A 56,743-nucleotide genomic window follows, 5' to 3' on the forward strand; every position below is an offset into this window, starting at 1 on the left:
GTAGAAGGCGCAGAACTTGCAGGCCGTCACGCAGACGTTGGTGTAGTTGATGTTGCGCTCGATGATGTACGTGGCGATGTGCTCGGTGCCCGCGTACCGGCGGCGGCGCACCGCGTCGGCGGCCGAGCCGAGCGCGTGCAGCGGCGCGTCGCGGTACACGGCGAGCGCTTCCTCGGCGCTGATCCGTCCGCCCGCGGCAGCTCGGTCGAGTACGGCGTGGACGTCCACAGAGGTGAGGTCGGCCTGCTCGGTCACCGGGGTCCCTTTCGACAGGTGCTCCACGACGCTCCGGCGGGGATCTCCCGGATTTCCCGGGGGAACGTTCATGGCGTGACGGACCGGTCCAGCGTACGCCAGGGCCCTCGGCGGAGAATCGCCCGGTGGGCGGGGTGCCGGGGTGAGCCACCGGGACGCGGCGGCGCGGGGTGCCTGCTCAGGCCGCGTACGCCCCCATCAGTACGCCGAGCAGCGCGCCCGCGATGAGGAAGGGGCCGAAGGGGATCGAGGTCTTGCGGTCCGCCCGGCGCAGGGCGACCAGGCCCACCCCGTACAGCGCGCCGAGCAGGAAGCCGACGAAGGTGCCGAGCAGCAGTCCGCCCCAGCTGTACCAGCCGAGGACCGCGCCGAGCGAGAGGACGAGTTTCACATCGCCGAAGCCCATGCCGCGCGGATTGATCAGGAACAGCACGAAGAAGAAGAGGCCGAGGGCGAGGGCCCCGAGCAGCGCCCCGGTCCAGTCGCCGCCGTGCTCCGGCAGCAGCGCGGCACCGCCGAGGAGGAGCAGCGCACCGCCCGCGAGCGGCAGCGTGAGCGGATCCGGGAGCCGCTGCACCCGGAAGTCGACCATCGCGAGCAGCACGAACACGGGGGCGAGCAGCAGCCAGGCCCCCAGCTCGGGCCGGGTGCCGGTGGCCGCGGCGAGCGCCCCGCACACCAGCGCGGTGGCCACCGCGGTCGGCGGCGCCGAGGGGCCGTAGCGCTCCCCGCCCGCCCGCGCCGGTCCCAGCCAGCCGCCGAACGCCCCGCCGAACTCCCGCCCCTGCGGGGTCCGTTCCGGCCGCTCCTCCCCCGCGGGCACCGCGAGCCGGTACACGGGCCGGGGCAGCAGCCACCCCGCGACGGCACCCCACAGCAGGGCGCCGAGGACCAGCCAGTTCTCCAGGCTCATGGGTACGGGTGCCCCTCACGGCCCTCGCAGCCCCCACGGCCCTCACGGCTGCGAGCCGGCGGGGCGGGGGTCGTGATCGAGGCCGGAGCCGGGGTCGAGGGTGGAGCCGGAGCCGGGGTCGAGGGTGGAGCCGGAGCCGGAGCCGGGGTCGAGGGTGGAGCCGGAGCCGGGGTCGAGGGCGGAGTGACGGTCGGCGGGGTGGCGGTCATGGTCCTGCTCGTGGCCTCGTTCTCGTGCGTGAGCGCGGTCGTCGTCATGGGCGCGGCCGTGGTCAAGACGACGGGCGTGGCCAAGGCGACGGACCTCGTCAAGGTGACGGGTGTCGCCATGGCCGTGCTCGTCGCCTTGGCCACAGTCGTCGTCCTGGTCGCGGTCGTCGTCCTGGCCACAGTCGTCGTCCTGGTCGCGGTCCTCGTCATGACCGTGCTCGTCGTCCTGGTCGCAGTCGTAGGGGTGCTCGTCGGTCGTGCCGGTGGTCAGCCCGTGGCCGAGGGGGTCTCGCGCCAGGCCGGGAACAGCTCGTCCAGGAGCGCCTCGGTGCGGGGCGGCAGGCCGCGGGCCCCGCTGCGGGTTATCAGGTCGGTGGCGAGGGCGCGCAGGCGGTCGGTGTCACCGAGGGCGTGCGTGGCCCGGAGCAGTTCGTGCCACAGGCGCTCGTCGGCGGGGGCCGAGCCGAGCGCGGCGTTGAGCGCCTCGATGGCCTTCTGCGCCCGGTCCTTCTCCAGGTGGAAGTCGGCGAGGGCGAGCCCGATGTCCGCGACGAGCAGCGGCAGTTGGGCGTCGATGATCTCGTGGGTGAGCCAGCCGTAGCGGCCCCGCGGGCGCTCCGGCAGCAGCGGACCGCGGACCAGCACGAGGGCGTCGGTCAGCAACCGGCCCCTGATCGCCCGGGAGTCGACCCCGCGGCCCTGGGTCGCCTCGTGGTAGAGCGAGCGCAGCACGTCCAGGTCGGAGACGACCGACTTGGCGAGGGTGAGCCGCCCGGTGGCGTCGGTGCCGAGCCGGGCCGTGCCGTCCGCGTCGGTGCCGAGCCACTCCCGCAGCCGGGCGATGAGCGCGTCCCGTACGTCCTCGGTGACCCCGCGCGGCCACAGCGCCGAGGCGAGCACCCGTGGATGCACGCCCTCGCGGTGCAGCAGAAGCAGCGCGAGCGCCTCGTGCAGCTGGGCGCTGCGCTCGCCGTCCGGGGTCTCCAGGCCGATGATCTCGTACGGGCCGACCAGGCGGGCGTAGACCGCGGGCCGCCCCTGTTCGCTGATGTCGACCAGGAAGGGCGGCGGGGCGGTGGCGGACTCCCCGCCCTGCGGGGCCTGCTGCGGGTCGGCGGCGACGAACAGGTCGACCACGGCGCGCTGCTGGGCCGCGGGCAGCAGCTGGGCGTCGAGTTCGAGTCCGAGCAGCGGGGCGAGCAGCCGGCCCTCGGCGGTGATCTCCATCTCCCAGGCCGCGCCGGGCAGGTCCCCGGAGCCCGTACCGACCAGGTAGCCGATGCCCAGCCTGCCGGCGTCGGCGGCGAGTTCGGCGAGCGTGACGGCGTCCTCGGCCTCCGGTTCGGCGGCGAGCAGCACCAGGTGCGGGGCCCAGCGGGTGTGCTGGGCGGGCCCGGTGCGCCCGGTGAGGACCGAGTCGTGTCCGGCCGCGCCGAGCGCGCCGCGGCGCTGGCGGGTCTCGGCCTCCATGGTCTCGATGAGGGCCTCGATGCCGTCGAGGTGGCGCAGCCGGTTGGGCGCCAGCGGGGTGAGGTCCTGGCCGAAGCCGACGAGGGTGATGGTCATCCGGTCCGACCAGCCGTTGGTGGCCAGTTCGGCGGCGACCGAGGCGAAGACGGCCGCCCGGTCCTCGGCGCTGCCGCTGAGCGAGACGATGCCGGGCACCGCTTCGAGGTTGAGCAGCAGCCGGGAGTCCTCCAGGGTGCCGAGGGAGACCAGGCCCGGGTACGGGGCCGCGGTGTCCACGTCCCCGTAGCGGGCAGCGTCGGCACGGGCGAGCATCCAGAAGGTCTGGTCCTGGCCGAGCTGCCAGGGCGCCGGCGGGTTGCCCGCGGGCTGGGCGAGCTGGAGGTGCAGATCGCCGTTGCTCAGCCAGGCCGCGTACACCGTGGGCAGCGGGCGCGAGTCCTCGGCGAGCGAGGCGGCCAGGCCGCGCAGCGAGAGGTCGAGCAGCCGCACCCCCTCCGGATCGGCGCCGACGAGCAGGGCGTCCTGGACATCGGCGGCGTCACCGGTCGGCGTCGGCGGCTCCATGCCCCGCCCGCGCACCGCGCCCATCGCCGACTGCCACAGGGCCTGGCGGCGCCGGGCGCCGAGCGCGCCGAGCAGCCCGGCCGCGAGCAGCGGGGCGGTGAGCAGCGCCTCGGGCAGGCCGAAGGAGAAGCCGCTCCCGGTGTCGGCGGCCTGCGGTGCCGGGTGGCCGTCGCCCTTGAGGTCCGCGTGCTCGAAGCCGGCGTCGGGGGCCGGGCGCTGAGTGGGCAGCGCGATATTGGTGGTGTCCTGGTCGACCCGGCCGCCCTGCTGGCCGCCGCCCGCGCCCTGGCCGCCGGTCTTGGCGTAGTCGGCGATCTGCTCCTGGACGTCCGGGGAGACGCTCGGCGCCGCGTGCGGCATCTCGACGAGTTCGCCGCCGCGGGCGTCGCCGGGCATCTCCATGATCCAGCCGGGCCGGATCAGGCTCGCCTCGGAGAGCTTCGAACCGTCGGGCTGGGCACGGTCCTTGTTGAGTTCGTAGATCTCGTGGTAGCGGCGGCCGTCGCCGAGGTGCCGCTCCGCGATCTCCCACAGGGAGTCGTGGTGGCGGCCCTCCGGGGGCTGGATCCGGTAGAACTTCGTGTCGTCCTGCGCCGCGCCGCCGCCCTGTTCGGCGGCCTGTTCGCCCGCGTGCACGGCCTGTTCGGCCACCGCGCTCGCGGTCTGCTCGGCGGTCTGCTGCCCCTGCCCGAAGAGTCCGGGGGTCTGCTGCGCCGAGGCCACCGGCGTCTGGTGGGGCTCCTGGAACTGCTGGCCGAGCTGCGAGAGCCCGGGCGCGAAGCTCGCCGCGGTCGCCCCGATGAGGAGGACGGCGGCGATGAGCTGCCGGGCCAGCAGCTGGCTCGGTCCCGCGCCGGGCACCCGCCCGGGCACCCCGACCCCGGTGATCGCGGCCTTGATCTCCACCAGCACACAGGCGGTGAACTGCGCCCAGGCCAGCCAGACCACGACCGTGAGCACACCCACGAAGGTCTCGACGGTGATCTCCTGCTGGAGCCAGTCCATGGACGGCGGACCGTCCGGCAGCGGCCAGCCGACGGTCACCGCCAGCGCGCCCGGCACCCCGACGAGGAGCACCACGAGCGCCACGAAGGCGAAGAACGCCCGCACGAAGTCCAGGAAGGTACGGCTCCGCGGCAACGTCTGCGTACGCGGCTGGTTCGGCCGGCCGCCGGAGCCGGTCGAGCGTGAGGTGGAGCGCGCCATGACGGAAATCCTGTGGGGAGTAGTGGAGTGGTGAGGGTGCGGGGTGCTGAGGCCGTGCGGTGGTGCGGGGTCGTGCGGTGATCGGGGCCGGTGCGGGGCCGGGTGCGGGTGACAGGAAGGAAGCCGGAATGGCGACCCTACTGAGATCGTACGGACAGTGTCGAAGGCCGGTGCAGGCCTGTGGACAACCCTGGGCCGGGCTTGCGGCATGGGACACGAAAGTGCGTATTCGGGTGGGGAGAGGCGATTTACGACCACCTCGCCCTGACCTGCCCGGGCTCACCCGGCCTCGCCCGTCCTCGCACGACCTCACCCGGCCTGGTGCGAGGACGCCACGAACGGCCCGCCCGGTTCCCTCCCCTCCCCGGCAGGCCGCGCCCGGCCCACCCGCCGTCCGCGAAGTTCCCATCGCCTGCGCGCAGTTCACGGCCCCGGTCCCCCAACCCCCGTACCGGCGAGGCCGCATGACCGCTCCCGAGGGAACTGCCGAGGCACCGCACCGCGTCGTAGACCCAGGAAACCCGGCGCCGCGAAACGATGCGGGAGCCCTTGCTCCGGCGCCGGTCCGACGTCCACCAGGGAGCGGATGCCCGTGCCCCGACCACCGGCCCCGAGCGGCCTTCCCGAACGTGCACAGGATCACCAGCCGGTGCCCGCCCCCGGCCGAGGCCCTGCTGATAGCTTCGTCGGCGGCCTGGAACCGGCCAGCGCTCCCGCCGGCAAGGCCGCCCAGCACACCGCCGCCCAGACCGACCCGAGGGGAACCGCAACCGTGGCCCGCCGCACCCGCACCCTGCACCTCGCCGCAGCCCTGACCACCGCCGCGGCCCTCCTCCTGACCGCCTGCGGCGACGACGGGGACTCCCCGGACACGATCGAGGGCGCGGACAAGGGCTCGAAGTCGCCTTCGCCCTCGGACTCCGCCTCACCGCGCGCGGACCGGCCCGAGATCACCCTCCCGGCCGGATTCCGGGCCGAGTTCACCGGCTGGACGGACAGCGACCCGAAGACGCAGGCGGTCCTCGACGACGGCAAGGAGCGGCTGCGCGGCTCGTACGCGGCCATCGGCGACGCCGACCCGGAGGCCTCGTACCTCTCCTTCTACAGCGCCCGGGGCGCACGGGAGTCGGGCCGGAAGTGGGTGGCCGGATACCAGGGCCTCACCATCGTCGGCGAGGTCAGGGTCTACGACCCGCAGGCCCGGCTGACCGGCGAAGGCGCGGCCACGCTCTTCTACTGCGTCGACGAGAGCAAGGGCTTCAGCAAGGACCTCAAGACCGGGAAGAAGGAGGGGACTCCGAAGGGCGAGTCCCCGAAGGTGCAGTACCGGACGGCCCTGCGGAAGAACGCGCAGGGGGTCTGGGTGACGACGTCCGTCGAGTCGGAGCCAGGAGGTTGCCGGTGACCCGCCCCTCGTACGCGATACGCCGAATCCGCGCGGCACGGAGCTCCGCCACGGGACGCCGCGCCCCCGCGGTACATCCCCTCCCCGCGTGCCGGAGGGGCGCCCGAGCGGCCCTGGTCGCGGTCACCGCGCTCTCCGCCGCGCTCCTGCCGAGCGCCGCCTCCGCCCTCGGCGGCCCCGGTCACGAGAACGGGGGCGGCTCGGGCGGGACCGACGGCAAGGGCGGCCTGATCGCCTCGGTCACCGACTCGCAGATCCGGGTCACCGCCCCCGACGTACCCAAGGGCGTCCCGGTCGGCTCCGTGACCTCGACCGACCCCGACTGGGAACCACCGGTCTGCTGGTACGAACCCGTCTTCACCCCCGAGCAGCTCAAGAAGAGCGTGGGCGGACTCGACGGCATGGGCGCGGTCAACGCCCATGAGTGGTGGTCCAAGGGCCTCTTCGTCGACCACTACGACAAGGGCGAGCCCGCCGACAACTTCGACCTCGACGACGGCTCCGGCAAGAACTCCACCGCCGAGGGCTACAAGAACTACAACATCGGCGAGCAGGGCAAGTTCTGGCGCAGCGTCGTCCGCAAGGGCCACGAGGACGACCAGAAGGCCTGGGACTGCGGCCGGGTGATGTTCTGGCAGGACGCCGGCACCATCCCCGACGACCCGCACGCGCCCACGCCCAAGACCCTGGCCGCCTTCGCCTACGACCACATCAAGGTCCCCGAGACCGAGGTGGAGCTGCGCCCGGCGGCCAAGTCCACGGTGAATCTGCCCACGTGGGTGTGGCTGGACAAGGGCGTCTTCAAGGACGTCACGGTGCGCGCCTCCCTCGACGAGGTGGGCGTCTGGGCCGAGACCACCGCCCGGCCCGTCAGCCTCCACCTGGAACCGGGCACCGGGGACGCCGAGACCTTCCCCGCCTCCGGCGAGTGCGAGGTCGCCGAGGACGGCGGCATCGGCGCCCCGTACACCAAGGGCAGCAGCGAGAAGCCCCCGCCCTGCGGCATCCGCTACCTGCGCAAGGGCGACTTCGACCTGAAGGCCTCCGTCACCTGGGAGATCACCTGGAAGGGCTCCCAGAACACCGGCGGCGACCTGCCCGACGGCACCTTCGAGACCACCCAGGACCTGAACGTGCAGGAGATCCAGTCCGTCAACCGGTGAGGGGCGGGGCTCCCGTCGACCGCTGAGCGCCGGGGCCCGCCGACCTCCGCACGCGACCCGCCGACCTCCCGTACGCAGCCGATCGACGGCGCCCCTCAGCTCTCCCGCAGCAGGGCCAGAGCGAAGCCGAGCCGGGCGTCGAACCAGTCGGCGTGCACGCGATACGAGCGGTAGCCGGTGTGCTGCTGCGCGGTGAGCACCATCTCGTTGTCCGCCTCCCAGGTGACCGGTCTGCGGATGAAGGGCACCGCCTCGCCGCCCTCGGCCCCCGGGTCGGTGAAGGCGCCGAGCATCCCGCCGAAGAGCCTGCCGCCGCTGTCCTCGCCCGCCTCCACCGCCGCGGGCTTCGCCCAGTGGTAGCGCGCGACCGCCTCGCCGTGCCCCGGTTGCTGGATCCACCAGCTGTGCTGGACGGTGCGCTTGGCCGCGGGTGTGCGCTGGACGGTGCCGAGTTCGGTGCCCAGCTCGTCCTTCACCCGGAAGCGCTCGCCGCCCGCGCCGGGCACCGGCTCGACGCGGCACAGCAACGCGGCCTCCCCTTCGGTCTCGTACAGCTCGTAGCCGCGGCTCGCGTCCTCGGCGGGGACCACCCACAGGTGCGGCGGGAAGTGCTCGGTGCCCTCCTCGGACCGTGGTACGCGGACCGCGAGGCGGCCCCTGACCGGCTTGCCGTCCGGGGTCCGCCGTTCGAGGTCGGTGACGGCGAACACCTCCGGGGCGGGGCCGCCGAGCGGACCGTCCGGCGGGTCCGGCCTCTTCTTGCCCTCCATTGCTCATCCTTCCTGTGCACGGCGTGGGGGGAGCGGCGTACCGGGGGCGGTCCGGCGGCGGAAGCACGCCCGGGGGCGGTCCGGACGCCACGGCTCGCGGTGAACGGTCGGCACACCCGCGTCATGCGTACCGGAATCCCGCTCGGTTCGCGCGTGAGGATACGGGTTCCGGCCATCGCGGCGGGAGCCTTGTCCCCACCGCATGCGTCGGCTCACCGGTCCGGCAGCGAGGAGGGCTTCCACCGGTCGGCCGAGTCGCCCGAGAGAACGCACAACAACACAAACGCCCCGAACGACCAAGGTCATGACGCAATAGGACAGCGACGCAGCCCGCATGGTCAACAACGCTTTCGAGACAGCATGATGTACGTCCGCCACTGCCGGCGCCGCACTTTCACACCGACCCGGGGGACCAGACGTGCGCACTGTCAATCCTGAGCAACTCGAAGAGCTGGCAAAGCTCCTCGACGGCAGAGGCGGCACAAAGGACAAACTGGACGAGGCATTCACCCGGGCGCGCAACCTCGACGTCTCCGACAAGCTCACCACCCTCAAGCCCATCCGGTCCTGGCTGACCGACACGGCGCCCGATCTGCGCAAGCGGGCGGCCATCGCCCGCGCCGAGAACGGCGATCCGCTGGGCGGGCTGCTGTGGGCGGGGTTCTCCAAAGGGGACGCGGGGCGGCTGGCCCTCCACCCGGACATCGCCCTGCTCGCTATGGCCGGGGCGGCGAGCGGGGACCGCGACTTCGAGTGGCTGAAACGGGAGAAGAACGAGTCGTTCAGCCAGTGGGCGACCCGGGTCCGCGGTGAGGCCGTCGGCAAGCTCACCAACAACAAGAAGCTGGGCGAGACGGTCAGCGACTACATCAAGCTGACGGGCATGACCTCGACGGTCCCCGGCGCCTTCAAGATGGTCGCCACCGGCACGCTCGGCCTGATCAAGTATTACAAGCCCGGTACCCACCATCCCCTCAAGGCCCCGGGAACCACCCTGGCGCAGATCCTGCGCGGCCGGGCCCCGAGCTACATCCCCAAAAGCATCGCCAAGCTGGGCATCAAGATCGGCACCAGGACACCGGCCCCGCTGCTCGACTTCCTGGCCGGCTCCAACAAGCTCGCGCAGATTCACGGCGGAAAGCTCTGGGCCTGGGAGGCCAACCTCCTCAAGACGGGCAAGAGCGCCGCGGCGCTCAAGGCCGCGGGCGGCGCCGGGAAGTTCTCCTCGCTGGCCACCGGTCTCGGCGTCGCGAGCAAGACGGCGGGCTTCTGGCGAGTCGCGGGCGTCGGCGGAAGCGCCGCCGCCACCGTCGCGGGCGCCGTCGACGTCATCCAGCAGGGCAACCCCGTCGACGCTTTCAAGAAGAATGGCGCGGGCTACGTCGCCGATGTCTCCGGCGTCGCCTTCAACGCCTCCCTGACGGCGGCGATGGTCGCACCGAACCCCGTCACGATCGGCGCCGCCGTGGTGACGGGCGCCGTGTACGGAGTGGCGACCATCGTCGACAACTGGGACACCGTGAAGAAGTTCCCGGGCAAGGTGGCCGACGGCGCCAAGTGGGCGGGCAACAAGGTCAAGGAGGGCGTGGGCAATGCCGTGGACGGAGCGAAGAAACTCGGCAGCAAGCTGAATCCGTTCGACTGAGCGTCTCAGACCAGGCGACGCATCTCCGAAGGAATCATGCCCATGAGCAACCTCTCGTTCACGCCGGCCGGTAGCCGTGGAGGCGATCGGCTCCACTCGCGCGCGGTCCGACGCTGCTGGAGCGGCATCGTTCGGGGCTTCGGTGATACCGAAGTCCTCTTTCCAGGAGAGGGAGACGGCGTCGCGCACCCGCCTGCCGGAAACCGGCGTTCCACCGTGCACGGACAAGGCGTGCCCACCCTCACCTGCTACGGCGAAAGCCAGGCGGACCGGCCGAGTCTGGGGGGGGGCGGAGCTGAGCCTCGTAGACCCCGTCGGGCAATCGCTCATTCCGGCAGTCGTGAGCCGCTCCAGCGGCGGGCTGACCAGACACTCGCGCACCGTCTCCCTTACGGTCCAGGGCTGCGCCTACAGGTACGCGGAGGTCCGGAACAAGCGACGCCACAAGCCCGTACGCCCCGGGTCGGAAGCCACTGTGGTCCGGTCCTCCTGGCTCTTCCCGAGCAGGATCGCCGTCACCGCTACCGGCTCTTTCGATGTCTTGGATCTCGCCCTCGCCATCCTGATGGAGGGCGTATACGCCCGCGACCTTTCGGTTCCGGGCGCAATCACCTCGACACTCGGCAGAATGATCATGTCCTTCGACTCCTGAAGTCCTCGCCCCCGCTCACCTCCGAAGGAAAGCCCGTATGCCCTCCATAGACCATGCCCGACGACGACTGCGTCTCTCCGACTCCCACATCAGTGTGCTGGGAATGATCGTCGAGGAGGAGAAACTCGCGGCGGAACTGACCGAGGCGCGCGACGCGTTGGAGCGGGCCGGGTTGATCCTGAAGGACGGCACGCTCCACGCGGAGCTGTACCCGCTGGTCTCCACGCTGATGGACCCGCGCCTGATCGCGCGTATCGAAGTCACCGGCCCGCAGGGAGTGCTGAGCAGCGGAGCCGTCGTCGGCTACGAGTTCGCCTTCTCCCACGAGGGCTGGCCGGGAGAGACCGAGTCCGTGTACGCACCCCTGGAAATCCGTAACTTGGTCTGGGAACTGGCGCGCATGGTCGACCTGCACACGGAGCCGCTCGACCACGGTGATGCCGCCGAGCAGATCGACTCCACGGTGAGCACCGTCGACCGCCTCCTGGAGGCCGTCGGTGACGGGGAGGACGCCTTCGAGCAGGCGGGCGCGGAGGTCGGCGCGCCCGCGCGGCTCGCCGAGGTCTTGGCCCAGCTCAACTGCATGTGGCGGATCACCCTCGCCTGGCGCGGAGAGGAAGCGGAGGAGGGCGGGATGAGCGTCACGGCGCTGGCCGTCTGGGACTGCGGCCTGGAGGGGTACTGGGTACGCGAACTGCCGGCCGAGCCCATCCGCGAGGGTGAGGTCGGCGAGGACTGCGCCCTGCGGGTACGGCAGACCACCGCCAAGGAGGTCTGGGAGAAGATCACCGATCTGCTGCCCGAGGCCGAGCAGTTCGCCACTGGCGCATGACACGGTGAGAGGCCCTCACCTCCGAATACCGCCCCTCCCGTACGCGGGCGCAGACCGCCAGGGAACGCTCCGCCACCCCTGAGGACCGAGATGACCAACCTGAGCTTCGAACTCCAGCGCATCCAGGAAAAGAGCGTGCACCGCAGCGAGCGCCGCTTCCTCTGGGAGGGGGTGGCCGGGCCCTTCGGCGCCGTCAAGCTCGTGTACCCGGAGGCCGGCACCTACGGCGAGCACTGGACCTCGTGGACCGAGGGCGAGCGCATTCCGTCCTTCGTCTTCACCGGGATCGAGCAGGCGGACCGCCCGTCCCTGCGCGGCCACCAGCTGAGCCTGCTCGACCCGGGGTCCGGTGAGTACCGCCCCTGCGACCTGTCCCGGCCGCGGGGACTGACCCGCCGGGGGCGGGCGCTGCGGATCCTCGCCGCCGACCGGCGATACACCTACGCACAGCAGCCGAGCAAGCGGAACCACACGCTGGCCAGGGCGGGCGTCACCCTGCACTGCGCGCGCTCCAGCTGGATGAACCCGCGCCGGATCACGGTCTCCGGCAGCGGCCCCCTGGACGCGCTGGACATCAGCCTCGGCGTCCTGCTGGAGAGCGTCTACACCCGGGAACTGAGCTTCCGCGGCGCGGTGATCGCGAGGACCAGGCGCTTCACGGAGGGCTTGCTGGACCTGTCGGACTGAGGCCGGACCGACGGTCCGGCTTCGCCCGATCCACCCGAGGGACCCGATCCACTCGATCCATCCGATCCGCGCGAGGGACCCTAGGCCCTGTCGTCGAACTCCCCTCTGCGTCGCGACGCCTGGCACGCACTCTCGCCGTACCGGGCGTAAGGCCGAGTACATCCAGTACGAGGCCTTGCACCCGGCACTCCCCCAAGCTCTTCGAGCAGGGGGTACCCCCAGCGAGCACGCACCAGACGCCGCGACGCCGCCCTCCGGGAGACGAGGGGAGTGTGAAGACAGGACCTAGGGCGTTTCGTTTGGATCATCGGGCTGACCAGATGAAGATGCCTGCGAGGTGGAGTCCGGCGAGGTAGACGGTCGCGGTCTTGTCGTATCGGGTGGCCAGGCCGCGCCACTGCTTGATTCGGTTGATGCAGCGTTCGACGGTGTTGCGCTGCTTGTATGCCTCGCGGTCGAAGGCGGGTGGTCTGCCGCCCTGGTGGCCTCGGCGTAGTCGGTGTCCGCGCTGGTCGGCCGGGACGGGGATGACCGCGCGGATGCCACGTCGGCGCAGGTGCTCGCGGATAACGCGTGAGGAGTAAGCCTTGTCGGCCAGGACCACGTCCGGTCTGGTGCGGGGTCGTCCGCGGGGGCGGGGAACGCGCAGGGCGTCCATCACGTCGGGGAAGGCGGGTGCGTCACCGGCCTGCCCGGCGGTGAGGACGAAGGCCATCGGCCCGCACCTGTCGTCGGCGGCGAGGTGGACCTTGGTGGTCAGTCCTCCGCGGGACCGTCCGATGGCATGGTCGTGCGGCTCGCCGGCCGGGGCCCTTTTTTGCGGGCACCGGCGGCGTGCTGATGAGCGCGCACGATCGTGGAGTCGACCGAGACAGCCCAGGTCAGGTCCTCGTCGGCGTCGGCCCGGGCCATCAACGCAGTCAAGACTCGCTTCCAGGTGCCATCGACCGCCCACATCCGCAACCGGTTATAGACCCCTCGCCAGTTCCCGTACTTCTCTGGCAGATGGACCCACTGCGACCCGGTCTGGAACTTCCAGGCGATCGCATCGATCACCTCGCGGTGATCCCGCCACCGCCCACCCCGCCTGGGCGTCCGGTCCGGCAACAACGGCTCGATCCGCGCCCACTGCGCGTCGCTTAACGGCACACCCAGAACAACGATCAGATGATCCGAACGAAATACCCTAGGCCTGGGCCCCCGAGAGCGCCCCGTGCAGCGCGGTGAGGAAAGCCGTCCGGTCATGCGTGGCGATCGTCAGGCCCTCCCCCTGCCGGGTGGCGACGACCACGCTGTCCATGCCCATCGGAACGCTCCAACCGCCGCCCACCAGACGGGCGTTGCCCAGATCGCGGGCCCGCAGACCGGACACGGGAACATCGATCTGCTGCGCCGAGCGCGCGTAGCGCCGGGCCGCGCCGGGGGCCGCCTCGTGCAGGGCGGCGCCCACCGAGTCGGGGTCCAGCCGGACCAGCGGGAGGCGTTCCCTGCCGACGCGGAGGGTGTGGCCGTCGATGCGGATGCGGTGGTAGATCCGCTTGGAGAGCGGTACGCCCAGGAGCGGCAGCAGGACGACCGCGCCGAAGAGCACGCTCAGCCCGAGCCAGATGGCGAAGTCCTCGGGCAGCGAGGTGACGCCCATCCACACCACGAGCGCCACGTACAGGGCCAGGCAGACGCGGGTGTAGGCGCGGGGAAGCTTCTCTTCGTACGGCACTCTCGGCTCTCCTCGTACAGCGGACTCGTACAGCGATTCGCGCAGCGGGCTCCTGCAGCGGGCTCGCGCAGCGGGCTCAACTCCCCGCCGATCCGGGGTTGTTGGGGGGCGGACGCGGACTCCTCGGCAGGCAGCCCGCCATCCCGGTACCCGGCGGTCTCAGCCCACCAGGTTCTCCGCCACCGAGCGCCCCTTCACCGTGACCGAGCCCCCGTAGAACATGCCGGTGAAGACGGGGTCGTAAGTGAGCTGGACCTCGACCTCGACCTGGGCGGCGGTCGGGTTGATGCAGTGGGTGGCCGCGATGTCGGGGCCGGACATGCCCATCTCGCGGGCGAAGGTCTTGACCCGGGTGTCGCAGTTCTCGTAGTTGATCGGGCCGTCCTCGCCGCAGTCGGCGTAGAGGCACTCGCGGTCGATGTCCTGGGCGGCGTAGCGGGCGGCCTGTTCGGCGATGTCCGCGGCGCGTTCCCGCTTGGAGATGGACATGCCGCCGTCGATGACGAAGGCGGAGAGGGAGAGGAAGAGCAGGGCGAAGATGATGACCGCGCCCGCGCCGCTGCCGCGGTCGTCCAGCCGCTCCCGGCGCGCCGCGCACAGCTGCCGGGTACGGGCGAACAGGGCGCCGGGGCCTCGTCGTACGGGAGTGACCGCTCGCCGCGCCGCGTTCACACCGTCCTCCGGTAAGGGTCGAGTGGCGAGCTGAAACTCGCGGTGAGGGTGGTCGGCACGTCGAGGCCGAGCATCGCAAGTCCCCTTACCCTGCAGCTGACTTCGACGGTGAACAGGGTGTCCGGTTCGAAGCCCGGGCTGGTCTGACGGACCGTCACCGGGCCCGAGCAGACGTCTTCGAGGTCCGCCTCCGCCGCCTTGCGGGCCTCCGCCATCGCCGTCGCATGGTCCTTCTGGATGGAGCCCGCGCGGGCCGCGTCCCGGGCCGCGCCGTCCAAGGCGCCGCGCCCGTCGACGAGTTGGCCGAAGGCGACCAGGACCAGGATGAACAGGATCATCACCGGGGCGAGGATGACCACCTCGATGGTGGACAGGCCCCGGTCGTCCGCGGGCGGGCGCCCCGCACCGCGGGCACGGCGCCGCAGGGCACCGGCCAGGGGACTCAACCGCCGTGCCGCCGCCATCAGTTGACATCCTCGACGAACCGCTCGACCGGGCCCGAGGACTGCGCGTGCACCGTCAGGTCGAGCCCGGGGAAGACGCTCGGGATGTCCGCGGTGACCTCGACGCCGACCGTGTCGGGCTCCGGCTGGAGCATCTTCACCTGGGGGCGCAGCACCAGCTTGGGGCCGAGCTGCTCGATGTAGTCGTCGACCACCCCGCGCGCCTGGCCGCGCCAGCCGGGCTCCTTGTCCGCCGTGGCCCGGGCCTTGCGGGCGCCCGCCTGGGCGGCGGCCTGGGCCACATGGTCGGCGAAGAAGTAGAGCGCGAACTGCACCGTGGCGAAGATCATGAAGAAGAGCACCGGCGTGAGCAGCACGAACTCGATCGCGGTCATGCCCGAGTCACCGCGGGCGGAGGCCTCCTCCACCCGGCGGCGGACCCATCGGCGCACGCGCACCACAGTCACTCGCTCCCCGGTTCGCTTCTTCGGCCGCCCGGTGTACGGAAGGCCCCGGCGCCCGGCACCGGCGGACCAAGGCCCCGGTGCCCGGCGCGTCTCAGCAGGTCTTGCTGGCGTCCGCGCCCTCGATGCAGTCGCTGACCTTGTCGGCGCCGCCCTTGAGCGCCTGGTTGATGATGGCCGCGACCACGCCGACGATGGCGACGACGACGGCCGAGATGATGACCCACTCGACCGCGGAGGCACCGCGGTCGAGCTCACCCGAACGCGCCCGGTCGATACGGGTCTTCAGAAAAGTGATCAGGAAGTCCACAGCGGGGTGGCTGAATCGCTGTCCGTTCATGGCTCTCTCAGTCCTCTCGGTGTTCTCGGTGGTCGGTGCTCAGTGCTCCGCGTCGGCGGTCCTGCTCACTCATCGGCGGCCCTTGCTCTCAACGGCCTCTGCTGTCAGGGGACTTGCGGCCGGTCGCCCGCTCCGCGGGGTTCCGGGGGATGCCACGTCCAGGGTGCACGACGTGGTTGCGGTGGCGGGCACACGTATCAGACCTGGAACACACGCATCGCCGCCGGGAAGATCAGGAAGACGAGGAAACCCGCGCACAGCAGCAGCTGCGCCACGAGCATGGACTGCGACTTCTCGCCCGCGCTGCCCTCGATCTCGGCGAGTTCGCGGTGCCGCATCGTCTCCGCGCGGGAGGCGAGCGACTCGCGGACCTTCGCGCCGTCGTCGGCGACCAGCGCCAACGAGGCGGAGAGGTCCTTGAGTTCCTCCACCCCGAGCCGCTCGCCGAGCGAACCCAGCGCCTGCCACTGGCTGATGCCGGTGATCCGGGCGTCGGCGAGCGCGTTGCGGATGCGCTGGGTGGCCCAGCCGTCGGAGATCTCGGCGGCCGCCATCAGCGCCTCGGGCAGACCGCGCCCGCCCGCCAGGCTCATGGAGACCAGGTCGAGATAGGCACCGATGACCCGGCGCAGATCCCGGCGCTTGTCGGCGGCGTCCCTGCGCACCTCCAGGTCCGGCAGGAAGAAGAAGAGCGCGGCGCACAGCAGGGCCATCCAGACCGGGATGATCGGGCTGCTGCCGAAGCCCAGGGTCCAGACGATCGCGAAGAGGAACGGGCCGAAGAACAGCCCGGCGACGGCGAGCAGCACCTTCGTCGCGAGGAACTTCTCCCAACTGCGGTCCAGGACCGCGAGATCGGCGCGCAGCGAGCGCTGCTCCCAGCCCTGCTGGAGGTAGAAGTCGGCGACTCGGCGCCCGACACCCGAGCGCACTCCGGCGAGCCGCCCGGTGTCCTGCTCCTGGGTGCGGTGCGAGGACTCGTAGGCGGCGCCGCGGGCCCGCATCGCGTCGATCCGGGCGACGGTGGCCACGGCGCTGCGCCGGGACGGCATCAGCGCGCGGACCAGGACGAAGATGCCGAGCCCGAGGACGGCACCGATGACCACCGGCAGGGTGAGGTTCACCGGCGGACCCCTTCCTCGTGGCTGGGCAGAGTCTGCTGCGCCGGGCCCTCGGCGGCGCCCGGCTGACCGGGGCCGGGCGCGCCCGCCCGCGGCCGGACGAACTGCACTCCCGGCTCGTCGTGCACCAGGAAGCGCTCCGGGGTCTCGATGGTGGACAGCTTGCGCAGCCACCAGAAGCCGAGCGCGAAGAGGCCGCAGACGCAGGCCAGTACGAGCTGCCCGACCGGCGTCCCGTACGGCTTGACGAACTCGCGGTTGAAGACGGACAGGCCGAGCACGAAGGCGAGCGAGACGGCGACGACGATCTGCACCGAGCGCCGGGTCGAGGAGCGCTGGGCCATCACGCGCTGGCGCATGTCGACCTCCTCGCGGGCCGATTTGGCGAGCGCGCCGAGGACCTGGCGCAGGCCGGGGCCGCGCAGCCGGGCGTTGAGGATGAGGGCGGCGACGATGATGTCGGCGGAGGCGTCGTCGATCTCGTCGGCGAGGATCTGCAGCGCGTCCGGCAGCGGGGTGCGCGACCGCAGGCGGTCGACCAGGGCGTCCAGGTGCGGGCGGAGCACGGGGGCCGCGGCGCGCGCGGAGGCGGGGATGGCCTGTTCGAGGCCGACCGCGCCGGCGATGGTGTCGCGCAGCGACTCCGTCCAGGCGGCAAGGGCCTCGACCCGGCGCATCGCGGCCCGCTCCTCGGCGGCGCCGCCGAACAGCTTGTCCCAGAAGAAGACGAGGATGCCGGCCGCGATACCGGCGACCGCCCAGCGGGTGAGCAGCAGCACCACGAGCCCCGCGCCGACGGCGATCGAGCCGCGCTGCCCCGCGAAGCGCACCAGTTCGGAGGCGCGTTCGGAGGCCTTGTGCTTCTCGTGCGCGGGCTTCGCGGGCAGTCCGCGCAGCGCGAGCACGAGCAGCGCGAGCCCGCCGCCCGCCGCGACCCCGCAGATCAGCGAGAAGAGCACGGTGGTGGAGAAGAGGCCGCCCGTGGAACCCATGGAGTCGAGGCTGCCCACCGCGATCCGCACCGGGTCCGAGTCCTGTGTCATCCGGTTCACCCCCAACTCCCCGTGGGCCGGTAGCCGAAGGCGGCCAGGTCCTCCAGGCAGGCTATGGGCGCGTGCGGGACGACCTGGCCGTTCGGCGCCTCGGCGAAGATCTCGCTGGACAGTACGCGGCCGTCGACGCCGTTGACCTCGCGCACCGAGGTCACCATGCGCTGGAGGCGGCCGCCGCTGTGGTAGTTGTTGCGCCGCTGGATGAAGACGACGAAGTTGACCGCGCCGGCCACCAGCATCTGGCTGGCCTCGATGGGCAGCCGCTCGTTCGCCTGGAGCGCGTAGGTCGAGATGCGGTTGAAGACCTCGCTGGAGCTGTTGGCGTGGATCGTGGACAGCGAGCCGTCGTTGCCCTGCGACATCGCGTTCAGCATGGTGACGATCTCGTCGCCGAGCACCTCGCCGACGATGACCCGCGAGGGGTTCATACGCAGCGAACGCCGCACCAGCTCCGCCATCGAAATGGTGCCCTGGCCCTCGGAGTTGGGCAGCCGCTCCTCGAAGGCGACGACGTTCGGGTGCAGGTCGGCGAAGGTGTCGAGACCGAGTTCGAGGGCGCGCTCTACGGTGATCAGGCGCTCCTGCGGCGGGATCTCGTTGGCCAGCGCGCGCAGCAGCGTCGTCTTGCCCGCGTTGGTGGCCCCGGCGATCATGATGTTCTTACGGGCCCGGACCGCACAGGCCAGGAAGTGCGCCACCTCGGGGGTGAGCGTGCCGTTGCCCACCAGGTCGGACATGAAGACCTTGCCCATCCGGGCGCGGCGGATGGAGAGCGCCGGCCTGCGGGTCACGTCCATCACGGCGGAGAGCCGGGAGCCGTCCGGCAGCCGCAGGTCCAGCTGCGGGTTGGCGGAGTCGAAGGGACGCGAGGACAGGCCCGAGTAGGCACCGAGTATCTGGATCAGCTCGATGAGTTCCTCGTCGGTCTCGGCGACCGCGTCGCCCTTGACCTCGCGGCCGTCCGCGTAGCCGACGAAGACCTGGTCGTAGCCGTTGATGTCGATGTTCTCGACCTCGGGGTCGTCCAGCAGCGGCTGCAGCCGCCCGACCCCGAACAGCGCGGCGTGCACGGCGGCCGCGTACTGCTCCTCGGTCTCCGCGTCCAGCGGGGTGCGCCCGGCGTTGATCTCGGTGCGCGCGTACTCCTCCAGGATCTGCGCGATCACCGCCCGGGCGTACTGCCGCTCGTCCTCGCTGGACATCGGCGTGACCCCGGACACCTGGTCCAGGCGGCGCTGCTCGGCGATGCGGTCACCGGCGTCCTGCCGGAACCGCTTGACCAGCTGGTGGTCGACGGCGGAACTCATCGCCCGGCCCCCGCGGCGGGCGTCTGCCAGCCGGCGCCGTACTGCTGGTAGAGGTCGGCGGTCACCTTGCGCGCCGAGCGGATGAGCAGCGACTTGTCGAGGCGCCCGCGGCGGCGGCCCGCCAACTGGGCGGCGCCTGCAGGGTCGTCGGCGAGGGTGCCGAAGACCCGGGCGCCGGTCTGCGCGGCCATCAGCATGTCGTTGACCTGGTGCACGGTCTTGGGGGCGTCGCCGGTGTCGCAGATCAGGATGACGCCGATCAGCGGGGTGGCGAGCGAGGCGGCGCCGCGCGGCCCGCCGTGCAGCTTCATGGACAGGGCCGCGGCGCGGTCCCGCACCCGGGCGAGCGCCTCCGGCTCGGTACGCGAGACGAGCAGCAGCAGCGCGGCCTGCGGGAACAGCTCGATGGCCGGGGTGTCGCCGCTGATGCGTCCGCAGTCGGCGATGACGTCGGCGGGCTGGTGCGGCGAATCGGCGAGCGAGGCGAAGGCCCGTCCGAGGGTGGGCCACAGACCGGCGAGACCGGCCGCCTGCTCGGAGATGCCGAGCCCGACCAGCACTTCGAGGCCGCCGCTCAACGGCTGTGTGTGGTCCCAGAGTTGATCCGGTACGAGGCCGCGGCGCGCGGTCGCCGCGATGGACAGCATCCCGGTGTTCGGGTTCAGCGGTCCGCCGTGCGCGGCGGCGCTGCGGTAGACCAGGTCGCCGCCCGCCGGGTCGGTCTCGGCGAGCAGGACCCGCCGGGGCCAGACGGCGGCGAGGGCGACAGCCGCGGTGGTGACGCCGGGCGAACCCTTGTCCGCGGCGAGAGCGATGAGCGCCATGGGTGCCCGCGCCTCAGTTCTTTCCGGGGACGCGCACGAGCGCGACCTTGCCGTCGGACGCCGCCGACGCCAGGGCGGCGGCCTCGTCGGTGCCGACGATGAGGTTCAGCGTCTGGTTGCCGCTGGAGATCTGGCCGTCTTCCTTCTTGCGCAGGCTGTCCACACGGGCCTGGGCGACGAGCGGGGTGCTGCCGCTGGGGGCACCGGCATCGTCGTCCTTTTCGTTGCTCCCCGTGTCGCTGCCGACGCGGTAGGCGGCGACGATGTCCCCGTCCTTCAACTGGGCCGGGTACTGGCCCTCCTTGAGCGAAAGGCCGACGGATGCCTCGTCGTCGTCCAGACCGCTCTCCTTGGTGAACATCTCCCCCACGGCCAGGGCACCGGCCGGGATGCCGCTCTTCGCCTTGAGCTTCGCCAGCTGGCCGCGCTGGTTCCACTTCACGTAGTGGATGCCGCTGTCCTCGGCGACCATCACATGGGCCGAGTTGCCGCTGTTGACGGAGCCGCCCTGCGGGATGTCCTGGGTGATCTTGACGACCTCGATCCGGTCCCCCGCCTGGAGGACCAGCATGGTGGCGCCGAGCGCGCCGACGAGGATGAGCAGCACGGCGAGAGCGGCGAGTGCCGGTTTGCGCTCGCGAGGCGCCGAGGGAAGACGCTCCCCCATGGCCGGTTGGGCCGGTGCGCTGGAGCGGTGGTTACCCGCCCCCGCACGCTCCTGGATCTTCACGCAAAGCTCCCCGCACACCCAAGATGATTTCGGTCGACTCATACACTTCACACGCACAGCACACAGGCGGAACAGGCCGGGCATTCCCCGCACTTCGCGTCTGCCGGTCCGGTCCCGCGACCCGCCGCGTATGTCAAGTCTCCGCACCGTATCAGCAGCACATAAGGCCCTCAAGGCGCATCCGGACGGCTGTGGACAACCCCGGAAACCCCTTGCGGACCCCGCGTTCCGCCTTCCGTTCCCTGCTTGTCCACGCTCCCGGCGGCCCGTTGGTTCCCGACCGGCCGCATCGGGCCACCGCGACCCGCCCCGTCGACCGCCACGGCGGTCGACGGGACCCGGCGGGACCTGCGGATACACGGGTGCGAAGCACAACGGGAACGAAGGGGCGAGGGGCCGGGCGACGCGGGGCCCGACCAGGGAGGGCGGAACCACCCTGACCTCCGCCGCTGTCCGGAACATCCCCACAACTCCCGGTACACGCCGGGAGTTGAACTCCGTGTGCGGGTGGTGCGGAAGAGAACACACTCAGTGGCATCGACCCGGGACCGCCGGTTAGCGTCCTCTGGTCGAACCTCACTCGCCCCACCGGGAGACCACTGTGAAGCGCCGCACCCTGCCCGCCGTCGCCGCCTTCGCCTCGGCCGCAGCACTGCTGCTGAGCGCCTGCGGCAGCGATGACGAGTCGCCCAAGGAGAAGGATCCGATCGCGGGGGCTGAGACGGGGGACGGGAAGTCGGCCTCCCCGAGTGCCTCTGCTTCGAAGGGCACGGAGCGCCCTTCGGTTTCGCTCCCCGGTGACGTCAAGAACGTCTTCCAGAACTGGAAAGACACGGACGCGGTTTCCGACGCCGTACTGAACGACACCAGAGAGCGCATCAACGCCACCGACGCCGCCATTACGAACAACGACCCGGAGTCCCCCGCCGTCCCCTTCTACTACGAAGGAAAAGCCCTGCTGGACGCGGCGAAGTGGATCACGGGCTATACCGGCGACAACTACACGTTCACCGGAACCACCCGCTACTTCCTGCCCTCCGTCACAAAGAACGGCGGCACCAAAGCGAGCGTCTCCTACTGCTCGGACGAGACGAAGGTGTTCGACAAGGACCGCAAGACGGAGAAGCTGGACAAGTCCACGCCCAGCGACGACTCCTACGTCTACTACAAGGCCCAGTTGGTCAAGAACGAAGCCGGGATCTGGCAGACCACACAGCTCGCCTCTGAACGGGGGAACAAGACGTGCACGCCGTAACAGCCCGACGCCTGCTCGTCTGCGCTGCGCTCGCGGTGGGGTTCACTTCCCTGCCGCTGACCGCGCACGCCACGAAGAAGCACGGCGGACCCTCGCAGTCGGCAACGCCGCAGGGGGAGAAGTCCGACCACACCCTTGTTTCCCGCATCACGTTTCGTGGGCAGACCGGCGGGGGCGGCGGCGAGGGCAACGGAAGCATGCAGCCCGTGGGCAACTGGACCCCGCCCGCCTGCTGGTACGAGCCCTATTCCGCCGATGAATTCGCCAAGGACACCGAGCGCGGTTTCCACATGGTGGCCGACGACCCCCGGCAACCGAACTACGCGAAGCGCTCGGTGGGTGAGTTCCGCGACATCTACAAGGACGGAAAGTACAAGAACTACAACAAGGGCAAGGGCGACGAAGGCAGTTGGTGGGTGGCGAAACGGGACCCGGACCGCTGGCTGGAGGACGCCGCCCAGAAGTGCGACCGGCAGCCTTTCTGGGTCGAGAACGGTGACCCGGTGAACGATCCCCACGCCGTCTCGCCCGAGGTCCTGGCCCAGCTCGCCTACAACAAGATCAAGCTGCCGGACACCAAGGTCACCCTCGCGCCCGCCGGCGCCTCCAAGGTGAATCTCCCGGCATGGGCCTGGCTCGACAAGGCGAAGTTCAAGAAGGTGTCCGTCTCCGCCGCACTGAACGCCCAGGGCGTCAACATCCAAGCCACCACCACCGCCCGCCCCGTAGCCCTCAAGCTCGAACCCGGCACCGGCGAGGCCAGGACCTTCCCCGGCTCGGGAATCTGCCGTATCAAGGGCGACGGTTCCATCGGGGAGCCCTACGCCAAGGGCAAGGCAGAACAGGACCCGCCGTGCGGTGTCGCCTATCTCCGCAAGGGCTCGTACGACCTCAGGGCGACCGTGACGTGGGAAGTGAGCTGGCAGGGAACCGGCGAACCCGGCCCGAACAAGCTCCCCGACGGCAGTTTCGGCAACGAGCAGCAAGTGGTCGTCGAAGAGGTGCAGTCGGTCAACCGCTGACGGCCCCACCCCGGTGCCCCGCACGAGAATCCGCAAGGCCGACAGTTCGCGACCTTCCGATTCAGAACGGTGAAAACTCTCGACTTTCGCGATACAGGCAGTTGGCCGACCTTCCGAACGGCGCCGCGCACTGCCGCCTACAGTGGGCTCCGCCTCCGCAGTCTGCCTGCACATGGCGGGGCATCAACCCGATGGAGTGAGGGGACATGAGCGAGGAAGCCCTGCCGGTCAGCTCGGATGTTCTGCGGTCCGACCCGCGCGTTGCCGCAGAGGTCGTCAGAATCGGGCAGGGCTGCGGCGCCGACTTCACCGACGACGAGCAGACCCGGGCCCAACTCGCCCAGCGGCGAGGGGCGTTGCGAACGGCGGAGCGCGGGCTGCTCATGTGGTCCGGCGGTCTGCTTCTCCTCCTCGGCGTGGTGCTGCTCTTCGCCGGTCCGGCTCTGCTGTCGAAGCGTTCGACCTCCGACACCGCGGAGACCACGGAGATCCCGGTGGCGGCCGGCGCCGCGCCCGGTGCGGTCCTCCTGCTCCTCGGGGTCGTCCTGCTCGTCCTCGCGCGGGGGCGGTGGAAGCGGGAGCTGGCGCACCCCGTACTCGTGGGATATCGCGAGGTCCTGGCCGTGGCGGGGGCCCACGGGCTGCCGGTCTCACCGGTCCCGGACTGGCTGGTGGGGCGCTCGAAGGAGAGGCCCGCCCTCGCTCCGGTGCCTCAACTCCCCTATGTGGGAGGCGCATCCGAAGCGCCCGGCACACAACCCTCCTCCGATCAGCAGGAGTTGCGCCCGCCTCAGACCGCGCCGGTGAAATCGGCGGCCGTCGTCGAATACGAGGAGTCCGAGAACAAGGGTGGCTGGCAAGGGCAGTTGGGGTGTCTGACTCTGCTGGCCGGCGGCATCGCGGCGGGCTGGGCGTTCAGCCAGGACGAGCCCGCCGGGTACATCGGCGGCGCCGCACTGCTCGCGTTCACCGTGGTCCTCTGGATCGCCGCCTACCGGGACGGGCAGGAGAAGGCGCGGCTCCGCGAGGACGCGCTGGCCTACGCCCGCGCGGTACTGGCCGCCCAGCAGGCGGGGGTCCGCGTACCGCCGCTCTCCCGGCGCCTGGAGGAAGTACTGGACGAGGAGAGGGAATCCGGACGGATGGACCGAGAAGGGAAATCCAGCTGAATCCGTCTTCACGCACGGAGACAGCCGCCATCCGCCCCGGACTCGACCCGTGGTCCGTCAACCGGCCTTTCGAGTACAGCAATTGGGGCATTTCGGCCGTGCCATGTCTCAACCCGTCGACAAGTCGGGGGCACCGCTGAAGGAGCACCTCGCCGCGTACTAGGTTCGTCTCCTGCCGAGGCCCGGCCGTCGGCCTTCTGGTGAGCACTGCTTTCTGTATGGGGGAGTCATGAGCGAGCGCACGCGTGCCGATCTCGACATGATCCGGGACTGCTCGGACTCGTTGTCGCGGATCCACAACGAGTTCAAGGAGAACGGGAACCCGGCCGACGGATACGGCGAAGAACTCGGGCACGACAAACTGCGCGACGTCTTCGACGACTTCTCGGGCACCTGGAAGAAGACCCGCAAGAAGCTCATGAAGGACATCGACAAGCTGGCCAAGTACACCGAGAAGGCAGCCGAGACCTACGACGAGATCGATCACAAGCTTGCCGAGGCGCTGCGAGACGCCCGGAAGAGTGCCAAGGGGAAGAAATGAGCCGGCCCAAGGACTGGGAACCGCTGCACGACGGCGACCCCACACCCGGTGACCCCTACGAGGTGGCCCGGCTCGGCAAGAAGCTGCGCACCATGGCGGACGAGATCGACAAGCAGTCCCGCAACATCAAGGCCCTTGCCTCGGTGGAGGGTTGGGACAGCGACGCCGGTCGGGCCTTCCACGACATCGCGGGCGACACCTCGGCGCGGCTCAAGCGCGCCTACGACCGGTACGACGAGGCAGCCCTCGCGCTCGGCACCAAGGTCAACGAGGGCGACTCGGAGACGGGTGAGTACGCCAGCGAGCTGCACCGGGCGCAGAAGGTCGCCGACAAGGCGCTGCGCGACTTCCGCGAGGCGGAGGGCAGCCACAAGTCGGCGATCAAGGGCCTCGAACCCCATCAGGGAAAGGTGCCCGCCTCCAAGGAGGACGCGAGCGACCGCGCCAAGATGGAGAAGCAGCGCGACGAGGCATGGAGCGACATCCGGGACGCCCACGGGGAGATAGCCCGGGCGAAGCAGATCCGCGACGACGCCGCCAACTCCGCGGCCAAGAAGATCAAGAACATCATCCACCACGACGGTGTCCGCGATCCCGGCGGCTTCTTCAACTTCCTCGCCGACTGGGCGGACGCCTTCGCCAACCTCTCGGCGGTCTTCTCGGTACTGGCGGTCATCTGCGCCTTCGTACCGCCCTTGCAGGTGCTCGCGCCGGTCTTCGCGGCGCTGGCGGTGATCAGCAGCGCCGCGGCCCTGGCCGGCCACGCGTACGACATGTTCGCCCGCGGCGGCAAGCTCAACCTGCTCAAGCTCGGGCTCGACGTCCTCGGCGTGGTCCCCGGTCTGGGCGTGATCAAGGGCTTCGGTGCGCTGCGGGGGCTCAAGGGCCTGTCGCTGGTGGGGCGCGCGGGCCGCTTCGCCCGCGGGGTCAAGAGCGGTGTGAGCGACAAGTTCTTCAACGGTATCGCCGTGAAGGGCGTCAACTGGATGCTCGGCAAGGCGGGCAAGCCCCTCATCGAGGGGAAGAAGATCACCGCCGCCATCAAGGGCGCGGGCTTCGGCAGCGCCCTGCACAAGGTGTTCACCGGGCACAACGGAGCCTCGACCGGCGACCCGGGCGACAGTTACAAGGGCCCCACGCCGAAGCCGTCCCCCGGCCCCGCGCCGACCCCCTCTCCCTCTCCCTTCCACACCGCGGTGGCGACCGGCTAGTCGGCCGGGACGGCGAGGAAGCGTACTGCCGGACCGGCCGCCGCGCCGCATGACCGGCACAGCCCAGCGGACCAGCACTTCTCCTGAAAGGAGAGCACACCATGAGCGCCCTGCGCCCGGAGACCGGCGTGCCCTCACCCTCCTCCCCGCCCGAGCTCGATGCCGCGCTCGCCGCCGGAGGCCTGGTCGCCGCCAAGGGCACGACACCGCAGGCGGGCCCCGGCGAGGAGGACGAACTGATCCGCGTCCGCTGGGTGATGCCGGAGGGCTTCTTCGAACTCCCCATGGAAGCCGACACGATCGAAGAGCTCGCCGATCAGATGATGGACCTCTCCCGGCGGGTGCTTCCCGAGGGCAGCGCGGACATGCAGCTGGAGTGGGCCATCATGTGCATGGCCAGCTACGACATGCTCTACGAAGCCGGGGTCCAGTACTCGGCCTTCGTCATGACGGAGGTCGACGAGACCCGGTGCACCGCACACGTCAACGTCTCGTTGATCGATCTCGTCGACGACGCGCTCGACCGCCCGGCGGCGGCGATCGCCGCCGCCCTGCGGGCCCTCGAACTCGGCGAGGTCCAGGAGTTCCGGCTCCCCTGCGGTCCCGCGGTCTCCTGCGTCGGCACCCGGCAGGCCGTGGTCGACAAGTCGATCACCCCCTCGGGCGTGGACGAGCCCTTCTGGACCTCCTTCATCCAGGTGCAGGTCCCGCTGTCGAACGGCACCGCTGTCGTACTGGAGATGAGCACCCCGACACCCGAGGGCTGGGAGGTCTTCTCCCAGATGTTCGCCGGAGTGGCGAAGAGCCTGCGCCTCTACGACGAGGTGGGGCGCCCCGTGGTGATGGCCGGGTGAGCGCACAGCCCCCGCCCGATACGGCGCCCCCCGAGGACTACCGCCTCCTCGTCCCCCGCGACTGGTTCCGGGTCGACCTCACCCAGGAGGGGTGGCGGCCCCAGCTCAAGAAGTTCGTGGACCAGCAGGCCGCCCGCAAGAAGCTCTCCACGCAGTCCCGTCAAGGCCTGTGGACCTCGCTGCGCAACACCGCCGAGAGCAGCGTCGCGCACGGCTCTCTGGAGTTCTTCCTCAAGGCCGACGCCGGCCTGTACAGCACCACCCCGGCCACCCTGCTGATCTCGCTGCTGCCCATGCCGGGAGACCTGTACGTCAGCGCTCGGGACTGGGCCCCGGAACTCGCGAAGAAGCGCACCGGCACGGTCACCGTGGAGGGCCTGACCGCCGGCGAGACCATACGGATCGCCACCGCCTCGACCTTGGACTACTACGTCGAAATGCCGGGCCGGGTGGGCTACTTGGTCCTGGCCTTCTCCGTACCACTGAGCGGAGTCGAGAGCCCGATGGGCGAGCTGTGCGAGGCGATTGCTTCCTCGCTGCGGTGGGTGTGACAGCCGAGGAAGAGGTTCCCGGCCCGGGTTCGGCCTACGGGAGACCTCGGACGGATGCTCAGGCGGACCAGTAGAGCGTGCCGGCCACCGTGTCGAACAGCTCCACCATTGTGGGCGCCAGAGGTTCCAGTGGAGTGGAGAAGGTGAGCATCAGCCATGTTCCCGTAGCGGGAATGGGCACGTGGTAGACGACGGTCGTGGTCGAAAGGGTATTCCCCATCTGTTCTTCGGGCTGCGGCGCCTTGGTGCGCTGCTCGCGCACCGCGTCTCCCGCCGCCTCCAGAGGGACGAGGCGGCAGTCATGCCCCTTCTCCGTCAGCTTCCCCGCCAGATCGCTCGCGGTACGGCAGCCGGGCCAGCCGCTGGGCAGGACGCTCACCAGCAAGGACGAGGCCAAAGGCACGGGGCCGACGGTCAGGGTGGAGAGGTACATTTCCACACCACCGGCGCGGTACGCCGCCTTGGCCCGCTTCTGAAGGTCCCGCATCAGGCGTTCCTTCAGGACGGGAGCGCTGTCGTTCCCCCGGAACTGCTGCTCGGCGAGTGCCAGGATGCACCGGTCACGTTCCTCGGGGTCGAGGGAGACGAGGAACCAGCCGTTCGGGACAATGAGGGTGTAGTCGGAGGGTGGGGAGTCCCATTCCTTCTTCACAAGTACAAATCCATTCACCTCAGAGCCCCGTTCCGAGCTCTTCTCCGTCCGCGTCGAGGAGGACGACTCGCATACTCTGCACCATGTCGTCCACTGAGTGTGACACCTCCTCAGAAATATCAAGCGCCTCCCAGCGGACGTCGATTCCCGCGATTGTCTCCCCGTCCGGCAAGAAGACCGCATACTTCAAAGACTCCGCAAGTCTCCGACCAAACCCCAATGCGCGCTTCATCTCGATCAGGGCACTCACGCGTACCGCCGAAAGCCCGGAGATGCTCAAACGGGAAATTCTGGGTTCGCCCGAGATGCTGGCGTTCGACCAGTCGAGCAACATGGAGATCACATCATCTTCCGACGGATGGGGAATACCCTCGTCTGCATAGATGTCCAGCACGAGTTCAGCCACATAGACGCCACCCGACGTATAGCAAGCCGCAACATACACGGGATTGTTCTCGTGAATTTCCAGGGTTCTCTTGGCGATCGATTTCACCAGCGCCCCCTCCTTCACCAGAAGCTTCAACGGATTGAAATTCTTCACAGCAGACCTGGCAAGCTCCTCGGCTTCATCCCGGGTGCCCTGGCTGAGAGTGAGGTCAATCCAATCCTTACCGAGGTCGAAGTCAAAGCGATAGCCGTCGACGCGAGACGAACTCTCCATCGTGTTCCTCCGTTTACTGCGTTGCCTCGTCAAGATAGACGCCACCCAACGTGACGCCGGAACCGGCCAGCGACATCGAGTTCGCTTTAGCAGCGAGAGTGTTGGCGCCTGCTACATGACTGAAGTCGAATACTCTTTCTTCGACATTCTTCAACTGCGCCGCGACTCCGGGATCCGAAAGCGAAACGGAACGAATGAAACCTTTTACCGCATCTCCTTGCCCACGTGCAACCACCGTGTTCCACGAATCTCGGTAGCCGCCCTTGAAGGCATCACGATAAGGCGCCTTGGTGAAAGGTTCCGAAAAAGGTTCCCTGAGGGAATCCCAAACATCTTGGCGAGTGAGTTTGAATTTTGTTCCGGACAGCTTGTTCATTTTTTTCGCCTGCCGCCTGGCGGCTGCCGCTGTTCGAGCATTTCCAGCCTTGGAAAGACGCTTGGTCGCCGAAGCCACATACTTGCCCGCGACCTTGGAGAACGCCTTCCCCACCCCCATCATCAGGAAGCCGACCGCAGCCGTGGCGAGGTCCGTCCACTCCGCGTCGCCTCGGGCCACCTGGATGACCGTGCAGACGAAGTTGACGAGGGTCGCCAGCATCGAGATGGCGCCGAGGATGCCGGCCAGGCCCTGGCCGACAATGGGTATCCACCCCACGACCAGTGCGGCGATCCCCGCGTACTCGGCGATGAGGTCCATCACCCCGGCGACGAAGTCGACCACAGCGTCGAAGGCGTCCCAGAACCCGTCCTTCAGGGAGTCGCCCGAGATCACGTCGTCGATCGCGTCCCGGGCCGCCTTCGCGGCGTCGTCGCGGATCGCCTTCGCCTTGTCGAGCTTGTCCCGGGCCGCCTCCAGGTCGCGCTCGGCGGAGTCGCGCCTGTCTTCGAGCTTGTTCTTGTCGCGCGCCTCGGCGTCCGAGTCGAGGGCATCGAGTCCTCTGGCGGCGGCGCCTCGGCGTCCGTCCGCCTCCTGTGCCTCCCGGCGCGCGACCTCGGCGATCTTCTGCGCCCGGTTGAGGTCGGTCACGTAGTCGGTCGGCCTGGCGGTGGCGTTGGACTCGTAGTCCGGCCCGTACTCGGTGATCCTGTCGCCGATCGCGTCGGCGGCGGTCCGGTACCGCTTCAGGGCGGCTTCGAGTTTGCCCCTCGCGCCCTTGGCCTTCTCCCTGAACTCCTTGCCGGCATCGCTGTCCCAGGACTCGACCTCGGAGGCGGCCTTCACATGCCGGACCTGCTTCTCCAACTCGTCGGCTGTCTTCCTCAGGTCCTTGCCCAGCTTCTCCAGACGCTCCGGATCGCCCGGAATCGGATCGCTGTCCGCCAACGGGTGCCAGTCGTGCGGGCGTTGACTCACTCGCCCCGCCTCTGCTTCTTCTTCCCGGCCGCCTTGTCGGACCCCCGGATCGCGTCGGCGAGCGCGCGATCGAAGGCGTCGTAGGTCTTGGCAGCGGCCTTCGCGATCTCCGAGAGGCTCCCGATCTCCTCGGTCAACTCCTCCCGGTGCTTCTCCCAGTTGCCCACGAAGTCCCCGAACTGCCAGGCCAGGTCATGCTCCCCGAAGTCGTCCTCGTATCTGCCCTTGAGTCTGGACAGGCCCTCGAAGGCGGTCTTGATCCGCCCGAGGCCTTCGCCCATCTCGCGGATGACCTCGAGGTCATCGATCTTCGTGTGGTGACTCATCCCGCCTCCCCGGCTACTCAGCGCTCATGGTGGCAGGAGCAGAGCGGCCCGGCTCACCCCTGGCGAACCGGGCCGGTCAGGAAAAGCGGGAAGGAAACGGGGCGTTCAGCCCTTCGCGGCCTTGGCCAGCTCCTCGTCGATGGATTCGAACTTGTCGGCGGCGTTGGTGAGGTAGTCACCCATGCCGTCCAGGCCGTCGAGGACATCCTTGGCACCGCGGGTCATCTCGTCGAAGTTCTCGTCGAAGGCCTTCGACGAGCTCTTGGTGACGTAGCCGGACTCGACCAGGTTGGCGATGTACTTCCGCAGGCCGTCGAGCTTCTCCTTGAGTTTGTCCTTCTCCTTGACGACATGCTTGGCCGCGTCACGCATGTCCTGATATGTAACGTCAAGGTCCTTGGCCATGAAGCCACTCCCTCATCAACTCGCCGCAGGGCCAACCCCCGTGGCTCCTGTCCTCCGCGGTGCCTGCGGGCGACCGCGCTGTGCCGCCTCACCCTACGTGCGGGGCCGATCGGCACGCATTCCCCCGCCGAAAGCGTTGACGAGCTGTTGCAGAGGAGCTTGCACCAGGGAAGGAACGGGCGTCGCCGGGGCTGCGCGGAACGGGTTCGGGGCCACCGTCCGGGGATTGCCGGGGGAAGATATCGTCACGTTCACTGTGGTCGCGTTCCGGAAGCGTCCGCGGCGTCCATGAGGGGGACCGAGGTGCGCCTGAGTCTGACCGTCGTCGATCCGTTCACCGGCAGCAGCGCCGATGTGGTCGTGGACGCCGATCCCGAGACCACCGTCGGCGACATCGGCAGGCAGCTCTCCGAGCAGGTCGGGCAGGGCGGCGCCCAGGTCATCCCGATCGGTCAGCACCGCCTGGGGGCCGGGGGCGGACCGGTCGTGTACGTGGACGGCTTCGCCGTCGACCCCGCGGCGACCGTCGTCGGATCGCCGCTGCGGGACGGCGTGGTGGTCAGCCTCGACGATCCCGCCGCCTGCATACCCGGGGAGCCCTCCGGCCTGGTCGAACTGCGGGTGGTCAGCGGACCGGTGTCGGGCGCCGTGCACCGCCTGGGCGTGGGACGGTACGACATCGGCAGCGGGCCGACGGCGCACATCCGTATCGCCGACCCGGAGCTTCCCGAACGCGCGCTGACGCTCTCGGTGGCCACCGACGGCAGCTGCAAGGTCAGGGTGCACACGGACGAGGAGAAGGTCACCCTCGACGGTGAGAAGTACTCCGAGATCGACGCGGAGAAGAAGGACAAGAAGGAGAAGGGGAACGGGCGCGGGGACAGCGGGAAGAAGGGGCGCAGGCGGCGCGGGGAGGACGGCGAGGAGGCCGAATCCGTGCCGCCGCAGCGGGACTTCGCCAAGGGGGACTGGCCGCTGGGGCGGCAGATCTCCGTCGGCAACACGCTCCTGGAGCTGACCCGCTACACGCCGCCGAACGCCGCCCTGAAGTGGTCGGAGGACGGCATCGCCCTCGACTACAACCGGCCGCCGCGGCTGCGCCCTCCGGTCCGCCAGACCAAGTTCCGGCTGCCCTCGCCGCCCCGGGACTACGAGGCCAGGCCGCTGCCCTGGCTGATGGCGCTCTTCCCGCTGGTCGGCGCGATCGTGGCGGTGGTGGTCTTCGGGCGCTGGTACTACCTGATCATGGCGGGGCTGAGCCCGATCATGCTCTTCGGCAACTACTTCATGGACAAGAAGCACGGGCGCAAGTCCCATGCCAAGCAGGTCAAGGAGTACAAGGAGACCAAGGCCAGGATCGAGAAGGACGCCCAGGACGCCCTGGTCGCCGAACGCCTCGACCGGCGCCTCGCGATACCCGACCCGGCGCTCGTGCTCTCGCTGGGCACCGGCCCGCGCACCCGTCTGTGGGAGCGCCGCCGCACCGACCAGGACCACCTCCAACTGCGCGTGGGGACGGGAAAGTTGCCCTCCGAGGTGGTCCTCGACGACCCGGAGCAGGACGAGCACCGGCGCCAGGTCACCTGGAACATCGAGGACGCCCCCGTCTCGCTGCCGCTGCGCTCGCTCGGCGTCATCGGCATGGCCGGCCCCGGCGACTCCTCGCGGGCGATGGGCCGTTGGGCGCTGGCCCAGACCGCGGCCCTGCACAGCCCGATGGACGTGCAGTTCTACGTGCTGACCGAGGCGAACGCGCAGGAGAGCTGGGAATGGGTGCGCTGGCTGCCGCACACCCAGCCCTCGGGCGGCCAGGAGATCAACGTACTGATCGGCACGGATGCCGAGACCGTGGCCGCCCGCATCGGCGAGCTGACCCAGATCCTCGACGCGCGGCAGAAGGCGAAGGCCGCCAACTCGCAGCTGAAGTCCTTCGCCGACCCGGACATCGTGGTCTTCTGGGACGGCTCGCGGCGGCTGCGTTCCCTGCCCGGTGTGGTGAAGCTGCTCCGTGAAGGCCCGAGCGTGTCGATGTACGCGGTCTGCCTGGACACCGAGGAGCGCTTCCTGCCCGGTGAGTGCCAGGCCTTCGTGGTGGCCGAGCCGAAGCCGGTGGAGCATGCGCCGGTGGCGGGCACGGATCAGTTCGCGCCGAGCATGCCGCAGCAGGGACCGGGCGGCTTCCCCTCCTTCCAGGCCTGGCACACCCCGCAGGAGCAGCCCGCCCGGCAGAACGGCGAGGAACTGCGGCTGCGGGTGGAGGAGACCGGCTCGGCGAGCATCCTGAACGTGCGCCCCGACTTCGTCTCGCCCGCCTGGTGCGTACGCCTCTCGCGTTCCCTGTCCGCGCTGCGCGACATCAGCGGCGAGACCGAGGACTCGGCGCTGCCCGGCTCCAGCCGGCTGCTCGACGTGCTCCAGCTGGAGCCGCCGACGCCCGACGCGATCACCGCCCGCTGGCGGATGGGCGGCCAGTCGACGCTCGCCCTGATCGGTGAGTCCTATGACGGCGCCTTCGGCATCGACATGCGCAAGGACGGGCCGCACGGCCTGATCGCCGGTACCACGGGTTCGGGTAAGTCGGAGCTGCTGCAGACGATCGTCGCCGCGCTCGCGGTGGCCAACACCCCCGAGAACATGACCTTCGTCCTCGTCGACTACAAGGGCGGATCGGCGTTCAAGGACTGCGTGAAGCTTCCGCACACCGTCGGCATGGTCACCGACCTCGACGCCCACCTCGTCGAGCGCGCCCTCGAATCGCTCGGCGCCGAGCTGAAGCGCCGCGAGCACATTCTCGCCGCCGCCGACGCGAAGGACATCGAGGACTATCAGGACCTGCTGCGCCGCGATGCCTCGTATGCGCCGCTGCCCCGGCTGCTCATCGTGATCGACGAGTTCGCCTCCATGGTGCGCGACCTGCCGGACTTCGTCACCGGCCTGGTCAACATCGCCCAGCGGGGCCGTTCGCTCGGCATCCACCTGCTGCTCGCCACCCAGCGCCCGAGCGGTGTGGTCTCCCCCGAGATCCGCGCCAACACCAACCTGCGGATCGCCTTGCGGGTGACCGACGCCGGTGAGTCCTCGGACGTCATCGACGCGCCGGACGCGGGCCACATCGCCAAGTCGACGCCCGGCCGCGCCTATGTGCGCCTGGGGCACGCCTCCCTGGTGCCCTTCCAGTCCGGCCGGGTCGGCGGCCGCCGGCCCGGTGCGGCCGACCCGGCCGCGCTCGCTCCGTGGACCGGCGCCCTCGGCTGGAACGACCTCGGTCGTCAGCAGCTCGTCAAACCGAAGGCCGAGCAGCGGGAGGAAGAGGAGGTCACCGACCTCAAGGTGCTCGTGGACGCGATCCGGGCGGGCAACGAGGCGATGCGCATCCCGGCGCAGCACAGCCCCTGGCTGCCCGCGCTCTCCGAGACACTGCTCCTCGACGAGATCGACGTGTCCGCTCTGCCCGCCCCGGCGCCCGGCAAGCTCGCTCCCGCGCCGTTCGGTGTCGAGGACCTGCCGTCCGACCAGGCGCGCAGGCCGGTGGTGGTGGACTTCGCGAGCTTCGGCCACCTGATGATCGGCGGCGCCCCGCGCAGCGGCCGCTCCCAGGTGCTGCGGACCATCGCGGGCTCCCTGGCCCGCACGCACAGCTGCGCCGATGTCCACCTGTACGGCATCGACTGCGGCAACGGCGCCCTCAACGCGCTGACCCGGCTCCCCCACTGCGGCGCGGTCGTCGGGCGCAACCAGACCGAGCGGGTGGTCCGGTTGGTCACCCGCTTCAAGAACGAGGTGACGCGCCGTCAGGATCTGCTCGCCGACAGCGGGTTCGCGGACATCGGCGAACAGCGGGCGGTGGCGGCGGAGGAAGAGCGACTGCCCCATCTGGTGATCCTCCTGGACCGCTGGGAGGGCTGGCTGCCCACCCTCGGCGAGATCGACCACGGCTCCCTCACGGACGAGCTGACCGCGATCATGCGCGAGGGTGCGAGCGTCGGCATCCACCTGGTGATGACCGGTGACCGCCAGCTCCTGGTGGGCCGTATCTCCTCGCTCACCGAGGACAAGTACGGACTGCGGCTCGCGGACCGCTCCGACTTCGCGATGCTCGGGATCCCCGGCAAGAAGGTCCCCGAGGAGATCCCGCCGGGCCGCGCCTACAAGAACGAGTCCGGTACGGAGACGCAGTTCGCGCTGCTCTCGCAGGACTCGACGGGCCAGGGCCAGGCCGCCGCACTCTCCGCGATCGGCGAGGAGGCGACCGCGCGGGACGCCGAAGTACCGCGCGCCAGGCGGCCGTTCCGGGTGGACAGCCTGCCGAGCCGGATCTCCTTCCCGGAGGCCTGGGAACTGCGGGACCCGGAGCTCTCCCGGTCGCGCATGTGGGGCCTGGTCGGCATCGGCGGCGACGAGATCATGGGCTTCGGGCCGGATCTCGCCTCCGGCGTCCCCGCGTTCGTGGTGGCGGGTCCGGCCAAGTCCGGCCGCTCCACGGTGCTGATGAACTTCGCCCGCTCCTACCTCACCCAGGGCGTCCGGCTGGTCATCGCCGCCCCGCGCCAGTCCCCGCTGCGTGAACTCGACGGCAGCGAAGGCGTGTTGAAGGTGTTCATGGAGGACGACATCGACGAGGACGACTTCGAGGAGGCCATCGACTCGGCCTCCCCGGAGGAACCGATCGTCGTACTCGTCGACGACGGCGAGATCCTGGAGGACTGCGACGCCGAGAGCCAGTTCAAGCGGCTCATCCAGCGCGGCAGCGAGCGCGGCCTCGGTCTGGTCATCGCCGGTGACGAGAACGACGTGTGCAGCGGCTTCTCCGGTTGGCAGGTCGACGCCAAGAAGGCCCGCCGGGGCATTCTGCTCTCACCGCAGGACTCCTCCAGCGGCGAGCTGATCGGCATCCGTACGACGCGCAGCATGGTCGGCGGCCAAGTCGCTCCCGGCAAGGGCCTGTTGCACCTGGGCGACGGCGAGCACTTCACCGTCACCACTCCTCTCTAGGCCTGCGGGATGTCCAGGAACCAGCGGCGGCGGACGGCCAGCGGATCGAAGCGACCGGGACGGCCCAGGGCGGCCCAGGCGGCGTACCGGCCGACCAAGTCGGTGCGTACGACTCGGCACGGGGAGAAGGAGCCGCGGCCTCGCCCGGCTCGGCTGAAGTCCTTCGGCTTCGGACTCGCGGTGTTCCTCGGTGCCGTCGCCGTCATCGCCGCGCTCGTGCTCGGCCCGGGCCGGGTGGCCGACAGCTGGTGGCGGGAGGTGGCTCCGCACTGGCCGGGCGGCGGGTACGGCTTCACGGTCAGCGCAGGGCTTCTTTCGCCGCTGGCACCCTCGCTGGCCGCCTGGGCGCTCTTCGGCACCGACTTCAAGCGCCACAGGGCGCGTTCGGTGGGTCTGGTCGCCCTGTCGTTGCCGGCCGTCGCGGCGACGGTGATGTTCTTCGCGATCGCCGCCCAGTCCTGGCCGCCGAAGGGCCGGCGGAGTTCCTGTGGCGCCTACGACACCTACTGCTGGATCGATGCGCACTATCCCTGGGCCTGGCTCGTCGGCGGCAGCAGCGCGGTGCTGGGCATGTACCTCTTCGGGCAGGTCGGCGGCCTGTGGCGGCGCACCCGCGGACGCTTGGCCAAAACGACCGGGCCCGCCGCGGAGGCCAGCGGCGAGAATGGAGCCGGTGACCCGGCGCCCGCCGCGTCCGACCAGAGAGAGGGCAGGCAACCGTGAATCCGGCACCCCGCGACCGGCTGACCGTGACCACCGCGCCCCGGGCGCCCGAGCCGCCGGTGCCGCACGCGGCGGTCGGGGTCGGGGTGATCGTCACGGACGAGGAGGGGCGGCTGCTGCTCGGGCGGCACCGTTCGGGGGTGCACGAGCTGCCGGGCGGCAAGGTGGAGGGCGGGGAGCCGGTCGCCGAGGCGGCGGTGCGTGAACTCGCCGAGGAGACAGGCCTGGTGGCCCTCGCGGAGGACGTCGAGGTGCTCGCGATGCTGCTCGACGAGGTCGGCGGGGTCACCCGGGTGACGATGGCGGCGCGGGTGCACCGCTTCACCGGGCGCCCCTACGCGGCCGAGCCGCACCTGGTCTCCCGCTGGACCTGGCACACCCCCGAGCGGCTGCCCTCCCCGCTCTTCGTACCGAGCGGCCAGGTCCTCAGCACCTGGCGCCCCGACCTGCCGATCGCCCACCCGGAGGTCAGCGTCTACCACCTCACGCAGACGGCGGCGCAGTGGTAACCCGGTCGGGTGGGGGCGGGAGTTGGGGCAGCGAGGGCTCAACTGGCCAGTGCGGGTGACTGGTTGGCGGATCCGCCCGGTTCCGAGCCTGGGCCCGGACTGCCGGCGAGTGGCCGCTCCGCTCCCCCCAAGCTCCCCGACCCTTCCGAACCCCGCTCTCCCCGGCCCCTCCCTTCCCTACTGCTTCTCCGCCTTCTTCTCCATCCTGGCCTTCGGACGGCCCGCCTTCTCGTTCTCCGAGATGTACGAGAGGTCGTCGCCGGTGCGTACCAGGTGGACGGTGTGGGCGTTCTTGGTGCAGGTCGCCGCGCTGTCCGGCCTGCCCTGGCCGGTGGCGACGACCTCCTGCGGGGTGCTGTGGTCCAGCTTCAGGTCCACCTCGCAGACACCGCCGAGCGGGTCCGTCTGACGCATCACCGCGAACTTCTTGCCGGGCGTTCCCTGATGCACCGTCAATTTGAAGGTTCCGAGCGGGAGTTCAGTGCCCCGGCTGTACGCGGGCCCCTCCCAGGTGCCGAGGTACGCGGCGGGCACCTGCGTGGAGGCGGCGCCGCCGGTGCTCGGTTCGCCGGGGCTGCTGGCACCGGGGGCCGGTCCTGCGTCCTGGGACGAGTCCGAGTCGGAGCCCGGCATCAGGTCGAAGACGAAGACGGAGCCGAAGGTCACCGCCGCGAGCGCACCGGCCACCGCGAGCGCGACCGTACAACTGAGCTTGCGGCCACGGCTGTTCGGACCCACGGCGGTGCTGTGCGCGTCCACCGTCACCGAGAGCCGCCCGGGACCGCGGCGCGTCTCCCCGCCCGCCGGACCGCCGGTCCCGCTTTGCGGCTCACTGCCACCCGTCGCGTACGAAGGCACCCCGGTGGCCGCGGGCGCGGGCCAGGCGGGCGCGGCGGCCAGGTCTCCGTACGAGGGGTCAGGGGGGCCGAAGACGCCGGGCTGGGGCGGGGCAGTCCCCGGGAGCCCGGAGGCGGAGCCCGGGGCCGAGGCGTGCCGGGCGGAGGCGCCCGAGGCGGCGGAGTCGGAAGCAGCGGGGTCCGGGGCGCCGGAGTCGAGGGCAGCGGAGTCCGGGGCGGCAGCCCGCCGGGCGGCGGGGTCCGGAGCCCCCGGCCGCGGCGGCGCCGAAGGCGGATCGGTGGGACGTGGTGGGGCCGAGGACGCCTGGGGCGGGTCGGCGGTGGTGGCCTCCAGGTCGAGGAGGCTCACGGCGGTGCGGCTCACCTCTTCCATCAGGCGGCGCGGCAGCCAGCCCCCGGTCATCAGCTGCCGGGTGCCCTGCGGGGCCAGCGCCCGGGCCAGCTCAGCCGGGGCCGGGCGCGCGGCGGGGTCCTTGGCCAGGCAGCGGGCCGCCAGTTCGCGCAACTCCCCGGTCAGGGCGCGCAGTTCGGGCTCCTCGTGCACCACCTTGTACAGCAGCGCCGCCGAGGTGTCGCCGGGGAACGGGGGCAGGCCCGAGGCCGCGTAGACCAGCACGGCACCCAGCGAGAAGACGTCGGCGGCGCCGGTGACGCCCTGGCCGAGGATCTGCTCCGGTGCCATGTAGCCGGGTGAGCCGATGGAGGCGCCGGTGGAGGTGAGCGAGGTGGTGCCGTCCACCGCGCGGGCGATGCCGAAGTCGATGAGCCGGGGGCCGTCGAGCGCGAGCAGGACGTTGGAGGGCTTGACGTCCCGGTGGACCAGCCCGTGGGCGTGGACCTCGGTGAGCGCCTCGGCGAGACCGGCGCCGAGGACGCGCAGCGCCTGCTCCGGCAGCGGCGAGGGCTCCGGGGACCCGGCGACCGCGTGGGTGAGCGAGGGCCCGGCCACATAGCCGGTCGCCACCCAGGGGACCGGGGCGTCCGGGTCGGCGTCGAGAACCGGCGCGGTCCAGGCCCCGCCGACCTTGCGGGCCGCCGCCACCTCGCGCCGGAACCGGGCGCGGAACTCCTCGTCCAGGGCGAAGTGCGGATGGACCACCTTGACGGCGACGGTGCGCCCGCCCGTGCTGCGCCCCAGGTAGACGCGCCCCATGCCGCCGGAGCCGAGCCGGCCGAGGAGGCGGTAGGGGCCGATGGCCGCGGGCTCGTCGGCGTTCAGCGGTTGCACGGCGCTGTCCCCCACGCGATGGCCTCCCCCTGCTGTCCGGCTGCACCGAGCAGCGTAGGCCCTGCACGGTTCCGGGGGCAGAGGCGGCCAGCCGCGGGAGCCCCGGGGCCCTGCCGGGGGGCCGCGCCTTGCCCGCGGGCAGGGGCCGGGCGGTGCGCCTGCCTCTCCGGCCCACACCGCCCCACTCCGGCCCCCGTCCGGTTCCTGCCTGTTCCTCTCCAGACCCTCTCCAGGTCCTCTCCGGGTCCTCTCCCGGTCCTCTCCATGGCAGCGAATTCACCGGTTCCGGTTCCGGTGAGGGGCGCGTACGAGGACGCATCCGGAGAGTGCGGTACCCGTCCGGGGCCGTCCGGCAGGGCCCTTCCCTCTCACGGAGCGGAAGAGTTCATCGAGCCGTCGCACCGCTGCCACAGGGAATTCGCATTCCGGTGGGCGGGAAACTCGCGAGGGCTTCGGGAGACCATCGGGCGGCGACTCGGCGGAAAGCCCTCGGCGGCGCGCGGACGGAAAGGCTTCGGGTGCGCGGCGAACGCTCGGAATAAATGATTCCGCTTGACTGTCACACGTCTGGCATTCCGGTCGGGTGAATTCCGCCATTGCCCGCGGGGCCCTCGCGGCTCGCGCCCGGCACCCCTCGGACCGCGAAGCTCCCGGCGACGCGCCGAGGCCCCGGCAACCGCTTTCCGCCCGCAGCGAACGGCCCTCGGAAGACGACCCGACCCCGGACCCCGGCGACGGTCGCGGCACCGACCCGGCACCGGCAGATCGCGGCCCGGCGACACCCGAGGCAGCCCCCGCGCCCGAGGCAGCCCCGGCGACAGCCGAAGGCCCCCCGGGAGGCGCCCCCGCCGGCGGGCTCAGTCGTGCAGCAGGTCCACCCGTACGTCCGCGGGGAAGCCCGTGGTCGGGCCGACCCGGCGGGCGAACTCCCGTACCGCGGCGAGCTGGTGGTCGCCGAAGCGGAAGTCGAGGGTGGTGAAGTAGCGCTCCAGGACGTCCTGGTCGAAGAGCTCCCAGCGCGCCGCCTGCTCCGCGACCTTGGAGACCTCGGCCAGCGAGAGGTCGCGGGAGGCGAGGAAGGCGCGGTGGACCTCGCGTACCGCCTCGGGCTCGCGCTCCAGATAGGCGCGGCGGGTGGCCCAGACCGCGAAGACGAAGGGCAGCCCGGTCCATTCCTTCCACAGCCGGCCGAGGTCGTGGACCTGGAGGCCCAGCTTCGGCCCGTAGTGCAGATTGGCGCGCAGCGCGGCGTCGCCGATCAGCACCGCGGCCTCGGCCTCCTGCATCATCAGGCCGAGGTCCGGCGGGCAGGTGTAGTACTCGGGGCGCACCCCGTAGCGCTCGCCGAGCAGCAGTTGCGCGAGCCGCACCGAGGTGCGCGAAGTGGAGCCGAGGGCGACCCGGGCGCCGTCGAGCTGCTCCAGCGGGCCCTGCGAGACGATCACGCAGGACATCACCGGGCCGTCGCAGCCGACCGCGATGTCGGGCAGCGCGACCAGGTCGTCGGCCGCCTTGAGGAACTCCACGAGGGTGACCGGGGCGATGTCGAGCTCGCCCTCGATCAGCTGCCGGCTGAGCTTCTCGGGGGTGTCCTTGGTCAGCTCCAGGTCGAGCAGGGTCCCGGTGCGCGCGAGACCCCAGTAGAGGGGAAGGCAGTTGAGGAACTGGATATGGCCGACGCGCGGCCGGGTGCGGCGGGGGCCTGGCACCTGTTCTGCGGCCGGCGGCTGTGCGGCGGCCGGTCCGGCGAGCGAGTCCGCGGGAGAATTGTCCACATCGCGAGGCTAGCCCTCGTGCGGTACGGTGCGAACTCCAGGGTGGTCCGGCGGCGCCGCGCGCCGCGTGCGTCCGCCCGGGTCCGGCGGAGCCGGGGCCCTCTTCGGGGCGGGCGGTACGGATTCGAGGCCCGCCCGGCGCCACGCGCACGACACCCCACCGGGGCAGAAAAGTCAGATCATTTAAGGGCCGCCCGACGGTCCGGCGTTACCCCGATCCTCGCGATCGTCAAACATCCGGGTGACGTGATCTTGCCCTCTATCGCTTTCGGCTGCCCGCGTGCTAGGCTGAACGCAAGTTGCAGTTTGGTTTCCCTTGCAGTACTAAAGCCTGCGGAGCATGTAACCCGCAGGCTTTCGTCGTTTTCAGACTTTTGCAGTTGTTACAACAGCAGGTTCTGGAGCAGGGCAACCCTTTGGCCCAAGGAGGGCTTATGGCTACCGGAACCGTGAAGTGGTTCAACGCCGAAAAGGGCTTTGGTTTCATCGCCCAGGAAGGCGGCGGCCCGGACGTCTTCGTTCACTACTCCGCGATCAACGCGAGCGGATTCCGTTCTCTCGAGGAGAACCAGGCGGTGTCCTTCGACGTCACGCAGGGCCCGAAGGGTCCGCAGGCGGAGAACGTCACCCCGGTGTGATCCAGGTTCCCGAGGCCACTCGGGAGCTGATCCGGAACGGATAAGTAGTACCCAAGGAGCCCCACCCCCGTCTCGTGCGGTACCACGGGGCTCCTGCCTTACGCAGCAAGTGCACAGACCCCACTGCTCCGGCAGCCGGGCGACCTCCTTGCGGCACAGTGCCCCGCCTCCACCGGCACCACGGAGGCGGGGCATCCGCATGCCCGGGTGTGCTCCCGGGTGTACGTGAGTCCGCGCCGCCCCGCGAAGCGGCCCGCCCACCGCTCGTACCGCCACCGCTCGTACCGCCACCGCTCGTGCAGCTACCGCTCGTACAGTGCGTCGATCTCCCCGGCGAAGTCGCGGACCAGCGCCTCGCGCTTCATCTTCTGCGAGGGGGTGAGATGGCCCGCCTCCTCGGTGAACTGGCCCGCGAGGACGGCGAATTTGCGGATGGACTCGGGGCGGGAGACCAGCTTGTTGGCCTCGTCGACGGCGCGCTGCAGGGTCTCGTGCAGCTCCGGGTCCTGGGCGAGCCGCTCCAGCGGGACGTTCTTGCGGCGCATCTGCTGCCAGTGCGCGATGCCCTCCGGGTCGAGGGTGAACAGCGCCCCGACGAACGGCCGGGCGTCACCGACCACCAGGCACTGGCTGACCAGCGGGTGGGCGCGCAGCCAGTCCTCCAGCGGGGCCGGGGCGACGTTCTTGCCGCCGGTGGTGATCAGCATCTCGCTCTTGCGTCCGGTGAGGGTCAGATAGCCGTCGGCGTCCAGGCTGCCGAGATCGCCGGTCGGCAGCCAGCCGTCCTCGGTGGCGGGCACCGCGGCGCGGGTCTGCGCGTCCCAGTACCCGGCGAAGACCTGCGGCCCCTTCAGGAAGACCTCGCCGTCCGCCCCGAGCCGCAGCCGCGCGCCGGGCATCGGCCAGCCGACCGTGCCGAGGCGCTGCTGCTGCGGCGGGGTCACGGTGACGGCGGCGGTGGTCTCGGTCAGCCCGTACCCCTCGAAGAGCTCGATCCCGGCGCCGGTGTAGAAGGTGCCGAGCCGCCGCCCGAGCGGGGAGCCCCCGCTGATGACGTACCGCACCCGGCCGCCGAGGGCCGCGCGGATCCGGCGGTAGACCAGCGGGTCGTACACCCCGCGCGCGAAGCGCAGTCCCGCGCCGGGGCCCGGTCCGGTGCCGAGCTGCTGGGCCTCCGTCTCCTCGCCGTAGCGGCGGGCGATACGGGCGGCCCGGTCGTAGGAGGAGACCCGGCCGAGGCGTTCGGCGGTGGCGCGGCCGGTGTTGAAGACCTTCTCCAGGACGTACGGGATGGCGAGCAGGAAGGTCGGGCGGAAGGAGGCGAGGTCGGCGAGGAGGTCCTCGGTGGCGATGCTGGGCGCGTGGCCGAGGCGCACCCGGGCGCGCAGGCAGCCGAGCGCCACCATCCGGCCGAAGACATGGGAGAGCGGCAGGAAGAGGAGGGTGGCGGGCTGCTCCTCGCTGGTCGCGCGGAAGATCGGGTGGAGCAGCTCCACGGCGTTGTCGATCTCGGCGAAGACATTGCCGTGGGTGAGGACGCAGCCCTTGGGGCGGCCGGTGGTGCCCGAGGTGTACATCAGGGTGGCCGGGTCGGCGGGGCCGAGCCGGGCGCGGCGGGCCGCCAGCTCGGCGTCGGTGACCCCGGTGGCGCGCCCCAGCTCCGCGAGCCGCCCGAGGTCGCCCGCCTCGAAGGCCCAGACGTGCGCGAGGTCGGCGAGGCGGTCGCGTTCGGGGCCGAGGGCGGCGGCCGCCGCGGCGGTTTCGACGGCGAGGGCGACGGCCCCGGAGTCCTGGAGGATCGCGCGGGTCTGGAAGGCCGAGGAGGTCGGGTAGACGGGGACGGTGACCAGCCCGGCGGCCCAGGCGGCGAAGTCGAGGAGGGTCCACTCGTAGCGGGTGCGCGCCATGATCGCGAGCCGTTCGCCGGGGGCGAGGCCCTGCGCGATCAGGCCCTTGGCGAGCGCGGCGACCTCCTCGGCGAAGGCGGCGGCGGTGACGTCCTGCCAGCGGCCCGCCGCGTCCTTGCGCGCGAGGACGGGCGCCGCCGGCTCCTCGCGGGCGTTGTCGAAGGGGATGTCGGCGAGCGAGCCGCGCACCGGCGGCGCGGCCAGGGCGGGCATGCCGACCTCGCGTACGACGCCGTCGACGGACTTCTTCTGCGGTGCGACGAGGGCGGGCAGCGAGGACGCCTTACGGGGCACTTGCACTCCTTTGCGTACAGCGGTTGCGGGACCGTATGCGACGGGAGCTGTGCGGGACAAGAGCGGGGACGGCGGGGGCCGGGGCGGAAAAGGTGAAGGTGAGCGGGGGTGGGGCGGCCGGTCGGCGCCTCCTCGGCTCCCGGTGCCCTGCCGCCCCGCCCCGCGCGCCCGCCGCGGCTAGACCTTCTCCAGGACCGCCGTGACGCCGAGTCCGCCCGCCGCGCAGACCGAGATCAGCCCGCGCGAGGGGCCCTCGCGCTCGGCGAGCAGCTTGGCCAGGTTGGCGACGATACGGCCGCCGGTGGCCGCGAAGGGGTGCCCGGCGGCGAGGGAGGAGCCCGCGACGTTGAGCTTCTCGCGGTCGACGGGGGCGAGGCCGCGCTTCTCCCAGGCCGCGAGGGTGGCCAGCACCTGGGAGGCGAAGGCCTCGTGGATCTCGATCAGGTCGAAGTCCTCGATGCCGAGGCCGGCCCGCTCCAGCATCCGCGGCACCGCGTAGGTGGGCGCCATGAGCAGCCCGTCCTCGCCGTCCCGCACATCGCCGTTGACGTAGTCGACGGCCGCCGTCTCGTACACCGTCAGATAGGCGAGCGGGCTGAGCCCGCGGGCCTCGCACCACTCCTCGCTCGCCAGCAGCACCGTGGAGGCGCCGTCGGTCAGCGGGGTGGAGTTGCCGGGGGTCATCGTCGGCTCGGGGTCCCGCACGCCGTAGCAGGGCTTGAGCGTGGCGAGCTTCTCCAGGGTGGAGCCGGGGCGCAGGTTGTTGTCGCGGGCCAGTCCGCGGAAGGGGACCACCAGGTCGTCCTGGAAGCCGCGTTCGTAGGCGGCGGCGAGGTTGCGGTGGCTGCGGAAGGCGAGTTCGTCCTGCGCCTCGCGGCCGATGCCCCACTTGCGGGCGGTGATCGCGGCGTGCTCGCCCATCGAGAGGCCGGTGCGGGGCTCCGCGTTCTCCGGGATGTCCGGCACGATGTGGCCGGGGCGGATCCGGGCGAGCGCCTTGAGGCGGGCCCCGGTGGTCTTGCCGCGGCGGGCCGCGAGCAGGGTGCGGCGCAGCTCGTCGTTGACGCCGAGCGGGGCGTCGCTGGTGGTGTCGGCGCCGCCCGCGACACCGGAGTCGATCTGCCCGAGCATGATCTTGTTGGCGACGGCGATGACGGCCTGGAGCCCGGTGCCGCAGGCCTGCTGGAGGTCGTAGGCGGGGGTGGAGTGGTCGAGCGCCGAGCCGAGGACGGTCTCGCGGGCGAGGTTGAAGTCCCGGCTGTGCTTGAGGACCGCCCCGGCGACGAACTCGCCGACCGCGCCGGGCCCGGACAGCGAGTACCGCTCGGCCAGCCCGTCCAGCGCCGCGGTCAGCATCTCCTGGTTGGAGGCGGTGGCGTAGGCGCCGTCGGAGCGGGCGAACGGGATACGGCTCCCTCCGACCACGGCGACCCGCCGGATCTGGGGCAGGCGGGCGTCGGGGGCCTTGTCCCCGGGGCGGTACTGCATCTCGACCAGCTCCTGACTCTTGAGTAACCTTACTCAGAAGTAAATTTACGACCGAGCAGGGAGTTGGACAATGGCCGACCGCTACTTGAACTTCACCGGCACCGGCGCGGGCCGCTTCCTCACCAGCAGGCTGGGACTGCCGCAGCCCGTCCCGCTCAAGCGGTACAGCGACAGCAAGCCGGACCTCGGCGGCCCCCTGCTGCACCTCACCGCGGGCGGCTCCGCCCTCGCCGACCCGCTGGAGGAGGTGCTGCGCCGCACCGGTCTGCCGGTGCAGGCCGAGGCCGAACGCCCGGCCGCCGTCGTCCTCGACGCCACCGGCGTACGCGACGTCGCCGCCCTCGCCGAGGTGCACGCCGCCCTGCACCCGGTCGTCCGCTCGGTCGCCGCGAGCGGCCGGATCGTGGTCCTCGGCTCGGTGCCGGACCCGGAGGACCACCACCAGGCCGCCGCCCAGCAGGGCCTGGAGGGCTTCGTCCGCTCGCTCGGCAAGGAGAGCGGCAGGGGCCGCACGGTGACCCTGGTGCGCACCGGCTCGGCCGCCGCGGCGGAGTCGACGCTGCGTTTCCTGCTCACCCCCAAGTCCGCGTACGTCAGCGGCCAGGTGATCGAGGTCTCCGGCGCAGGGGCCGCGGAGGTGACCGCGCCCGCCAGCTGGGCCCGCCCGCTGGAGGGCAGGACCGCCCTGGTGACCGGCGCGGCCCGGGGCATCGGCCTGGCCGTCGCCGAGACGCTGGCCCGGGACGGCGCCAAGGTCGTGCTGCTCGATGTGCCCGGCGCCCAGGCCGACCTGGTGAAGGCCGCCGACCGGCTGGGCGGCAGCGCCCTGCCGCTGGACATCACCGCCGAGGACGCGGGCGAGCACATCGCCGGAGCCCTGCCCGAGGGCCTGGACATCCTGATCCACAACGCGGGCATCACCCGGGACCGCAAGCTCGCCAATATGCCCGCCGAGCGCTGGGCCTCCGTCCTGGAGGTCAACCTCGCCTCGGTGCTGCGCACCACGGACCACCTGCTCAAGGCGGGCACCCTCGGCCGGGGCGCCCGGATCGTCGCCACCGCCTCCATCGCGGGCGTCGCGGGCAACGTCGGCCAGACCAACTACGCGGCGAGCAAGGCCGGGATCATCGGCCTGGTGCGTTCGCTGGCGCCGCGCGCCCTCGCCGAGCACGGGGTGACCGTCAACGCCGTCGCCCCCGGCTTCATCGAGACCAAGATGACCGCCGCGGTGCCGCTGATGATCCGCGAGGCCGGCCGCCGGATGAACTCGATGGCCCAGGGCGGGCTGCCGGTCGACGTCGCCGAGACCATCGCCTGGTTCGCGAACCCCGCCTCCGGCGCGGTCAACGGCCAGGTCGTCCGCGTCTGCGGCCAGAGCCTGCTCGGCGCCTGAGCCCGCCCTCCGCCGCGGCCGCCCGACCCGGCCGCGGCGCCGGCGCGCTCATGGAACGCGCCGACGCACTCACGGAAACGTACGGAGAACCCATGCCGCACCCGCAACCAGACCCGCAGCCGCCCGCCGGGGACCGCCCGCGGACGGTGACCCTCGGCGGCCCGCCCTCGCTGGCGCCGCTGCTCGCCCGCGGCGCGCTGCTCTCGCCGCTGAAGAAGGCGGGCCCGGGCGCGGTGGCGCCGCCGACCCGGATCGTGCTGCCGGGTGCCCGGGCCGACGCCGGGCGCCTCGCCGCGTACGAGGAGATCTGCGGTTTCGCACCCGACCGGGCGGCGCTGCCGGTGACCTATCCGCATCTGCTCGGCTTCCCGCTGCAGATGCTCCTGATGTCGGAGCGCGCCTTCCCGCTGCCGCTGCTCGGCCTGGTGCACACCTCGATCAGCATCGAGCAGCACCGCGCCCTGCACCCCCTCGCCGAGTCCGAAGTCACCGTCTACGCCGATCAGTTCGCACCGCACCGCCGGGGCACCGAGGCCCATCTGGTGACCGAGGCCCGGGTGGACGGCGCCCTGGTCTGGGAGTCGCGCAGCACCTATCTCGCCCGGCACGCGGTACCCGCCGAGCAGCGCGAGCGCGCGGACGCCCCGCAGGCGGACGCCCCGGACCCGCTGAAGCTGCCCGAGGCCGCCGAGTGGCGGCTCCCCGGCGACCTCGGCCGCCGCTACGGCGCCGCCTCCGGCGACCGCAACCCGATCCATCTGCACCCGCTGACCGCCCGCCTCTTCGGCTTCCCGCGCGCCATCGCCCACGGCATGTGGACGGTCGCCCGCTGCCTGGCGGCACAGGGAGCCACCGGCCCGGTGCGGGTACGGGCGGAGTTCAAGGCCCCGGTCCTGCTCCCGGCCACGGTGACCTACGCGGCCGAGGGCGGCGACTTCGCGCTGCGCAGCGGGGAGCGGGTGCATCTGACAGGGCGCGTGGGCGCGTTGGGCTGAGGGGGAGAGGGCGAGGGCGGTACGGGGCGGCGCACGGCCGGAGGCTGTCCCGGCGCCCGGCAGTCTCACCGCTCACCCCGCCGCCCCCGCAGCTCACCCCGTCGGCTGGGCCGCGGCCGCCGTCCAGGGGCGGCCCTCCAGGAGGTTGCCGAGTCCGGCCCAGGCGAAGTTCATCATGGTGGCCGCGGCCTGGTTGGCGCCGGTGGCCGAGGCCTGGTCCGCGCTCATTCCGCCCGTACGGGAGTCGGTCAGCGCCCAGCCCGCGAGCGACTCCGCGGCGCCGACCAGGGCCTGCGCCAGGGCGACGGCTTCGCGTTCCTTGCCCTCGGCACCGGCGGGCGGCCCGGGCAGGGGGCCGTGCTGCGCCTGCTCCCGGTGGGCGGCGTGGATGAGGGCGGTGACGAAGCTGACCATGTCCTCGCGCACCTTCGCGGCGGCGGTGGCGAAGGGCTCGTGCGTGCGGGCCCGGGTGTGGAACACCGCCCAGCCGTCCGGGTGTTCGGCGGTGTGCAGGAAGAACGACCGCAGCCCGTCCCAGAGTTGGCGGTCCGCGGGCTGGCGTACGTCGACGCCCCGCAGCACCGCGGTCATCAGCGCCCGGGACTCCCGCTCGACGCAGGCGCTGAACAGCTCTTCCTTGGAGTGGAGATAGAGGTAGACGAGCGGCTTGGACACCCCCGCGCGCCGGGCGATCTCGTCCATGGAGGCGGCCTGGTAGCCCTGCGCGGCGAAGACCCGTACCGCCGCGTCGAGCATCTGCTTCTCGCGGACGGCCCGCGGCATGCGCCGGTTGCGCGCCGCCTTGGGACGAGCGGATCCCGCCGCCCCCTCGGCCGCCCCGCCGCCCGCCGCGCCCTCCCGCCTCACCGCACCCACGCCAACGCCCCTTCACCCCCGCGGTGTTCACAGGACGCACGCCGCGGCTCCCCGTGATGGTCACCGGCCAGGGTACGCGGGCCCGGTGCGGCCCCCGGTTACGCGCGCGTCAATTGCCGTACGTGGGCGGGTACATGGGCGCTCGGCACGGAACGTACGGCTTCGCGGCGGGAAAGTACGGCTTCGCGGCGAGGGGCCGGGCGCACGAGAGGCGAGGGTCTGGACGTACGGCAGACGAAGAGCTGGACGTACGGCGGACGAAGAGCTGGACGCACGAAAGGCGAAGAGCTGGACGTACGAGAGGCGACGGCCCCCGTACGCGAACCCGCGAGCCGGGCGGGTGTCAGCTCGTCTGCCCGTGGGCGCGGGCGGCGTCGTCGGCGAGGTCCTCCTGGCTGCGGCTGGCCTCGAAGCCGTCCTTGGCGCGCTGGACGCGGGCGACGATCTGCTCGGAGGCGCGGTCGCGCTGGCCGCGCAGCACCACGAAGCTGATCGGCGCGGAGAGCACCAAGGCGAGCAGCAGGATCCAGAGGTAGTTGGAGTCGCCGAGGCCGCGCGGCGCGATTCCGGTGGCGACCAGACCCCAGACCACCAGGAAGCAGCCCGCGAAGATCCCGAGGCGCATCAGCGTGTAGCGGAGCATGTCGTTTCCGTCTCCTGTCCGGCGGTGCGGCCCGGCGGGACGGCGCCGGGCATCACTCCAGTGAAGCACGCGGCGGCGGCAGTCCCGGAACGGGGTGGAGCGGGGCCGGGTGCGGCCGGAGCACGCGGCCGGGCCCGGCGGGGCGGCTCAGCGCAGCGGGAGCAGCAGGGTGATGTCGTCGCGGTCGTCACCGGGGGCGACGCGGATGGCGCCCGGGACCCGGCCGACCTCCTTGTACCCGCAGGACTCGTAGAAGCGCTCGATGCCCATGCCGCCGCGGCAGGTGAGCCGGATCGCCTCGATGCCGTCGAGCTCGCGGGCCGAGGCGGCGGTGGCCGCCATCAGGGCGCGGCCGTAGCCCTTGCCCTGGTGGGAGGGGTGGACCATCACCGTGTAGACCCAGATCCAGTGCCGCATCAGCCGGTGTGTGGTGTGGGTGAGGAAGGCGGTCGCGGCGACGGCGCCGCTCCCGTCCCGCCCGACGAGCAGCCTGCTGCGGCCCTCGGCCACCTCGTGCAGGGTCTTGATCAGCATGGGCCGGATGTCGTCCGGCACCACCGGCGGGACGAATCCGACCGCCCCGCCCGCGTTGGTGACATCCGCCCAGAGCCCGAGCAGGCCTTCGTGCAGCTCGGGGGTGAGCGGGGGGTCGAGGGTGAAGGTAAGGGCCATCTGGGCAGGGTAATTATTACCCGCCAAGGCGCTCAAGGGGGTTTCGGGGTGGTACGCACCACGCGTGCGGTACGCACCACGCACCCCCGGTCGGGGCAGCCGCCCCGGATCCCGGACCCGGCCCTCGGACTCGGGCTCAGGCCAGGACTCGGGCTCGGACTCAGACCCGCATGGCCTGCGGTACTTCCCGCCGCCCGCGGTCCGGGCCCTCGAACTCGCGGATGATCTCGTACCGCGTGTTCCGCTCGACCGGCCGGAAGCCCGCGTCGCGGATGAGGTCGAGCAGGTCGTCGCGGGTGAGCTTGTTCGGGGTGCCGTAGTCGTCGGCGTCGTGGGTGATCTTGTACTCGACGACCGAGCCGTCCATGTCGTCCGCGCCGTGCTGCAGGGCGAGTTGGGCGGTCTGTACGCCGTGCATCACCCAGAAGACCTTGACGTGCGGGACGTTGTCGAAGAGCAGCCGCGAGACGGCGAAGGTCTTGAGGGCCTCGGCGCCGGTGGCCATGGTGGTGCGGGCCTGGAGCTTGTTGCGGACCTTGCCGTCCTTCATGTCGACGAAGTCGTGCTGGTAGCGCAGCGGGATGAAGACCTGGAAACCGCCGGTCTCGTCCTGGAGTTCCCGCAGCCGCAGCACGTGGTCCACGCGGTGGCGCGGCTCCTCGATGTGCCCGTAGAGCATGGTGCAGGGGGTCTTGAGGCCCTTCTCGTGGGCGAGGCGGTGGATGCGCGACCAGTCCTCCCAGTGGGTCTCGTGGTCGACGATGTGCTGCCGGACCTCCCAGTCGAAGATCTCGGCGCCGCCGCCGGTGAGCGATTCGAGTCCGGCGTCGATCAGTTCGTCGAGGATCTCGGAGGCGGGCAGCCCGGAGATCTTCTCGAAGTGGTGGATCTCGGTGGCGGTGAAGGCCTTGAGCGAGACCTCGGGCAGCGCTTCCTTGAGGGCGCTGAGCGAGCGCGGGTAGTAGCGCCACGGCAGCTTCGGGTGCAGCCCGTTGACGATGTGCAGCTCGGTGAGGTTCTCGCCCCGCATCTCCCCCGCGAGGCGTACCGCCTCCTCGATGCGCATCGTGTACGCGTCCTTCTCGCCGGGCTTGCGCTGGAAGGAGCAGTAGGCGCAGGAGGCGGTGCAGACATTGGTCATGTTGAGGTGGCGGTTGATGTTGAAGTGGACCACATCGCCGTTCTTGCGGGTGCGCACCTCGTGGGCGAGACCGCCGAGCCAGGCGAGGTCGTCCGAGTCGTAGAGCGCGAGGCCGTCCTCGCGGCTCAGCCGCTCGCCCCCGCGGACCTTCTCCTCCAGCTCGCGCTTCAGCCCCGCGTCCATGCGCCGACCGCCTCTCCTTCGTCCGTGCCCCGTACCGCCGCCACCGTACTCCCTGCTCGCGCGCCGTCCGCCGCCCCACCGGGGACGGCCGCGCTCACCCGCGCCTCACTCGGCCTCGGGCAGCTCGCCGACCCGGTTCTCCCACTTGGTGGAGAGGGCGACCATGGTGCGGGTGCGGGAGATCCCCTTGATCGCGGAGAGGCGGCGGATGGTCCGCTCCAGGCCGTCGACGTCGCTGGCCCGCACCTTGAGCATGAACGAGTCCTCGCCCGCGATGAACCAGCAGTCCTCGATCTCGCCGAGGTCCTTCAGCCGTTCGGCCACGTCCTCGTGGTCGGTGGCGTCCGAGAGGGAGATGCCGACCAGGGCGGTGACCCCGAGGCCGAGCGATTTGGAGTCGACGGTGGCCCGGTAGCCGGTGATCACCCCGGCGACCTCCAGGCGGTTGATGCGGTCGGTGACGCTGGGGCCGGAGAGGCCGACGAGGCGCCCCAGTTCGGCGTACGAGGCTCTGCCGTTCTCACGGAGTGCCTGGATGAGCTGCCTGTCCACGGCGTCCATAGGTCGATGCCTTTCCTTCTTCTGCAATGCCCGCAGTTTTGGTGTAGAATCTAAGGCACACAGGGTCCGACACCCTGTGAATCTTCGCCGAACTGGCGACGAAGCATTCAATCGTTCAGCAACGATCATTCAGGAGTGAGTTACCCCGTGTACACGATCGAGATGGCGTACGCCCGCATGCGCGAGCTGCAGGACGCTGCCCACCGCTCGCGTGTTCATCAGTCCGCCTCCCCGCGCCGCGCCGCTCTCGGCCGCAGGCGCACCGCCAAGAAGCGCTGACCTGCCGGGCCGGGCCCGCGCCCGGCCCTTTCGCGCTGCCCTCGCGGGAACCGGCACCCCCCGGTTCCGCCCGGCGCCCCGGCGCCGGGCAGCGGTCAACTCTCCCGCGCGCCACGTGAGAGCTCTCCCTCCCAGCGGCGGTACAGGCCGTGCGGCACACCCGCCGCGTCGAGCACCCGCCCGGCGACGAAGTCCACCAGATCCTGCAGGTGGCTCGCGCCCGCGTAGAACGCCGGCGAGGCGGGCAGCACCACCGCGCCCGCCTCGTCCAGCGTCACCAGGTGCCGCAGCGTCTGGCCGTTCAGCGGGGTCTCCCGCACCGTGACGACCAGCCGCCGGCCCTCTTTCAGCGTCACGCTCGCCGCGCGCTGGAGCAGGTCCTTCGACAGCCCGAGCGCCACCCCGGCCACACAGTCCGTGGACGCCGGGACGATCAGCATCCCCTTCACCGGGTACGAGCCCGAACTCGGCCCGGCGGCAAGGTCACCCGCGCTCCAGTACCGCACGTCCGCGAGGTCCGCAGCGGAACCGAGGGGCTTGCCGTCCGCCCCGCGCGCGAGCCATGAGGCCAGGTCCTCCTGCCAGTGCGCGTCCCGGAAGGCGATCCCCGTCTCGTCGAGCAGGGTCAGCCGCGAGGCACGCGAGACGACCAGGTCGACGCTCTCCCCCGCAGCGAGCAGCGCCCGCAGCACCGCGGCGGCGTACGGGGTGCCCGAGGCCCCCGACACCCCCACGATCCAAGGCCGCCGCTGCTTCTCTCCTGGATTCACACCCCGAGCCTATCCGGCCACCCCGGGAGCCGAGGGGCGGACCCTGCCGGGTGCCCGGCGCGCGGCGGGCCTCAGGCGCCGGTGCCCGCCCGCCCGAGCCTGGCCAGGGCGCCGATCTCCAGGGCCGCCCACACCGCACCGTCCGGCCCGATCGCGATGCCGTGGGGTTCGGCGGCGGGGGTGGGCAGCGCGTAGTGGGTGAGCGCGCCCTCGGCGGTGATCCGGCCGAGGCGGTTGCCGCCCCACTCGGTGAACCAGGCCGCGCCCGCCGCGTCGGTGGTGATCGCGTGCGGCCGGGCCGAGCGGTCCGGCAGCGGGTACTCGGTGATCCGGCCGCCCGGCGCCAGCCTGCCGATCTGCCCGGCCCCGATCTCGGTCCACCAGACGCTGCCGTCCGGCCCCACGGCGATGCCGACCGGCGCGGCCCCCGCGGTGGGCAGTTCGTGGACCGTGACGGCGCCGTCCATGCCGATCCGGCCGAGCGCGTCGGCCTGGTTCAGGGTGAACCACATCGCGTCCCCCGCGGCGGCGATCGCGGAGGGGAAGGCACCGGCCACCGGCAGCGGGTACTCGGTGAACGTCCCCTCGGTGCCCAGCCGCCCGACGCGGTCCGCCGCGGTCTCGGTGAACCAGAGCGCGCCGTCCGGCCCCGCCGCGATGCCGAAGGGCCCGCACTCCGCGGTCGGCGGCGCGAACCCGGTGACCTCACCGGCCACCGTGATCCGCCCGATCCGGTGCGCCTTGTACTGCGTGAACCACAGCGCCCCGTCCGGCCCCGCGCAGAGCACGGTGGGACCGCTGTCCGGGTCGAGCCGGTGGCTGCGCGGCTCCTCCCCCGGGACGAGCCGCCCGATCCGCCCGCTGTGCACCAGGGTGAACCAGAGCGCCCCGTCGGGACCCGCGACGAGCGCGTACGGACCGCCGCCGGGATCGCAGACCGTGAACTCCTCGACCTCCGCGGCTCCTTCGGCTCCCGCGAACTCCCCGGCGGCCACGGGCACTTCGGCTCCCTCCCCCTCGATCTCCACGTACTCCTCCGCCTTTTCTCCCTCTCGAGGTGTCATCCCTGCCGCTCCTGTCCCTCGGCCGCGGCGATGCGCGCGATCTCCTGCGGGGAACCGGCCATCAGGGTGCGGGCGTGCGCGGTGACCAGCTCGGCGGGCCAGTCCCACCAGGCGGCCCGCAGTAGCCGCGCGACGTCCTCCGCCTCGAAACGGCGGCGGATCGTCCGGGCCGGAGCGCCTCCCACCACGGTGTAAGGGGGCACATCGGCGGTGACCACCGCCCCGGCGGCCACGATCGCGCCGTCCCCGATCCGCACCCCCGGCATGACGGTGGCCCCGTACCCGAACCAGACGTCGTTGCCGACCACCGTGTCGCCGCGGCTGCGCATCGTGGTGACCAGGTCGAGGGTCCGCTCGGCCCACTCCCCGCCGAACATCGCGAAGGGATACGTGGACACCCCCGTCGAGGGATGCTCCCCACCGGCCATCAGGAACCGGGTGCCCGCAGCGATCGCGCAGTACCTGCCGATGACCAGCCGCTCCGGCCCGTAGGCGTAGAGCACATTGCGCCGCTCGAACTCCCGGGCGCCCTCGGGGTCGTCGTAGTACGTGTACTCCCCCACCGCGATCTTCGGCGAGCTGACCAGGGGTCTGAGGAAGACCACCCGCTCGTGCGCGGGCAGCGGATGGACGACGGAGGGATCAGGTGCCAAGGCGGGTGTCCTTCGACGGGTCCAGAAGGCGGTCCGGGGCGCACCGACGGCGCCGTACGGAGTCTGGCCCAGGCCGCACGGCGGGGACAACGGAGTTTCGGCGGGGCGCCTGGGGCCGGCTGAGCGGTACCCGCCGGAGCAGGCGGCGAGCCGTTCCCCACGCCGGGACCGTGCCCGTCCGCGGCTCCGCGAGCGCCGCCCCTCGTCCGCCTCAGACCGTCAGCCCCCGCACCGCCAGATCCAGCAGCGCGCACCCGAACAGGGCGATCCCGATGAAGCCGTTGACCGTGAAGAAGGCGCGGTTCAGGCGGGAGAGGTCGTGCGGGCGGACGATCGCGTGCTCGTAGAGGAAGGCGGCGGCGACGATCAGCAGGCCGAGCCAGAAGAAGAGGCCGGCGCCGGTGGCCAGGGCGTACCAGACGAGGAGCGCCATGGTGATCAGGTGGCAGGCGCGGGCGCCGTGCAGGGCGGCCGGGATGCCGAAGCGGGCCGGGACCGACTTCACGCCGTGCGCGCGGTCGGCCTGGACGTCCTGGCAGGCGAAGATCAGGTCGAAGCCGCCGATCCAGACGCCGACGGCGAGGCCGAGCAGCACCGCCTCCCAGCTCCACGCGCCGCTGATCGCGAGCCAGGCGCCGATCGGGCCCATCGCCTGCGCGAGACCGAGGATGGCGTGCGGGTAGTGGGTGAAGCGCTTGCCGTACGGATAGACCACCATCGGCACCACGGCGACCGGGGCGAGCGCCAGGCAGAGCGGGTTGAGCAGGGCGGCCGCGCCGAGGAAGACGACGAGGGCGGCGAGCGCGCCGGTCCAGGCCGAGCGGACCGAGACCGCGCCGGTGACCAGCTCGCGGGTCGCGGTGCGCGGATTGCGGGCGTCGATCTCGCGGTCGATGATCCGGTTGCAGGCCATCGCGAAGGTGCGCAGTCCGACCATGGCGACGGTGACCAGGAGCAGCCGCCCCCAGTGCACGTTCTCGTCCCACTCGTACATCGCGGTCAGCGCGGCGATATAGGCGAAGGGCAGCGCGAAGACCGAGTGCTCGATCATGACGAGCCGCAGGAAGGCCCGCACCCTGCCCTCGGGCCGGGCGTCGCCGGGGCCGCCGAGGACCTCCTCCGCCGTGCTCACAGTCCGTACTCCTTCCAGCGGCGGTCCACCGTGGCGGCCGTGTCGGGGTCGGAGAGCACCATCCCCGGCCAGCCGCCGTCGCGCGTGTACCCCTCCTCGGGCCACTTCGCGGTCGCGTCGATCCCGGCCTTGCCGCCCCAGAACTGCTGGTACGAGGCGTGGTCCAGGTGGTCGACGGGGCCCTCGACGATGCTGAGGTCGCGGGCGTAGTCGGTGTTGCCGAGCGCGCGCCAGGCGACCTCGTGCAGGTCGTGCACATCGCAGTCGGAGTCGACGACGACGATCAGCTTGGTCAGCGACATCATGTGCGCGCCCCAGACCGCGTGCATCACCTTCTGCGCGTGCTTCGGGTACTTCTTGTCGATCGAGACGATCGCGCAGTTGTGGAAGCCGCCCGCCTCGGGCAGGTGGTAGTCCACGATGTCCGGCACGATGATCTTGAGCAGCGGCAGGAAGAAGCGCTCGGTGGCGCGGCCCAGCGGACCGTCCTCCATCGGCGGCCGGCCCACCACGGTCGACTGGAGCAGCGGCCGCTCGCGCATGGTGAGGCAGTCGATCCGCAGCGCCGGGAAGGGCTCCTGGGGGGTGTAGAAACCGGTGTGGTCGCCGAACGGCCCCTCCGGCAGCATCTCCCCGGGCTCCAGCCAGCCCTCGATGACCACCTCGGCCTGCGCGGGCACCTGGAGCGGCACCGTCTTGCAGTCGACCATCTCCACCCGCTTGTTCTGCAGGAACCCGGCGAAGAGGTACTCGTCGATGTCGCCCGGCAGCGGGGCGGTCGCCGCGTAGGTCACCGCGGGCGGGCAGCCGAAGGCGATGGCGACCGGCAGCTTCTCCCCGCGCTTGGCGGCCACCTGGTAGTGGTTGCGGCTGTCCTTGTGGATCTGCCAGTGCATGCCGATGGTGCGGCGGTCGTGGCGCTGGAGCCGGTAGAGGCCGAGGTTGCGGATGCCGGTGTCCGGGTCCTTGGTGTGGGTGAGCCCGAGGTTGAAGAAGGAGCCGCCGTCCTCGGGCCAGGTGAACAGCGCGGGCAGCCGCTCCAGGTCCACCTCGTCCCCGCGCAGCACGACCTCCTGCACCGGCGCGTCCTTCACCTTCTTCGGCGGTACGTGCGCCATCCGGCCGAGCTTGCCGAAGGCCTCCCGTACGCCGACGAAACCCTGCGGCAGCTCCGGCTTCAGCAGCCCGCCGATCTTCTCCGCGATCTCGTCGTACGAGGTCAGCCCGAGCGACTTGAGCATCCGCCGGTCGGTGCCGAAGACGTTCATCGCCAGCGGCATCGCCGAGCCCTTGACGTTCTCGAAGAGGAGGGCGGGGCCGCCGGACTTCTGCACCCGGTCGACGATCTCCCCGACCTCCAGATACGGGTCCACCTCGGCCTTGATGCGCTTGAGGTCGCCGTCCCGCTCCAGGGCCCGGAGCAGCGAGCGAAGATCGTCGTAAGCCATGGGGCCCAGTATCCGGCACCGGCTACCCTGAGCCCGTCACCGGGGCCCGCTCCCCGCCGCACCGTCTCCTGCTGGGGGAA

At 71.3% G+C, this 56,743-nt stretch carries 52 protein-coding genes and 1 pseudogene; 19 read left to right on the forward strand and 34 right to left on the reverse strand.

Annotated features, from left to right (window positions below):
- From HFV08_RS24335 to HFV08_RS24345, 3 genes and pseudogenes are all read right to left on the reverse strand, one after another.
- Positions 1-255 (reverse strand): annotated as a pseudogene (locus HFV08_RS24335) (dehypoxanthine futalosine cyclase); the annotation flags it as partial.
- 178 nt (positions 256-433) lie between these two features.
- Positions 434-1,168, reverse strand: coding sequence for a prepilin peptidase (locus HFV08_RS24340; protein ID WP_168542474.1), 735 nt, complete (start codon positions 1,166-1,168; stop codon positions 434-436).
- A 476-nt stretch (positions 1,169-1,644) separates the two neighbouring features.
- Entirely contained in the window at positions 1,645-4,617 is a 2,973-nt protein-coding gene (locus tag HFV08_RS24345; RefSeq protein ID WP_168542476.1) for a BTAD domain-containing putative transcriptional regulator, read from the reverse strand.
- Between the two features lie 649 nt (positions 4,618-5,266).
- Between HFV08_RS24345 and HFV08_RS24350 the strand changes: the two genes are divergently transcribed.
- Together HFV08_RS24350 and HFV08_RS24355 are read left to right on the forward strand one after the other, a co-directional pair.
- The gene (locus tag HFV08_RS24350; RefSeq protein WP_312885809.1) at positions 5,267-6,022 is read left to right on the forward strand and encodes a hypothetical protein; all 756 of its coding nucleotides are present in this window, start codon (positions 5,267-5,269) and stop codon (positions 6,020-6,022) included.
- Positions 6,023-6,135: 113 nt separating this feature from the next.
- Positions 6,136-7,185, forward strand: coding sequence for a hypothetical protein (locus HFV08_RS24355; protein WP_168542653.1), 1,050 nt, complete (start codon positions 6,136-6,138; stop codon positions 7,183-7,185).
- Between the two features lie 95 nt (positions 7,186-7,280).
- On the opposite strand, the gene HFV08_RS24360 is transcribed toward HFV08_RS24355, so the two are convergent.
- Positions 7,281-7,955: a hypothetical protein gene (locus tag HFV08_RS24360; protein ID WP_168542478.1), complete on the reverse strand. Its 675-nt coding sequence runs from the start codon at positions 7,953-7,955 to the stop codon at positions 7,281-7,283.
- A 418-nt stretch (positions 7,956-8,373) separates the two neighbouring features.
- On the opposite strand from HFV08_RS24360, the gene HFV08_RS24365 reads away from it, so the two are divergent.
- The 3 genes from HFV08_RS24365 to HFV08_RS24375 all read left to right on the forward strand — a co-directional run bounded on the left by HFV08_RS24365 (position 8,374) and on the right by HFV08_RS24375 (position 11,771).
- Positions 8,374-9,600, forward strand: a complete 1,227-nt coding sequence (locus HFV08_RS24365; protein WP_168542480.1) for a mucin-2 — start codon at positions 8,374-8,376, stop codon at positions 9,598-9,600.
- A 689-nt stretch (positions 9,601-10,289) separates the two neighbouring features.
- The gene (locus HFV08_RS24370; protein WP_168542482.1) at positions 10,290-11,084 is read left to right on the forward strand and encodes a hypothetical protein; all 795 of its coding nucleotides are present in this window, start codon (positions 10,290-10,292) and stop codon (positions 11,082-11,084) included.
- A 90-nt stretch (positions 11,085-11,174) separates the two neighbouring features.
- Positions 11,175-11,771 (forward strand): hypothetical protein, encoded by a 597-nt coding sequence (locus HFV08_RS24375; RefSeq protein WP_168542484.1) that lies wholly within the window; start codon positions 11,175-11,177, stop codon positions 11,769-11,771.
- 304 nt (positions 11,772-12,075) lie between these two features.
- Here the strand turns inward: HFV08_RS24375 and HFV08_RS24380 are convergent.
- From HFV08_RS24380 to HFV08_RS24430, 11 genes are all read right to left on the reverse strand, one after another.
- Positions 12,076-12,938, reverse strand: a protein-coding gene (locus tag HFV08_RS24380) for an IS5 family transposase (protein ID WP_446696848.1) whose coding sequence is annotated in 2 segments (ribosomal slippage) — positions 12,076-12,581 and positions 12,581-12,938 — 864 coding nt in all. Because the reading frame shifts where the segments join, the coding sequence is not laid out codon by codon here.
- Positions 12,939-12,957: 19 nt separating this feature from the next.
- Positions 12,958-13,488 carry a hypothetical protein gene (locus HFV08_RS24385; protein WP_168542486.1) on the reverse strand — a complete coding sequence of 177 codons (531 nt, stop codon included), beginning with the start codon at positions 13,486-13,488 and terminating at the stop codon, positions 12,958-12,960.
- 159 nt (positions 13,489-13,647) lie between these two features.
- Positions 13,648-14,109, reverse strand: coding sequence for a Tad domain-containing protein (locus HFV08_RS24390; RefSeq protein ID WP_168542655.1), 462 nt, complete (start codon positions 14,107-14,109; stop codon positions 13,648-13,650).
- 47 nt (positions 14,110-14,156) lie between these two features.
- A complete protein-coding gene (locus HFV08_RS24395; RefSeq protein WP_246342000.1) occupies positions 14,157-14,624 on the reverse strand; it encodes a TadE/TadG family type IV pilus assembly protein in 468 nt (155 codons plus the stop codon).
- Positions 14,624-15,055 carry a TadE family protein gene (locus HFV08_RS24400; RefSeq protein ID WP_376770706.1) on the reverse strand — a complete coding sequence of 144 codons (432 nt, stop codon included), beginning with the start codon at positions 15,053-15,055 and terminating at the stop codon, positions 14,624-14,626. The genes HFV08_RS24395 and HFV08_RS24400 overlap by 1 nt, the downstream gene beginning before the upstream one ends.
- A 106-nt stretch (positions 15,056-15,161) precedes the next feature.
- The gene (locus HFV08_RS24405; protein WP_168542488.1) at positions 15,162-15,407 is read right to left on the reverse strand and encodes a hypothetical protein; all 246 of its coding nucleotides are present in this window, start codon (positions 15,405-15,407) and stop codon (positions 15,162-15,164) included.
- 197 nt (positions 15,408-15,604) lie between these two features.
- Positions 15,605-16,531, reverse strand: a complete 927-nt coding sequence (locus tag HFV08_RS24410; protein ID WP_168542490.1) for a type II secretion system F family protein — start codon at positions 16,529-16,531, stop codon at positions 15,605-15,607.
- Complete coding sequence (locus tag HFV08_RS24415; protein ID WP_168542492.1) at positions 16,528-17,571, reverse strand: type II secretion system F family protein; 1,044 nt, start codon at positions 17,569-17,571, stop codon at positions 16,528-16,530. The genes HFV08_RS24410 and HFV08_RS24415 overlap by 4 nt, the downstream gene beginning before the upstream one ends.
- 5 nt (positions 17,572-17,576) lie before the next feature.
- Positions 17,577-18,887, reverse strand: coding sequence for a TadA family conjugal transfer-associated ATPase (locus HFV08_RS24420; protein ID WP_040249649.1), 1,311 nt, complete (start codon positions 18,885-18,887; stop codon positions 17,577-17,579).
- Positions 18,884-19,711 (reverse strand): hypothetical protein, encoded by an 828-nt coding sequence (locus HFV08_RS24425; protein WP_040249652.1) that lies wholly within the window; start codon positions 19,709-19,711, stop codon positions 18,884-18,886. Before HFV08_RS24425 ends, HFV08_RS24420 begins: the two co-directional genes overlap by 4 nt.
- Positions 19,712-19,724: 13 nt before the next feature.
- Entirely contained in the window at positions 19,725-20,441 is a 717-nt protein-coding gene (locus tag HFV08_RS24430) for a hypothetical protein (RefSeq protein ID WP_168542494.1), read from the reverse strand.
- A 601-nt stretch (positions 20,442-21,042) separates the two neighbouring features.
- On the opposite strand from HFV08_RS24430, the gene HFV08_RS24435 reads away from it, so the two are divergent.
- From HFV08_RS24435 to HFV08_RS24465, 7 genes are all read left to right on the forward strand, one after another.
- Complete coding sequence (locus tag HFV08_RS24435) at positions 21,043-21,696, forward strand: hypothetical protein (RefSeq protein ID WP_168542496.1); 654 nt, start codon at positions 21,043-21,045, stop codon at positions 21,694-21,696.
- A complete protein-coding gene (locus HFV08_RS24440) occupies positions 21,684-22,718 on the forward strand; it encodes a hypothetical protein (protein WP_312885811.1) in 1,035 nt (344 codons plus the stop codon). Before HFV08_RS24435 ends, HFV08_RS24440 begins: the two co-directional genes overlap by 13 nt.
- Positions 22,719-22,924: 206 nt before the next feature.
- The gene (locus tag HFV08_RS24445) at positions 22,925-23,887 is read left to right on the forward strand and encodes a hypothetical protein (protein ID WP_168542498.1); all 963 of its coding nucleotides are present in this window, start codon (positions 22,925-22,927) and stop codon (positions 23,885-23,887) included.
- A 229-nt stretch (positions 23,888-24,116) separates the two neighbouring features.
- Positions 24,117-24,428 (forward strand): hypothetical protein, encoded by a 312-nt coding sequence (locus HFV08_RS24450; protein WP_168542500.1) that lies wholly within the window; start codon positions 24,117-24,119, stop codon positions 24,426-24,428.
- Positions 24,425-25,639: a putative T7SS-secreted protein gene (locus tag HFV08_RS24455; protein WP_040249665.1), complete on the forward strand. Its 1,215-nt coding sequence runs from the start codon at positions 24,425-24,427 to the stop codon at positions 25,637-25,639. The genes HFV08_RS24450 and HFV08_RS24455 overlap by 4 nt, the downstream gene beginning before the upstream one ends.
- A 101-nt stretch (positions 25,640-25,740) precedes the next feature.
- Positions 25,741-26,493, forward strand: a complete 753-nt coding sequence (locus HFV08_RS24460) for a hypothetical protein (protein WP_246342002.1) — start codon at positions 25,741-25,743, stop codon at positions 26,491-26,493.
- Complete coding sequence (locus HFV08_RS24465; RefSeq protein WP_168542502.1) at positions 26,490-27,044, forward strand: hypothetical protein; 555 nt, start codon at positions 26,490-26,492, stop codon at positions 27,042-27,044. Before HFV08_RS24460 ends, HFV08_RS24465 begins: the two co-directional genes overlap by 4 nt.
- Before the next feature lie 58 nt (positions 27,045-27,102).
- Here the strand turns inward: HFV08_RS24465 and HFV08_RS24470 are convergent, their stop codons facing one another.
- The 5 genes from HFV08_RS24470 to HFV08_RS24490 form a co-directional block, all read right to left on the reverse strand.
- Positions 27,103-27,696: a hypothetical protein gene (locus HFV08_RS24470; RefSeq protein ID WP_168542504.1), complete on the reverse strand. Its 594-nt coding sequence runs from the start codon at positions 27,694-27,696 to the stop codon at positions 27,103-27,105.
- 19 nt (positions 27,697-27,715) lie between these two features.
- Entirely contained in the window at positions 27,716-28,357 is a 642-nt protein-coding gene (locus HFV08_RS24475; RefSeq protein ID WP_168542506.1) for a hypothetical protein, read from the reverse strand.
- Positions 28,358-28,370: 13 nt separating this feature from the next.
- On the reverse strand, positions 28,371-29,711 hold the full coding sequence (locus tag HFV08_RS24480) for a hypothetical protein (RefSeq protein WP_168542508.1): 1,341 nt from the start codon (positions 29,709-29,711) through the stop codon (positions 28,371-28,373).
- A complete protein-coding gene (locus HFV08_RS24485) occupies positions 29,708-30,037 on the reverse strand; it encodes a hypothetical protein (RefSeq protein ID WP_168542511.1) in 330 nt (109 codons plus the stop codon). Before HFV08_RS24485 ends, HFV08_RS24480 begins: the two co-directional genes overlap by 4 nt.
- A 105-nt stretch (positions 30,038-30,142) precedes the next feature.
- Positions 30,143-30,409, reverse strand: coding sequence for a WXG100 family type VII secretion target (locus tag HFV08_RS24490; RefSeq protein WP_040249676.1), 267 nt, complete (start codon positions 30,407-30,409; stop codon positions 30,143-30,145).
- Positions 30,410-30,745: 336 nt separating this feature from the next.
- Here HFV08_RS24490 and HFV08_RS24495 point away from each other — a divergent pair, with 336 nt between their 5' ends.
- Genes HFV08_RS24495 through HFV08_RS24505 form a run of 3 tightly spaced genes read left to right on the forward strand, consistent with a single transcriptional unit; the run spans position 30,746 to position 36,666 of the window.
- Entirely contained in the window at positions 30,746-35,434 is a 4,689-nt protein-coding gene (locus HFV08_RS24495; protein ID WP_168542513.1) for an FtsK/SpoIIIE domain-containing protein, read from the forward strand.
- Positions 35,435-35,443: 9 nt separating this feature from the next.
- Positions 35,444-36,157, forward strand: coding sequence for a hypothetical protein (locus HFV08_RS24500; RefSeq protein ID WP_168542515.1), 714 nt, complete (start codon positions 35,444-35,446; stop codon positions 36,155-36,157).
- The gene (locus HFV08_RS24505; RefSeq protein ID WP_312885812.1) at positions 36,154-36,666 is read left to right on the forward strand and encodes a nucleotide triphosphate diphosphatase NUDT15; all 513 of its coding nucleotides are present in this window, start codon (positions 36,154-36,156) and stop codon (positions 36,664-36,666) included. The genes HFV08_RS24500 and HFV08_RS24505 overlap by 4 nt, the downstream gene beginning before the upstream one ends.
- 177 nt (positions 36,667-36,843) lie before the next feature.
- On the opposite strand, the gene HFV08_RS24510 is transcribed toward HFV08_RS24505, so the two are convergent.
- Together HFV08_RS24510 and HFV08_RS24515 are read right to left on the reverse strand one after the other, a co-directional pair.
- Positions 36,844-38,751, reverse strand: coding sequence for a serine/threonine-protein kinase (locus HFV08_RS24510; RefSeq protein WP_168542667.1), 1,908 nt, complete (start codon positions 38,749-38,751; stop codon positions 36,844-36,846).
- Between the two features lie 857 nt (positions 38,752-39,608).
- Positions 39,609-40,460, reverse strand: a complete 852-nt coding sequence (locus HFV08_RS24515) for a menaquinone biosynthetic enzyme MqnA/MqnD family protein (RefSeq protein WP_168542669.1) — start codon at positions 40,458-40,460, stop codon at positions 39,609-39,611.
- 500 nt (positions 40,461-40,960) lie between these two features.
- Here HFV08_RS24515 and HFV08_RS24520 point away from each other — a divergent pair, with 500 nt between their 5' ends.
- A complete protein-coding gene (locus HFV08_RS24520; RefSeq protein ID WP_003998944.1) occupies positions 40,961-41,164 on the forward strand; it encodes a cold-shock protein in 204 nt (67 codons plus the stop codon).
- A 302-nt stretch (positions 41,165-41,466) separates the two neighbouring features.
- On the opposite strand, the gene HFV08_RS24525 is transcribed toward HFV08_RS24520, so the two are convergent.
- A complete protein-coding gene (locus tag HFV08_RS24525; RefSeq protein ID WP_376770708.1) occupies positions 41,467-43,371 on the reverse strand; it encodes an AMP-dependent synthetase/ligase in 1,905 nt (634 codons plus the stop codon).
- Positions 43,372-43,542: 171 nt separating this feature from the next.
- Positions 43,543-44,853: an acetyl-CoA C-acetyltransferase gene (locus HFV08_RS24530; RefSeq protein WP_168542517.1), complete on the reverse strand. Its 1,311-nt coding sequence runs from the start codon at positions 44,851-44,853 to the stop codon at positions 43,543-43,545.
- 70 nt (positions 44,854-44,923) lie between these two features.
- On the opposite strand from HFV08_RS24530, the gene HFV08_RS24535 reads away from it, so the two are divergent.
- Entirely contained in the window at positions 44,924-46,246 is a 1,323-nt protein-coding gene (locus HFV08_RS24535; protein ID WP_168542519.1) for a 3-oxoacyl-ACP reductase, read from the forward strand.
- Positions 46,247-46,338: 92 nt separating this feature from the next.
- On the forward strand, positions 46,339-47,241 hold the full coding sequence (locus tag HFV08_RS24540; RefSeq protein ID WP_168542521.1) for a MaoC/PaaZ C-terminal domain-containing protein: 903 nt from the start codon (positions 46,339-46,341) through the stop codon (positions 47,239-47,241).
- Positions 47,242-47,334: 93 nt separating this feature from the next.
- Here the strand turns inward: HFV08_RS24540 and HFV08_RS24545 are convergent, their stop codons facing one another.
- The 5 genes from HFV08_RS24545 to HFV08_RS24565 all read right to left on the reverse strand — a co-directional run bounded on the left by HFV08_RS24545 (position 47,335) and on the right by HFV08_RS24565 (position 51,317).
- The gene (locus tag HFV08_RS24545; protein ID WP_168542673.1) at positions 47,335-48,024 is read right to left on the reverse strand and encodes a TetR/AcrR family transcriptional regulator; all 690 of its coding nucleotides are present in this window, start codon (positions 48,022-48,024) and stop codon (positions 47,335-47,337) included.
- A gap of 436 nt (positions 48,025-48,460) precedes the next feature.
- Positions 48,461-48,760, reverse strand: coding sequence for a DUF4229 domain-containing protein (locus HFV08_RS24550; protein WP_168542523.1), 300 nt, complete (start codon positions 48,758-48,760; stop codon positions 48,461-48,463).
- A 147-nt stretch (positions 48,761-48,907) separates the two neighbouring features.
- Complete coding sequence (locus HFV08_RS24555) at positions 48,908-49,432, reverse strand: GNAT family N-acetyltransferase (protein ID WP_168542525.1); 525 nt, start codon at positions 49,430-49,432, stop codon at positions 48,908-48,910.
- Between the two features lie 160 nt (positions 49,433-49,592).
- A complete protein-coding gene (mqnE, locus tag HFV08_RS24560; RefSeq protein ID WP_168542527.1) occupies positions 49,593-50,756 on the reverse strand; it encodes an aminofutalosine synthase MqnE in 1,164 nt (387 codons plus the stop codon).
- 105 nt (positions 50,757-50,861) lie between these two features.
- A complete protein-coding gene (locus HFV08_RS24565) occupies positions 50,862-51,317 on the reverse strand; it encodes an Lrp/AsnC family transcriptional regulator (RefSeq protein WP_040249697.1) in 456 nt (151 codons plus the stop codon).
- 135 nt (positions 51,318-51,452) lie between these two features.
- Here HFV08_RS24565 and HFV08_RS24570 point away from each other — a divergent pair, with 135 nt between their 5' ends.
- Positions 51,453-51,596 carry a hypothetical protein gene (locus HFV08_RS24570; RefSeq protein ID WP_168542529.1) on the forward strand — a complete coding sequence of 48 codons (144 nt, stop codon included), beginning with the start codon at positions 51,453-51,455 and terminating at the stop codon, positions 51,594-51,596.
- A gap of 95 nt (positions 51,597-51,691) precedes the next feature.
- On the opposite strand, the gene HFV08_RS24575 is transcribed toward HFV08_RS24570, so the two are convergent.
- The 5 genes from HFV08_RS24575 to HFV08_RS24595 form a co-directional block, all read right to left on the reverse strand.
- Positions 51,692-52,366: a UbiX family flavin prenyltransferase gene (locus tag HFV08_RS24575; protein ID WP_168542531.1), complete on the reverse strand. Its 675-nt coding sequence runs from the start codon at positions 52,364-52,366 to the stop codon at positions 51,692-51,694.
- 71 nt (positions 52,367-52,437) lie between these two features.
- Complete coding sequence (locus HFV08_RS24580) at positions 52,438-53,430, reverse strand: Vgb family protein (protein ID WP_246342004.1); 993 nt, start codon at positions 53,428-53,430, stop codon at positions 52,438-52,440.
- Positions 53,427-54,083, reverse strand: a complete 657-nt coding sequence (locus HFV08_RS24585) for a CatB-related O-acetyltransferase (protein WP_168542533.1) — start codon at positions 54,081-54,083, stop codon at positions 53,427-53,429. The genes HFV08_RS24580 and HFV08_RS24585 overlap by 4 nt, the downstream gene beginning before the upstream one ends.
- A gap of 211 nt (positions 54,084-54,294) precedes the next feature.
- A complete protein-coding gene (gene mqnP / locus HFV08_RS24590) occupies positions 54,295-55,134 on the reverse strand; it encodes a menaquinone biosynthesis prenyltransferase MqnP (RefSeq protein ID WP_246342025.1) in 840 nt (279 codons plus the stop codon).
- A gap of 77 nt (positions 55,135-55,211) precedes the next feature.
- Positions 55,212-56,663 (reverse strand): menaquinone biosynthesis decarboxylase, encoded by a 1,452-nt coding sequence (locus tag HFV08_RS24595; protein WP_168542537.1) that lies wholly within the window; start codon positions 56,661-56,663, stop codon positions 55,212-55,214.
- Positions 56,664-56,743: the final 80 nt, after the last annotated feature.

Source organism: Streptomyces physcomitrii, from assembly GCF_012273655.1.
Taxonomy (GTDB): domain Bacteria; phylum Actinomycetota; class Actinomycetes; order Streptomycetales; family Streptomycetaceae; genus Streptomyces; species Streptomyces physcomitrii.

Coding starts and splice junctions, on each gene's coding strand:
- HFV08_RS24535 (WP_168542519.1), top strand. CDS start 44,924: ATGGCCGACCGCTACTTGAACTTCACCGGCACCGGCGCGGGCCGCTTC.
- HFV08_RS24530 (WP_168542517.1), bottom strand. CDS start 44,853: ATGCAGTACCGCCCCGGGGACAAGGCCCCCGACGCCCGCCTGCCCCAG.
- HFV08_RS24595 (WP_168542537.1), bottom strand. CDS start 56,663: ATGGCTTACGACGATCTTCGCTCGCTGCTCCGGGCCCTGGAGCGGGAC.
- HFV08_RS24550 (WP_168542523.1), bottom strand. CDS start 48,760: ATGCTCCGCTACACGCTGATGCGCCTCGGGATCTTCGCGGGCTGCTTC.
- HFV08_RS24460 (WP_246342002.1), top strand. CDS start 25,741: ATGAGCGCCCTGCGCCCGGAGACCGGCGTGCCCTCACCCTCCTCCCCG.
- HFV08_RS24580 (WP_246342004.1), bottom strand. CDS start 53,430: ATGACACCTCGAGAGGGAGAAAAGGCGGAGGAGTACGTGGAGATCGAG.
- HFV08_RS24490 (WP_040249676.1), bottom strand. CDS start 30,409: ATGCGTGACGCGGCCAAGCATGTCGTCAAGGAGAAGGACAAACTCAAG.
- HFV08_RS24420 (WP_040249649.1), bottom strand. CDS start 18,887: ATGAGTTCCGCCGTCGACCACCAGCTGGTCAAGCGGTTCCGGCAGGAC.
- HFV08_RS24450 (WP_168542500.1), top strand. CDS start 24,117: ATGAGCGAGCGCACGCGTGCCGATCTCGACATGATCCGGGACTGCTCG.
- HFV08_RS24445 (WP_168542498.1), top strand. CDS start 22,925: ATGAGCGAGGAAGCCCTGCCGGTCAGCTCGGATGTTCTGCGGTCCGAC.
- mqnE (WP_168542527.1), bottom strand. CDS start 50,756: ATGGACGCGGGGCTGAAGCGCGAGCTGGAGGAGAAGGTCCGCGGGGGC.
- HFV08_RS24565 (WP_040249697.1), bottom strand. CDS start 51,317: ATGGACGCCGTGGACAGGCAGCTCATCCAGGCACTCCGTGAGAACGGC.
- HFV08_RS24540 (WP_168542521.1), top strand. CDS start 46,339: ATGCCGCACCCGCAACCAGACCCGCAGCCGCCCGCCGGGGACCGCCCG.
- HFV08_RS24405 (WP_168542488.1), bottom strand. CDS start 15,407: ATGAACGGACAGCGATTCAGCCACCCCGCTGTGGACTTCCTGATCACT.
- HFV08_RS24360 (WP_168542478.1), bottom strand. CDS start 7,955: ATGGAGGGCAAGAAGAGGCCGGACCCGCCGGACGGTCCGCTCGGCGGC.
- mqnP (WP_246342025.1), bottom strand. CDS start 55,134: ATGATCGAGCACTCGGTCTTCGCGCTGCCCTTCGCCTATATCGCCGCG.
- HFV08_RS24415 (WP_168542492.1), bottom strand. CDS start 17,571: ATGACACAGGACTCGGACCCGGTGCGGATCGCGGTGGGCAGCCTCGAC.
- HFV08_RS24520 (WP_003998944.1), top strand. CDS start 40,961: ATGGCTACCGGAACCGTGAAGTGGTTCAACGCCGAAAAGGGCTTTGGT.
- HFV08_RS24555 (WP_168542525.1), bottom strand. CDS start 49,432: ATGGCCCTTACCTTCACCCTCGACCCCCCGCTCACCCCCGAGCTGCAC.
- HFV08_RS24370 (WP_168542482.1), top strand. CDS start 10,290: ATGCCCTCCATAGACCATGCCCGACGACGACTGCGTCTCTCCGACTCC.
- HFV08_RS24395 (WP_246342000.1), bottom strand. CDS start 14,624: ATGGCGGCGGCACGGCGGTTGAGTCCCCTGGCCGGTGCCCTGCGGCGC.
- HFV08_RS24545 (WP_168542673.1), bottom strand. CDS start 48,024: ATGCCGCGGGCCGTCCGCGAGAAGCAGATGCTCGACGCGGCGGTACGG.
- HFV08_RS24345 (WP_168542476.1), bottom strand. CDS start 4,617: ATGGCGCGCTCCACCTCACGCTCGACCGGCTCCGGCGGCCGGCCGAAC.
- HFV08_RS24475 (WP_168542506.1), bottom strand. CDS start 28,357: ATGGAGAGTTCGTCTCGCGTCGACGGCTATCGCTTTGACTTCGACCTC.
- HFV08_RS24500 (WP_168542515.1), top strand. CDS start 35,444: ATGTCCAGGAACCAGCGGCGGCGGACGGCCAGCGGATCGAAGCGACCG.
- HFV08_RS24485 (WP_168542511.1), bottom strand. CDS start 30,037: ATGAGTCACCACACGAAGATCGATGACCTCGAGGTCATCCGCGAGATG.
- HFV08_RS24340 (WP_168542474.1), bottom strand. CDS start 1,168: ATGAGCCTGGAGAACTGGCTGGTCCTCGGCGCCCTGCTGTGGGGTGCC.
- HFV08_RS24425 (WP_040249652.1), bottom strand. CDS start 19,711: ATGGCGCTCATCGCTCTCGCCGCGGACAAGGGTTCGCCCGGCGTCACC.
- HFV08_RS24455 (WP_040249665.1), top strand. CDS start 24,425: ATGAGCCGGCCCAAGGACTGGGAACCGCTGCACGACGGCGACCCCACA.
- HFV08_RS24375 (WP_168542484.1), top strand. CDS start 11,175: ATGACCAACCTGAGCTTCGAACTCCAGCGCATCCAGGAAAAGAGCGTG.